Raw genomic sequence first — 57,671 nt, 5'->3', positions numbered from 1 at the left:
GCAACTGAATTTTTCAATTTAGTTACTGCAACAAAAAAACAAAATCCGTCTTGTTAAAAAACTTGACGGATTTTTTATCTATATAATAGCAATTAATTCTAATTTCAAATTCATAAAAAAGAATTCATCAAGTTTCTCTCAAACACTATTTTATTAGTTTTAGTTTTTTACTTTTGCACCCGAGACCGAAGGTCGAACTGTTATTTATAAAAAAATTTTATTCCAATGTATAGAAGTCATAATTGTGGCGAGTTAAACGCCTCACATATCAATCAAGAAGTTACACTTGCCGGTTGGGTTCAAAAATCAAGAGATAAAGGATTCATGAATTGGGTTGACTTACGCGACCGTTATGGAATTACGCAATTGTTATTTGACGAAAGTCGTTCAGAAAAATCGGTGTTTGAATTGGCTAAAACTCTTGGAAGAGAATTTGTAGTGCAAGTTAAAGGAACTGTAATTGAGCGTGAAGCAAAAAATAAAAATATTGCAACTGGCGAAATTGAGATTCTTGTAAAAGAAATGACAATCCTTAACGCAGCTTTAACGCCACCTTTTACAATAGAAGATGAAACAGATGGCGGTGAAGATATCAGAATGAAATACCGTTATTTAGATATTCGTAGAAATCCGGTAAAAAACAGTTTGTTGTTTCGTCATAAAGTAGCACAAGCCGTTAGAAATTACCTTTCTGATTTAGACTTTTGTGAAGTTGAAACACCCTATTTAATCAAATCTACTCCAGAAGGCGCAAGAGATTTCGTTGTACCTAGCAGAATGAACGAAGGGCAGTTTTATGCCTTGCCTCAATCGCCACAAACATTCAAACAACTTTTGATGGTGGGCGGTATGGATAAATATTTTCAAATTGTAAAATGTTTCCGCGACGAAGATTTACGTGCCGATAGACAACCAGAATTTACACAAATAGATTGCGAAATGGCATTTGTGGAACAAGAAGATGTTCTTAATGTTTTTGAAGGATTAACACGTCATTTACTAAAAGAAATAAAAGGCATCGAAGTAGAAAAATTCCCAAGAATTACCTACGATTATGCCATGAAAACTTATGGTAACGACAAGCCAGATATTCGTTTCGACATGAAATTTGGTGAGTTAAATGAAGTAGCACAACACAAAGATTTTCCAGTTTTCAACTCAGCTGAATTGGTGGTTGGAATTGCAGCTCCAAATTGCGCAACATATACTCGTAAAGAAATCGATGCTTTGATTGACTGGGTGAAACGTCCACAAGTTGGTGCTTCGGGAATGGTTTATGTAAAATGTGAAACCGACGGAACTTACAAATCATCAGTAGATAAATTTTACGATCAAGAAGATTTAGCAAAATGGGCCGAAATTACTGGCGCAAAAGCTGGTGATATGATTTTTGTACTTTCTGGTCCAGCCGATAAAACACGTGGTCAACTTTCTGCTTTACGTATGGAATTGGCAACAAAACTAGGTTTAAGAAATCCTGCCGAATTTGCTCCATTATGGGTTGTAGATTTCCCATTATTAGAATTAGACGAAGAATCTGGAAGATGGCACGCCATGCACCATCCATTCACTTCTCCAAAACCTGAAGATATGGAATTATTGGCAACCAATCCAGGAAAAGTTCGCGCTAATGCCTACGACATGGTTTTGAACGGAAATGAAATTGGCGGTGGTTCTATCAGAATTCATGATAAAGCTACACAACAATTAATGTTCAAATATCTAGGTTTTACCGAAGAAGAAGCTCGTAATCAGTTTGGTTTCTTAATGGATGCCTTCCAATTTGGCGCACCACCACACGGAGGTTTAGCATTTGGTTTAGATAGATTGGTAGCCATTTTAGGCGGACAAGAAACCATTCGTGACTTTATTGCTTTTCCAAAAAACAATTCGGGTCGAGACGTAATGATTGATGCACCATCTGTTATTGATGACAAGCAATTGGAAGAGTTGCATATAAAAGTGAAGTTGAATTAAAAAAAAAAACGTACTAATTCCGCATAAAAACTTGAAAATCAATAAATTTTTTAAAAGTTTTTAAAAAAATATTTTTTGTATTGGTATAAAGATTACATTTGTGCATTATAAATTTTTTACAATATTACAATGAGTACAGGTACAGTTAAATTTTTTAATGAATCAAAAGGTTACGGATTCATTACAGATGACGAAACAGGAAAAGACATTTTTGTTCACGCATCAGGTATCAAATCAGAAGAACTTCGTGAAGGCGATAAAGTTTCTTATGAGGAAGAAGAAGGAAGAAAAGGTAAAGTTGCTGCTCAAGTAGTAGTGCTTGAAGACTAATATATATTATTTTTTAAGTTACCTAGAATGTTTAAACGCTTCGATTTTTCGGAGCGTTTTTTTTATTTGCAAAAATATAGTTTAGAATCAGTTTAAATAAACAATTTTGAGCAATAAATAACAAACGTTTAAGCTTTGATTTTTGTCAATTAAATTATGCAATGTATATTTGTACCACTTTTAACAAAGTCTAAATTTTAGGTATATGCAATCAACACAACATGACTTTTTGCCAATCCTTATGCAAGCAGGATTAGCGGTAGGATTTGTGGTAATGACCATAATCGGCTCAAGTTTTTTAGGGCCAAAACGTCATTCAAAAAATAAAGATATCAACTTCGAGTGCGGAATTGAATCTGTAGGAAATGCTAGAATTCCTTTCTCTGTAAAATATTTTCTTGTAGCAATTCTTTTTGTGCTTTTCGATGTTGAGGTTATTTTCTTATATCCTTGGGCTGTGAATTTTAGAGAGTTAGGTGTCGAAGGAATGATCAAAATGGTTATTTTCATGCTATTACTTTTAGTTGGTTTCTTCTATATTATCAAGAAGAAAGCACTAGAATGGGAATAAATTAATTACAACTCGAGCGAAAGCGAACAGATGAAATAATTATAAATTACGAATTATAAATGAGTGATTCTAAAACAAAAATGGTTGCTCCACCAGAAGGAGTAACAGGTGAAGGTTTCTTCGCTACTAAACTAAATGATGTGGTTGGATTGGCACGAGCTAATTCACTTTGGCCACTTCCTTTTGCAACGTCTTGTTGCGGAATTGAGTTTATGGCAACAATGGCATCTCATTACGATTTAGCGCGTTTCGGTTCTGAGCGTGTAAGTTTTTCTCCTCGTCAAGCAGATATGCTAATGGTAATGGGAACTATTTCTAAAAAAATGGCTCCTATTTTACGTCAGGTATATGAGCAAATGGCTGAACCTCGTTGGGTAATTTCGGTTGGTGCATGCGCTTGTTCAGGTGGTGTTTTTGATACGTATTCTGTTTTACAAGGAATAGACAAAGTAATCCCGGTCGATGTTTACGTGCCAGGTTGCCCTCCAAGACCAGAACAAATTGTTGACGGAGTAATGCAATTGCAAGAATTAGTAAAGAATGAATCTGTTCGCAGAAGAAATTCTTCTGAATATAAAGAATTATTAGCTTCTTATAACCTATAATATGGCTTTAGAAACGGCATACATTCAAGAAAAATTGAATCAGAAATTTGGTAATAAAGTGCTGAATTTTGCAATGAGTAGAGATATTTTTTCTTTCGAAGCTACTCCAGTCGCAATTCACGAAGTAATTCGAACATTAAAAGTTGATGAAGATTTAAATTTCCATTTTCTTACCGATTTATGTGGTGTTCACTATCCTGATAATGATAGCGAGCATCAATTTGCTGTTGTGTATCATTTACACAATTGGGTAGAAAATATTAGAATTAGAGTTACAACTTATTTAACTGATGAAAATTTAGAAGTAAATACCATTACCGATTTATTTTTATGTTCAAATTGGATGGAAAGAGAAACATTTGACTTTTACGGAATCAACTTTATTGGTCATCCACAATTGAAACGTATTTTGAATATGGATGAAATGGTTTCGTTTCCAATGAGAAAGGAATTCCCAATGGAAGACAATGGAAGAACTGATAAAGACGACCGTTTCTTTGGAAGAACGGCACAAAATTTATAAAATCAATAATTCAACATTATAAAATGTCAGACTTATTATTATTACCAGAGCATCGATATGCCAAAGTTATTGAACAAACTCGCAACGAAGATGGAAGCGAACTTTCAATATTAAATCTTGGGCCAACGCATCCAGCTACACACGGTATTTTTCAAAATATCTTGTTGATGGATGGTGAAAAAATTTTGGATGCAGAACCAACTATCGGATATATTCACCGTGCTTTTGAAAAAATTGCAGAAAACCGTCCTTTTTATCAAGTAAATGTTTTGACCGACAGAATGAACTATTGTTCTTCTCCTATTAATAACATGGCTTGGTGGATGACCGTTGAAAAATTACTAGAAATTGAAGTTCCAAAACGTGCTCAATATTTAAGAGTTATCGTAATGGAATTAGCCCGTATAACCGATCACTTAATATGTAACTCAATTTTAGGAGTTGATACTGGAGCTTATACTGGTTTCCTTTACGTATTCCAATTTAGAGAAAAAGTTTACGAAATCTACGAAGAGATTTGTGGTGCTCGTCTTACAACAAATATGGGTAGAATCGGTGGTTTCGAAAGAGATTGGTCAGAAGCTGCTTTCAAAAAATTAGATACTTTTTTAACAGATTTTCCCGTTGCTTGGAAAGAATTTGAAAACCTATTCGAAAGAAATAGAATTTTCATCGACAGAACAGTAAATGTTGGACCAATTACTGCTGAAAGTGCAATGCAGTATGGTTTAACTGGACCAAATTTACGTGCTGCCGGAATTGATTACGACGTTAGAAAAGCACAACCTTATTCTTCTTACGAAGATTTTGAATTTGATGTACCAGTTGGAAAATCAGGTGATACTTACGATAGATTTTGTGTAAGAAATGCCGAAGTTTGGGAAAGTTTAAGTATCATCAAACAAGCATTAGCAAAATTACCAGAAGGACCAATTCACGCTGATGTTCCCGATTATTATTTGCCTCCAAAAGAAGATGTTTACCATAATATGGAAAGCTTAATTTATCACTTCAAAATTGTGATGGGCGAAGTTCCAGTTCCTGTGGCAGAAATCTATCATCCTGTTGAAGGCGGAAACGGAGAATTAGGGTTTTATTTAGTAACTGATGGAAGTAGAACGCCATATAGATTACACTTTAGGAGACCTTGTTTTATTTATTACCAAGCTTACACTGAAATGATTAAAGGCGGAATGTTATCAGATGCCATCGTAATATTGTCAAGTTTAAATGTAATTGCTGGAGAATTAGACGCATAATTAAAGTATAATGTATATTGAAAAAAATGTATAATGGTAAAAGTATAATGTAAAACATTATACAATTTACATTATACAATATACAGATAAAAAATGGAAAGAACACATATAACACAAGAGATAAACATAACTGAATCATTGATGAATCGTATCAATGAATTGATTAGTCATTATCCTGAAGGCAAACAAAAATCGGCTTTATTACCAGTTTTGCATGAAGTTCAAGATGCTCACGACAATTGGTTGAGTATTGAATTGCAAAACAAAGTTGCTGAAATTCTTCAAATTCAAAATATTGAAGTGTACGAAGTAGTAACTTTTTACACGATGTTCAACCAACGTCCAATTGGAAAATTCATGTTCGAATTCTGTCAAACTTCTCCTTGTTGCCAAAACGGAGTAGAAGATTTAATGGATTACACTTGTTCGAAATTGGGTGTAAAAATTGGCGAACCAACACCAGACATGCTATTTGAAGTTCGCGGTGTAGAATGCCTTGGTGCTTGCGGATACGCTCCAATGATGCAATTGGGTGATTTCTACCAAGAACATTTGACTAAAGAAAAAATCGATCAGTTAGTGTCTGATTGCAAAGAAGGAAAAATCACTTTACACGATAAATAGTATCATGGGAAGAAAAATATTATTAGACAAAATAAATGTTCCAGGAATAAAAACTTATGAAGTATATCGTCGTGAAGGCGGTTACGCATCGGTAGAAAAAGCCTTGAAGAAAATGACGCCTGATGAAGTAGTTGAAGAAGTAAAAACTTCGGGACTTCGTGGTCGTGGTGGTGCAGGATTTCCAGCTGGAATGAAATGGAGTTTTATTGATAAAAAATCTGGTAATCCAAGACATTTAGTTTGTAATGCCGACGAATCTGAACCAGGAACTTTCAAAGACCGTTATTTAATGGAGTACATTCCTCACCTATTAATAGAAGGAATGATTACATCAAGTTATGCTTTGGGCGCAAACCTATCCTACATCTACATTCGTGGAGAATATATGTGGGTTTACAAAATTTTAGAAAGAGCCATCGCCGAAGCAAAAGCTGCCGGATTTTTGGGTAAAAATATATTAGGTTCGGGTTACGATTTAGAACTTTTTGTTCAAATTGGTGGCGGAGCTTACATCTGCGGAGAAGAAACTGCATTGATTGAATCGCTAGAAGGAAAACGTGGAAATCCAAGATTAAAACCACCATTTCCTGCTGTAAAAGGTCTTTGGCAAAATCCAACCGTAGTAAATAACGTAGAAACAATTGCTGCTGTGCCTTGGATTATCAATAATTCTGGTGCCGATTATGCAGGAATCGGAATTGGTCGTTCAACAGGGACCAAATTAATTTCAGCATCTGGAAATATTAAAAATCAAGGTGTTTTCGAAATTGAATTGGGTGTTTCGGTTTACGAATTCATGAATTCTGATGAGTATTGTGGTGGAATGCAAACCGATAGACCATTGAAAGCTTTGGTTCCTGGAGGAAGTTCGGTGCCAATTTTACCAGCCAATTTAATTTACAAAACTGCTGCTGGTGAAGACAGATTAATGACTTACGAAAGTTTATCAGATGGTGGATTCGCAACTGGTTCTATGTTAGGTTCTGGCGGATTTATCGTTTATGATGACAGAGCTTGTATCGTTAGAAATACTTGGAATTTTTCACGTTTCTACCACCATGAATCGTGCGGTCAATGCACACCATGCCGTGAAGGAACTGGTTGGTTAGAGAAAGTTTTATGGAGAATAGAAAACGGTCAAGGTCGTGAAGAAGATATCGAATTATTGTGGAGTATTCAATCTAAAATAGAAGGAAATACGATTTGTCCATTAGGTGACGCGGCTTCATGGCCAGTTGCTGCAGCAATTCGCCATTTTAGAGATGAATTTGAATACCACATTCGTTTCCCTGAAAAAGTAAAAAATAGAGATCACTTTGTTGCTGAACCATTTGAAAAAGTGAAGCATTTAGTAGCAAAACAAGAAGTTTAAGTTAAGAGTACGAAGTTAGAAGTTGGAAGTACGAAGTGAAAACACTTAAACTTTTAAACTTTTAAACTTTTAAACAATTTGAAAATGAAAGTAACCATAGACGGTCAAGAAATAGAAGTAGAAGCTGGAACAACAATCCTTCAAGCTGCTCGTATGATTGGTGGAGAATCTGTTCCGCCAGCCATGTGTTATTATTCTAAACTAAAAGGAACTGGTGGAAAATGCCGTTGTTGTTTAGTTGACGTTACAAAAGGTAGTGAAGCTGACCCAAGACCAATGCCAAAATTAGTAGCATCATGTGTTACTGGTTGTCAAGACGGAATGGAAGTGGCCAGCAAATCTTCAGAAAGAGTAACAGAAGCTAGAAAAGCAGTAACCGAATTCCTTTTGATAAATCACCCATTAGATTGTCCGGTTTGTGATCAAGCAGGAGAATGTGATTTGCAAAATTTATCATTCGAACACGGAAAATCGGAAACTCGTTTTATCGAGGAAAAAAGAACTTTCGAACCAGAAGATATTGGTCCACACATTCAACTTCACATGAACCGTTGTATTGTTTGTCAGCGTTGTGTGGAAGTTGCAGATCAACTAACAGATGGTAGAGTTCACGGAGTTTTAAATCGTGGTGATCATTCACAAATTTCTACTTGCGTTTCGGCTGCTATTGATAATGAATTCTCTGGAAATATGATTGATGTTTGTCCAGTTGGTGCTTTAACAGATAAAACGTTTCGATTCAAATCGAGAGTTTGGTTCAACAAACCTTTCAACGCTCACAGAGAATGTACAACGCCTGGATGTTGCGGAAAAACAACACTTTGGATGTTTGGAAACGAAATACAAAGAGTTACAGCAAGAAAAGATATTTACCATGAAGTAGAAGATTTTATCTGTAATACATGTCGCTTTGACAAAAAAGAAGTGTCTGATTGGGTTATTGAAGGACCAAGAAAATTCGAAAAAGATTCTGTTATCAATCAAAATAACTATACTCGAAAAATGGATAAAGTTGTTATTGAAACCGAAAAAGGAATTCTTCAAGGTAGAGATATTGATCGTAAAAAAATCAGTATGTCTGATATTGATTACAACGAAAAAATTGACGGTACTAAAATAGGAACAAAATAATGGATAGTGCATTTATAATAGAAAAAAGTATTTTCATTGTTGTAATCTTTGCTTTTACAATGATAATGGCAATGTATTCTACTTGGGCAGAGCGTAAAGTAGCCGCTTTTCTTCAAGATAGAGTTGGACCAAACAGAGCAGGTTGGGGAGGATTATTGCAACCACTAGCCGATGGTATGAAACTTTTTGCCAAGGAAGAATTTGAACCAAATACTAAAAACAGATTTTTATTTTTTGTAGGACCTGCTATTGCAATGAGTACTGCTCTTATGACTAGTGCGGTTATTCCTTGGGGCGATAAATTAGAAATTTTTGGCAGAACCGTAATTCTTCAAGCAACTGATATTGATGTTTCTTTATTATACATTTTCGGAGTAGTTTCTGTTGGTGTTTATGGAATTATGATTGGAGGCTGGGCATCGAACAATAAGTTTTCATTAATGGGTGCTGTTCGTGCTGCTTCTCAAATGGTTTCTTATGAAGTTGCCATGGGATTGTCAATGATTGCATTGTTAATGATGACAGGAACATTGAGTTTAAAAGAAATTTCTGTTCAACAACACGGAATACATTGGAATGTATTCTATCAACCATTATCATTCTTAATCTTTTTAATTTGTGCTTTTGCAGAAACTAACAGAACGCCATTCGATTTAGCAGAATGTGAATCGGAATTAATAGGTGGATACCATACTGAATATTCTTCTATGAAAATGGGATTTTATTTGTTCGCTGAATATGCTAATATGTTTATTTCTTCAACTATAATTGCAGTATTGTTCTTTGGAGGTTATAACTATCCAGGAATGAGTTGGGCATTAGAAAATTGGGGTGTAAATATTGCAAATGTTATTGGAATTGGAGCATTGTTTATAAAATTATGTTTTTTCATCTTCTTCTTTATGTGGATTAGATGGACAATCCCAAGATTTAGATACGATCAATTGATGAATTTAGGATGGAAAATTTTAATTCCGCTTTCAATTGTCAATATTATTATAACAGGAATTTGCATTTTAGCTTTTAAATAGGAAAAGAAATTATGTCAACATCAATACAAAGTATTTCATTATCAGGTAAGAAAAAGCAGGTTTCCAACAAGGAAATGACTTTTCTTGAAAAAATGTACCTGATTGCCATTGTAAAAGGGTTATGGATTACCATAAAACACTTTTTTAGAAAAAAAGCAACCATTCATTATCCCGAACAAGTGCGAGAATTTAGTCCAGTTTATCGTGGTCAACACATGTTGAAACGCGATGAGCAAGGAAGAGAAAACTGTACGGCTTGCGGATTGTGCGCACTATCTTGCCCAGCAGAAGCTATCACAATGAAAGCGGAAGAGCGCAAAAAAGGTGAAGAACATTTGTATAGAGAAGAAAAATATGCTTCGATATACGAAATTAATATGTTGCGTTGTATTTTCTGCGGATTATGTGAAGAAGCATGCCCTAAAGATGCAATTTATTTAACTATTTCTAAAGAATTAGTGCCAGCGCAATACAACAGAGAAGATTTTATTTTCGGAAAAGATAAATTAGTGATGCCACTAGAAATGGCTTTGGCAAATACTAAAAAACTTAATTAATTATGTCACCGATACTTATAATATTTTACTTTTTAGCGGCAATAACATTGTCAACTGCATTTTTGACAATTTATAGCCGAAATCCAATTCATAGTGCTATATACTTAGTGATTTCCTTTTTCTCAATTGCGGGACATTATTTACTTTTTAATGCTCAATTTTTGGCATTAGTACATATAATTGTTTATTCTGGAGCCATAATGGTTTTATTCTTATTTACCATTATGTTGATGAATTTGAATAAAGAAGATGAAGTACACAAACCTAGAATTACCAGATTGGGTGCCGTAGTTGTAATGAGTATAACTTGTTTGGTTTTATTAGCAATTTTTGTAAATTCAAACCCAATTGTTGCAAATGAATATGATAGCAACGGAAACGATTTTCAATCAATAAAAGCCTTAGGAAAAATATTGTTGAATGAATATATGGTGCCGTTTGAATTTGCTTCAGTATTATTATTGACAGCCATGATAGGAACCGTTTTATTGTCTAAAAAAGAAAAAACAGGAAAAAAAAATGAGTAATATTTTAAATGAAATTGGTATTGAAAACTATCTTTTCCTATCGGCGATACTATTTAGTATTGGTGTATTTGGAGTTTTGTATAGAAGAAATGCCATTATAGTTTTCATGTCTATCGAAATTATGTTGAATGCTGTAAACTTATTGTTTGTTGCTTTTTCAACCTATCACCAAGATGCCGAAGGACAGGTTTTTGTTTTCTTTTCGATGGCAGTTGCTGCAGCCGAAGTAGCGGTAGGATTAGCAATATTGGTTTCTGTTTATAGAAATTTAGGCTCAATTGATATTGCCAAATTAAAAAATTTAAAAGGATAGTTCGCAATGGATACAAGTTTAGCTCTTATTTTAGTTTTAGCACCTTTTATTGGTTTCTTACTGAATGTATTCTTCGGAAAAACACTTGGCAAATCAGTTTCTGGTGTCATCGGAACTTTGTCTGTTGTAGTTTCGTTTGTGATTTCAATTGTGTTTTTTATGCAATTAAATCAAACAAATAAACCTATAGAAGTTTCTTTATTCGATTGGATTCAGATTAGTAATTTCAAATTAGATTTCGGATTTTTATTAGATCAACTATCATTACTTTGGTTACTATTTGTAACGGGAATTGGCTCGCTAATTCACCTATATTCTATAAGCTATATGCATGATGATGAGAATATGCACAAGTTTTTTGCGTATTTAAATCTGTTTATTTTCTTTATGATTACACTTGTAGTTGGAAGCAATCTTTTGGTAATGTTTATTGGTTGGGAAGGCGTAGGACTTTGTTCTTATTTACTAATCGGATTTTGGCATAAAAACCAAGATTATAACGATGCAGCCAAAAAAGCATTTATCATGAATAGGGTAGGAGATTTAGGTTTGCTAATCGGAATATTCATTGTTGGAGCCTTATTTTCAACTTTAAATTTTGTTGAATTAAAAGAAACCATTCTTGGTGGAACCAATTCTGGAAATACCGTTTGGATAGCAATAGCTGCTTTCGCTTTATTTATAGGAGCTACAGGAAAATCGGCTCAGATTCCATTATACACTTGGTTGCCAGACGCAATGGCTGGTCCAACGCCAGTTTCTGCCTTAATACACGCTGCGACAATGGTTACGGCTGGTATTTTTATGGTAACAAGATTAAATTTCTTATTTGATTTAGCACCACAAGTTCAAACTATAATTGCTGTCATTGGAGCTACCACAGCTTTGGTTGCTGCCACAATTGGTTTGGTTCAAAATGATATTAAAAAAGTATTGGCTTACTCAACCGTTTCTCAATTAGGATTGATGTTTCTTGCTTTAGGAATGGGTGCTTACCAAGTTGCCGTTTTTCATGTTATCACTCATGCTTTCTTCAAAGCTTGTTTGTTCTTAGGTTCTGGTTCGGTAATTCACGCACTTCATGGCGAACAAGATATGCGAAAAATGGGCGGATTAAAAAAAGCAATGCCGATTACTTTCTGGACAATGCTTATAGCTTCATTAGCCATTGCTGGAATTTTTCCTTTCGCTGGATTTTGGTCTAAAGATGAAATTTTAATCTCGGCTTTCCACGGAAATATTGTGCTTTGGGTTGTGGGTTCAATCGCTTCAATCTTAACAGCTTTTTATATGTTCCGATTGATGTACCTTACTTTTTATAATGAATTTAGAGGAACTGAACATCAAAAAAATCATTTACACGAAAGTCCTTCTTTGATAACTTTTCCATTAATTGTTTTAGCCATTTTATCATTTGTTGGGGGAGCAATTAGTTTGCCTACAAATAGCTGGTTGAATCATTATTTGGCGCCACTTTTCAGCGCTACTTCTCACGAAGAACACATTTTAGGAACAACGGAATATGCCTTAATGGGAATTGCTTTATTAGGTGCGGTTGTAGGTATTGGAGTTGCTTTTGCAAAATATATTAAAAACAGTGAAATTCCTTCTGAAGATGCTAATATCAAAGGATTTTCTAAAGTTCTTTATGATAAATATTATGTGGATGAATTCTACACAGTAATTATCGTAAATCCTATCAACTCGCTTTCTTCATTCTTTAGAAAATATGTTGAAAGCGGAATTTCAAATTTGGTTTTCGGATTTGGTCAAATGACAATTTCATTGGCAAATGCTGGAAAACGAGTTCAAAACGGAAGTATTGGTTTGTACCTTTTTGCTTTTGTAATTGGCGTAAGTGCTATATTGTTTTATTTATTTTTAGCCCAATAATCTTTACATAATGGATGTAACTACTATATTACTTTTACTTTTGGTTGGCGCAATAGCAACCTTTTTTTCGGGAGATAAATTAGCTTCTAAAGTAGCATTGCTTTTTGGAATAGCTTCTTTTGTAGCGACGATTTTTGTTCTAAATTCGTTCAACGTAGGTCAAGATGTAAGTTTCTTTTCAGCTTGGATTAATGAACCCAAAGTTTCTTTTGCACTAAATGCCGATGGGCTTGCACTTATAATGGTGTTATTGACAACATCGTTATTACCAATTATTATTTATTCTTCTTTTGAAAACGTCTATAAAAATGCAAAGAGTTTTTATGCGTTAGTATTATTTATGGGATTTGCAATGGTGGGAACTTTCCTTGCTGCAGATGCTTTGTTATATTATATTTTCTGGGAATTATCTTTAATACCAATTTATTTTATAGCATTGCTTTGGGGCAATGGCGATGAAGATTCTCGTAAAAAAGCGGTTGTAAAATTCTTCATTTACACATTGGCGGGTTCTTTATTTATGCTTGTTGCCTTTATCTTTTTATACCAAAGAGCTGGAAGTTTCTTGCTAGATGATTTGTATAATATGCAAATTACAACTAATGAACAGTTATGGATTTTCTTAGCATTTTTCTTAGCCTATGCAATCAAAATTCCTTTGATTCCTTTCCATACTTGGCAGGCAAAAGTATATCAAAAAGCACCAACTGTTGGAACTATGTTATTGTCTGGAATTATGCTAAAAATGGGATTGTACAGCGTTATCCGTTGGCAAATTTCATTAGCTAGATTTTCTGCCATTGAATACAAAAATATTTTCATTGCCATTGGAGTGGCAGGTGTAATTTATGGCTCTATTGTAGCTTTAAGACAAAAAGATTTAAAGAAATTACTAGCCTATTCTTCATTAGCTCACGTTGGATTAATCGCTGCTGGAACTTACACTTTATCACTTGATGGTTTGAGAGGTTCGGTTTTGCAAATGTTAGCGCATGGATTTGTTGTAGTTGGACTATTCTTTGCTGCCGAAATAATTTACAGAAGATACGAAACTAGAGAGATTTCTGAAATGGGCGGTATTCGTTCGCAAGCACCAAAATTCACTTCTATGTTTATGATTTTGGTTTTGGCATCGGTTGCTTTACCAGGAACTTTCAACTTTATTGGAGAATTCACGGTTTTATATAGCTTGTTTCAAGCCAATATTTGGTTCGCCATTTTAGGCGGAACAACCATCATTTTAGGAGCTTATTATATGTTAAAAATGTTCCAAAATGTAATGTTGGGAGAAACAAATACCAAAGTTTTTAAAGAGGTAACTTTCAATGAAGGATTAACATTAGTTATCATTATCGGCGTTTTATTCTTTTTTGGATTGTATCCAAAACCAATAACAGATTTGATTACTCCAAGTATTGAAAATATCATCAACCAGATTAACCGAACTAACTAGTTTTACAAAATGACGACATTAATAGCAATAATAGGATTAGGTGTTTTATGTCTAGTATTTGAAATTTTCAATGCTAGAAAAATCATTGTTCCTGCAACAATTATAGGTTTACTAGCCATTTTCGGATTAAATGCCACTCAATTTAACACACCAGCTAGTTTTTATAACAACATGATTGTAACCAACAATTTTTCGGTTGCTTTCACGGGTTTGTTTATACTTCTTACGATTTTCTTGGTAGCATTGAGTCACGATTTTTATAAAGAACATCAAACCAAAATTTCTGATTTTATAGCAATCAAAATCTTCTTACTTTCAGGCGCTGTCGCTATGGTTTCTTTTGGAAATTTAGCCATGTTCTTTTTAGGAATTGAAGTTTTATCTATAGCATTATACATTTTAGCGGCGAGTAGAAGATTGGATTTAAAAAGTAATGAAGCCGGAATGAAATATTTCTTAATGGGATCATTTGCTTCTGGAATAATTCTTTTCGGAATATGCTTAGTTTATGGTGCAACGGGTTATTTTGATGTAAGCGAAATATATGATTTGTCACAAGGCGCAGGATTACCAGCTTGGTTTTTCATAGGAATTTCGATGTTGGTAATTGGAATGTTGTTCAAAATTGCTGCAGTTCCATTTCACTTTTGGGCACCCGACGTTTACGAAGGCTCGCCGACAATGGTTACTGCAACTATGAGTACATTGGCTAAAGTGGTTGCAATGGCAACTTTATACAAATTAGTTACATCACTAAATGCCGGGGTCGAATATAAATTTGAAATCGTAATTATAGTGGTTTCAATACTTTCTATGACGGTTGGAAATATCATGGCGTTGCGTCAGAATAACGTAAAACGTATGTTGGCATTTTCAGGTATTTCACATGCTGGATTCATGTTGATGGCATTATTAAGCTTGTCATCGGCTGCAGGAAGTTTGTTATATTATACAGCGGCTTATGCCTTAGCTGGTATCGCTTCATTTGCTGTAATTATTTTGGTAACCAAAAACAAAGACAACGAAGATATTGTTAATTTCAATGGTTTAGGAAAAACCAATCCTCTTATGGCGGCTATCCTAACGGCATCATTATTATCAATGGCCGGAATACCAATTTTTGCTGGATTTTTTGCCAAGTTGATGTTGTTTAGCCAAACTATAAAAGCCGGCTATTTGGTCGTAGTCATTGTGGGTGTAGTCAACTCAATTATAAGTGTTGGTTATTATTTCAAATTAATTCTAGCAATGTACACTAAAGAAGCCAATGAAGAAAAACAAACTGTACCATTTGTATATTACGCAGTAGCAGTTGTAGCAATACTATTAAATATCCTTATCGGAATTTTTCCTTCAATGGTTACAGATTTATTAAAATAAGAGTTAATAATCATAAAATATAGAAGCCATCAAAAGTAATTTTGGTGGTTTTTTTTAGTAAAACTTATACTTACGGATGTAGTATTTTACTAGATCACTTCTTGTTAATTTTCAACAGAAACATGTATAGGTATTTAAAATTACAATTTAAGTTAAATTACGTTTTTGTATTTTTTTTTGATTATTAAATCCTTGAATTGTTTTTTATTTAAGGCACTTTGACATCTTTTTTATTGTGTCAGATTTCAATGTATTCAAAAATTTCTAGTTTATTTGCTCTATAGTTTTTAGTTAATAACCCTAAATTAATTCGTTATTTTAATAATTTAAAAAAGATTTTTGATTGCTCCCCCAACGATTTCTTTATACTTCTATTACTCCTTAAGATTTAATTGTATTTGCAAATCTATTGCTTGTATATTGAATTCTTCTTTTATAATGAAAAATCAATCCTTTATGAGCGCTTAGGTTTTTATTGCTATTTTCCAACCAATTAGAATTGTTACTGCAGTATTTATAACATTGTTTTATTTTTAGTTAATTATTTTAAGGTTGTATAAGGACACAGGTTTTAGTATTGATCCTGTTTGACTCCTGTGATATTTATAAAAAAAACCGCAACTATTAAGTTACGGTTTCATAAAGTACCCTTCACTATTAAGTTGTCGAACCATTTTATAGTAGATTTAAAACGATTACACTACGCTTATATACTGCTAACAAAAAAGCCACAGTTTCCTGTGGCTCAATTATAACTTAACTAAACTTATTGCAATATAATCTTTTTAATGTTCACGACCTCGTTTTGAGCATTGCTGATTTTAACGAAATACATACCTTGACCCGTCCATGAATTTAATGGCACTACATATTGCTGCGTGTTCATAGGTTGATTAAATACTTCTTGACCAAGCATGTTTGTGATTTTAATATTCCAACCCACTACGTTAGCAAGATTACCACAATCAATAGTGATTTGGTCATTAGCTGGGTTGGGATAAATATTTACAGTACTGGTGTAAGTTACGGGATTTGTACTTAAAGCACCTGTATTGATTACCAGAGTTAAACATTCATTTGAATTAGCTGAATTGTATAAATTGGTTATTTCTTGTTGTGTAAGTGCTCGGTTCCAAACACCTACGTCGTCAATATTTCTTGAACTTAGAGGATTGTTGTTTATATTTTGTCTGCTTCCTATCTGAAGCCAAGAGTTAGTAAAATCTGTTATTTGGGTTGCGGGACTAGTCGCAATTAATAGACTGTTAATAAAAAGTTGAATTATTCCATTATGCTTTACTAATACAAAATGATTCCAATTTGAAGCAAAGTTGTATGATAAAATGGCAGAATCCACTTGTGCATTGTTACTTGAGAATCCATAAACTTTATAGTTTCCATTGCCAAATATACCATCGTTTTGTGTCATGTGAAGCCCTATTCCTCCTGGGGTTATATAATCTAAGTTTGCTATTTCCAATATACTAAATGTTGTGTAAACAAAAGGAGAATTTAATTTGCACCATCCACTTATAGTGAAATCTTGAGGATTAATAGTTGTATTTGTAATACTTATCATATCAGTATTTTCAATAAACTGGTATGAATTATTTATACTACCGAATCTATCTGTCGTCAATGTTGCTCCGTTTACAGTTCCATTGTTTCCATTGCCGCTAGCATCATTGGCATTGCCACTAAACGGCCAATAACCAACAAGTCCATTTGTAGGAACATAAGAAGGGACTTGAGCAAAAAGTGTTTGGGTAGTTAAAGCGACACCCACCGCTAATAAAAGTATTATTTTTCTCATTTTGTTAAATTTTAAGTATTTAGTATCCAAAAAAAACATTAAATGTTTTTGCAAATATAATCTTTTTTTATTTAATCGGCATATATGCCGATGTTATGCAATTGTATTAATGGAATTTTGGCCCATGTCAGAAGAACAATTAATACAGCTAGGTAAGTTAATCAATGGTAGAGCAAAAGCCAGTTTTACTAGTAACTTGGAGTTTGCATCTGCTTGTGATATTGACGAGAAAAGCATCCGAAGAATTCTTAAAGGCAAACAAAACTTCTCTATTAATATCTTCTCAAAAATTTGTTCCGCATTGGGTGTTAAGATGTCAGAACTATTATCAGAAATCGATTTATAAAATCAACTGTTAAAAAAAACAAAAAAGCCCTTCCTTTCAGAAGAGCTTTCGTACCCGGAGCCGGAGTCGAACCGGCACGGTTTCCCACAGGTGTTTGAGACCAGCGCGTCTACCAATTCCGCCATCCGGGCTTAGCAGACTAGAAATAACAAATGCTATTTCAACGCGATAAAGAAATGAAAAAATCACTTTATCCTTTAACACGGTGCAAATGTAAAAAATAATATTTCATTTTCTAAAAAATTACTGAGAAATATCCTTTCAAACTTGAATTTTATTTCTAAATTTGCACCTCGGTAAAACGACACACAACTAACTAACTACATTCGAGATATTTATATAATTTAGATTTTCTTAAGTCTATGTTTATAAACTATCGAAATTAAACAAAAAATAAAATGTCGCATCTAGAACCAGAAGCAAAGATTTTTGCGTGTTCGCAAAGTGTACATTTAGCCGAACAAATAGCCAAAAACTATGGTGTTCAGCTAGGTAAAGTTACGTTCTCTAAATTTAGTGATGGTGAGTTTCAACCTTCTTTTGAGGAATCAATTAGAGGATTACGCGTTTTTATTGTTTGTTCCACTTTTCCAAGTGCAGACAATTTGATGGAGCTTTTATTAATGATTGATGCTGCAAAAAGAGCATCTGCAAGACATATAACTCCCGTAATTCCATATTTTGGTTACGCAAGACAAGATAGAAAAGACAAACCAAGGGTTCCAATTGGAGCAAAACTTATTGCAAAATTGCTAGAAACAGCAGGCGCAACAAGAATAATGACAATGGACTTACATGCAGATCAAATTCAAGGTTTTTTTGAACAACCTGTTGATCACTTGTTTGCCTCAACCATATTTTTGCCGTATGTAAAAAGTTTAAATCTTGAGAATTTAACTATTGCATCGCCAGATATGGGTGGTTCTAAAAGAGCTTATGCGTATTCTAAGTTTTTAGAATCTGATGTGGTAATTTGTTACAAACAAAGAAAAGCTGCTAATGTTATTGGTTCGATGGAGTTGATAGGCGAAGTAAAAGGAAGAAATGTTGTGCTGGTAGATGACATGATTGACACTGGAGGAACATTGGCGAAAGCGGCTGATCTAATGATAGAAAAAGGAGCGTTAAGTGTAAGAGCAATTTGTACACACGCCATTTTATCGGGTGATGCTTATGAAAAAATTGAAAATTCTAAATTAAGCGAGTTGATAGTAACCGATTCAATTCCTTTAAAGAAAGAATCTAAAAAAATAAAAGTGGTGAGTTGTGCGCCTCTTTTTGCAGAAGTTATGAACATGGTACAACACAACAATTCTATAAGCGGTAAGTTTTTGATGTAATTAACAAGTGATTAGTTTTTAGTAATTAGTAAATAGCCAAAATAAGGCAATAAGCTTTACCAAAAATAGAAATCAAAAACAAAGAAATTGATTGTACTAAAAGATTAGCTAAATTACTAATCACTAGTTACTAATCACTTAATAACAAGAGTTTAATAATTAACTATATAAAATTTTTACAATGAAATCGATTACAATTAAAGGATCAGAAAGAGAAAGCGTGGGCAAGGTAGCAACCAAAGCGGTACGTAATGCTGGAGCGGTTCCTTGCGTTATTTACGGAGGAAATCAACCAGTTCATTTTTCAGCAGAAGAAAAAGAATTTAAAAACTTGGTTTACACTCCAAACGCACACACAGTTGTGATAGATTTGGGTGGTAAAAAATTCAATGCAATTTTGCAAGATATCCAGGTTCATCCTGTATCTGACAAGATTTTACACATTGACTTCTTCGAATTGAAAGATGACAAAGAAATCATCATGGAAGTTCCTGTTAAAATTACTGGAACATCTCCAGGGGTACTTTTAGGAGGTGTTTTAAACTTAAATCAACGTAGATTAAAAGTAAAAGCTTTGCCTAAAAATCTTCCTGATTTTGTTGAAGCTAACATTTCTGAACTTCAAATGGGTAATAAGTTATATGTAACTAAATTGCCTGTAAACAATTTTAAATTAATGCACCCAGACAATACAGTAGTTTGTCAAGTGAAGATTTCACGTGCTGCGATGAAAGCTGCTCAAGAAGCTGCAAAAGCAGAAAAAGGTGGAGCAAAAAAGAAAAAATAATTCATTTTATTAATTCAACTAAACATCCCGTAATTTGCGGGATGTTTTTTTTATACCCTATTTTGATTTACTTTTATAACCCATTAAAAAATTTATAATGTCGGTAATTGACAACACGATTCTTTTTGTAAAAAACAAACTTCAAAATGCTGAAGCAGGGCACGATTGGTTTCATATTGAGCGTGTTTATAGAAATTCTCTGCTAATCGCAAATGAGGAAGAATGTGATTTGGAAGTTGTAAAACTAGCAGCTTTACTTCACGATATTGCGGATAGTAAATTTAATGATGGCGACGAAAGTATTGGTCCAAAAACCGCTAGAACCTTTCTAGAACAACAAAATATTTCGCAAAAAACCATTAATCATGTTGTGGCAATTATCGAAAATATTTCTTTCAAAGGCGGAAATTTTGAAAAAAAATTCACTTCAAAAGAATTAGAAATTGTACAAGACGCCGACAGATTAGATGCCATTGGCGCTATAGGAATTGCCCGAACTTTCAATTATGGTGGATTTAAAAACCGCCAACTTTACAATCCCGAAATTGCTCCTCAACTCAAAATGACGAAAGAAGAATACAAAAATAGTGAAGCTCCAACCATCAACCATTTTTACGAAAAATTACTTTTGCTAAAAGACAAAATGAATACTAAAACGGGCAAAAAAATAGCACAAGAACGCCATCGTTTCATGGAACTTTTCCTGTCTCAGTTTTATGCAGAATGGGATGGTGAGAAGTAAATTCTCTTTATTTTTTTAAAATTAAAAACATACTTTGATAATTCTCTATTTTATTTTCAAATTATCAAAAACTTGTGATGAAAAAGTAAAATTTGAAAAAATTGTCCCAAATTTAAAGTAGAAAAACCAATTCAAAAAATAAATTAAGGCATAACTAAATCAACTCCAATGCTATTTTTACCAATTTTATATATTCATAAGTCTATAATAACCCCGTAAGCCATTTGGTGTTTGTTTTTCTTTCGTTTTGCACAAAGTAGTCTGTTTTTGTACAAATGGTAAGACTTGTCTAAATGTATTAGAACTATAATAATCTGATTGCCTAAAAATAAATTACCATATTAATTGTGATGCTGAAGTGAAGAAAATTTAAAACGAATATATTTTATCATTACATCCCACTTCTAATAGCTTCCACAGGATCTAATTTTGAAGCTGTTATAGCGGGTAAAATTCCAGAAAGCAATCCGATAAATGCGGCTAGACTTGTGCCGAGAATAATGTTTCCAGCGCTTAAAACAAATTCAAAGTCAATTAATTTGGTCAGAATCATGGCAATTATCCACACAAAGAACAATCCTATCAATCCGCCAATTATACAGAGAATTATGGCTTCAAATAAAAATTGAAAAAGGATAAAACGATTTTTAGCACCCAATGATTTTTGTATTCCGATGAGATTTGTTCTTTCTTTTACCGAAACAAACATGATATTTGCAATTCCAAAACCGCCTACTAATAATGAAAATCCTGCTATCATCCAGCCGCCCATTTTCATTTGGGCCACAATCATATCAATCATATCGGTAAATCCTGAAAAAACATTGATAAAAAAATTGTCAATCTCACTGGTTTTTACACCTCTAAAAGTTCTTAATTTTTGAGAAATATCGGCTTTAAATGCCTCCATATCGATGCCGCTTTTTGGTTTTATAACAATTACAGATAACATAGTATCATTGTTTTCACCAAAAGCAATTCGGATAAAATTGACAGGGATAAAAATAGAACTATCATTGCTTTCAAACATACTTGAACCTTCTTTTTTCAAGATTCCAATAACCGTAAAACGTTTTCCATACAAACGAATTTGTTTTCCAATTGGATCGGTATTTTCAAAAAGAACATTGGCAATCTCATCTCCAATAACTGCTACCGTTGCACCCGAATTTGATTCGGATTCGTTATAAAACCGTCCTTTTGCAAAATCTAATTGTTGAATGGTTGTAAACTCGTGTGAAACAGGAACAACTTCTATATCGCTAACCGTTTTTGAGTCATATTTTGCCGATTCGCGACCTACAAAAAACTGAAAAGCCATTTCTTCGGCATCGGGCAAAGAATTTTTCAATGTTTGGTATTCTTCATAATTTACAGAAGGAAATTGTTCGCGTTTCCATCTTGGAACATCGGTTGGGCCGAAAGAACGACTTGTTAGATAAATAGTGTTTTTATCTAAACTACTCAAGTTTTTTTTAATTTTTCTATCCAATGAATCAACCGCCGCAAGCACAGCTATAATTGAAAATATTCCAATTGTAACGCCAAGTAGCGAAAGTAAGGTGCGCAATTTGTTAGTTCGCAACGCGTTCATTGCAAAACTGAAACTTTCTTTTAACAATCGGATATATAAAAGCATAAAGGGTGATTTATGTTACTGTAAAATTCTGTAAATTTTCTTCAAAAACCTAATAAAATATTTTATTCCTAATAGGTATTGATTTTGACTATTTTGTTACAAAAAGATATTGAATAGTAGCTTCAAAAAAACTACTTTTGTACATCAAAATTTTAACTACACAATGAACACAACAAAAACAATTACATCGGCCTTACTTTCGGTTTTTTCTAAAGACGGATTAGAACCAATCGTTCGAAAATTACACGAACAAAATGTAACACTTTATTCAACAGGCGGAACAGAAGAATTTATCAAAAATTTAGGAATTCCAGTTGTTCCAGTAGAAGATATTACTTCATTTCCAGAAATTTTTGGTGGTAGAGTAAAAACGTTGCACCCAAAGATTTTCGGGGGCATTTTAAACCGTCAAGATAATTCAACTGATGTTGAGCAAATGCAAGAATTCAATATTCCGCAAATAGATGTTGTAATTGTTGATTTATATCCATTTGAAAAAACAGTTGCTTCTGGAGCAAACGAAAGCGATAGTATCGAAAAAATTGATATTGGTGGAATTTCGTTAATTCGTGCCGCAGCCAAAAACTTTAAAGATACTATAATCGTTCCATCTGTAAATGAATATGAAATGTTTTTGCAGCTAATTACAGAAGGAAACGGAACTACAACTTTGGAACAACGAAGACAATTAGCAACCAAAGCTTTCAATGTTTCTTCGCATTATGATTCGGCAATTTTCAATTATTTCAATAAAAATCATCAGGAAACTGTTTTGAAAATAAGTGAACAAAAGGGTCAAGTATTGCGTTATGGAGAAAACCCACATCAACGAGGCTTTTTCTTTGGCGATTTTGAAGCTATGTTCACCAAGTTACACGGAAAAGAGCTGTCTTATAACAATTTGTTAGATGTTGATGCTGCCGTAAATTTGATTTTAGAATTTAAAACCAACCAACCAACATTTGCTATTTTAAAACACAATAATGCCTGCGGATTAGCCACTAGAAACTCAATGAAAGAAGCTTATTTAACAGCATTAGCAGGTGATCCAACTTCAGCATTTGGAGGAGTTCTTATAGCTAATGGCAAAATTGACGAAGCTACTGCAATCGAAATTAACGCCCTTTTTTGTGAAGTGGTAATTGCACCAAGCTATGACGAAAAAGCAATCTCTATTTTGTCTGAAAAGAAAAACAGAATTATTTTGGTTCAAAAAGAAGTGAGTTTGCCACAAACAAATGTTAGAACTTGCCTAAATGGAACATTGGTTCAAGATAGAAATAATGTTACCGATACTAAAGATGGGTTAAAAACCGTTACTATGCTGGAGCCTAGTTCTCAAGAAGTTGAAGATTTACTTTTTGCTTCAAAAATTTGTAAAAACACAAAGTCAAATACAATAATTTTAGCCAAAAATAATACCTTGATTTCCTCAGGAACCGGACAAACATCAAGAGTAGATGCTTTGAAACAAGCAATAGAAAAAGCCAATACATTTGGATTTGATTTGAATGGAGCGGTAATGGCAAGCGATGCTTTTTTTCCATTTCCTGATTGTGTAGAGATAGCTAAACACGCTGGAGTAACCGCTGTTATTCAGCCAGGTGGCTCAATAAAAGACGAATTAAGTATAAATTATTGCAATGAAAATAAAGTTGCAATGGTATTTACAGGAACACGTCATTTTAAACATTAATTTGTTTAACTTTGCATGTTAAAAACAAACTACTTTTAAAAATATAAATAACTATGGGATTTTTTGATTTCATGACCGAGGATATTGCAATTGACCTTGGTACCGCAAATACGTTGATTATACATAATGACAAGGTTGTTATTGACAGTCCATCTATTGTAGCTCGCGATAGAGTTACAGGTAAAATAATTGCTGTTGGTAAAGAAGCCAACATGATGCAAGGAAAAACCCATGAAAATATAAAAACAATTAGGCCATTGAAAGATGGAGTAATTGCCGACTTTGATGCTTCAGAAAAAATGATCAGTATGTTCATTAAGAGCATTCCAGCATTAAAGAAAAAAATGTTTACGCCAGCACTTAGGATGGTTGTTTGTATTCCATCTGGAATTACCGAAGTTGAAATGCGTGCGGTAAAAGAATCTTGTGAGCGTGTAAACGGAAAAGAAGTTTACTTAATTCACGAACCAATGGCAGCAGCAATAGGTATTGGTATCGATATTATGCAACCAAAAGGAAATATGATTGTGGATATTGGTGGTGGAACGACAGAAATCGCTGTAATTGCACTTGGTGGTATTGTATGTGATAAATCTGTTAAAATTGCTGGTGATGTTTTTACCAATGATATTATTTACTACATGCGCACACAACACAATTTATTTGTGGGAGAAAGTACTGCCGAGAAAATAAAAATTACAGTTGGAGCAGCTTTAGAAGAGCTAGATTCTCCACCAGAAGAAATGTCGGTTCAAGGACGTGACTTGTTAACTGGTAAGCCAAAACAAGTTGATGTTTCTTATAGAGAAATTGCAAAAGCATTGGACAAATCTATTCAACGTATTGAAGATGCTGTTATGGAAACTTTATCGCAAACACCTCCAGAATTAGCAGCTGATATTTACAATACAGGTATCTATCTTGCAGGTGGTGGTTCGATGCTAAGAGGATTAGATAAACGTATTTCTCAAAAAACAGATTTACCTGTTTATATTGCAGAAGATCCATTACGAGCTGTTGTTCGTGGAACAGGAATGACGTTGAAAAATATTCCTAAGTTTAGAAGCATATTAATTAAATAAAATTCCAATTATCCAATCTCAAATTCCATTAAATGATTTTTTTTTGAAATTTGGAATTTGAGATTTTATACATTTTAAAAAGATGCAGCAAATATTTATATTTATTTTTAAAAACAGCTATCGATTGCTGTTTTTGCTGCTTTTGGGTATTTCATTAACGCTTACTATTCAATCGCATTCTTATCATCGAAGTGAAGTTATTAGTTCAGCCAATTATGTTACGGGTAGTGTATATGAGCAAGTAAATTCTGTTGATGAATATTTTAATTTAAAAACTGAAAACGAAAAATTAGCCGAAGAGAATGCCCGACTTAGAATACTATTATTCAACAAAGTTGATTCGACTCAAACCCCTATTGTAGTAGATGCTCAAGGTATTCCTAGTTCAAATATTATTGTGTCTAAAGTTATCAATAACACATACAATACTCGCGAAAATTATCTTACCATTAACTCTGGTTCATTGGATGGCGTGAAACAAGATATGGGTGTTATCAATAGTGATGGAATTGTCGGAATTATTGATAGAACTTCCAAAAAGTATGCAACAGTTGCTAGTGTATTGAATGTCAAATCGCAAATAAATGCCAAAGTAAAAAAATCCAATCACTTTGGTTCACTCATTTGGAATGGAAAAAATGCAGGTTATGTTCAGTTAATAGATGTTCCTAGATTGGCTTCCGTTAGAAAAGGCGATACTATTGTAACAGGCGGTCATTCAGTTATTTTTCCTGAGAATATTAATATTGGGACTATTGACAAAGTTTTTATAAACAATGAAAACAATTATTACACTATAAATGTAAGGTTGTTTAACGATATGACAAATCTTGGTCATGTTTATATAATCAAAAATAGGGATACTCAAGAGATTCTTAACCTCGAAAAGAAACAAGATGAATAGTGCTTTACTAATAAATATTGTTCGTTTCATTTTGTTGATAGCACTTCAAATTTTGCTATTCAACAACATTAACTTTTTGGGTTATATTAATCCGTATCCGTATATTTTATTTATACTATTATATCCTGCAAACAGTAATAAAACGGGACTTTTGGTAGCTAGTTTTTTATTAGGATTAGCAGTTGATATGTTTTCTAATTCAGGGGGTGTTCATGCAGCAGCGAGTTTGATTCTTGCCTTTTTTAGACCTTCTATTTTTAAATTTTCTTTTGGTTTAAGTTATGAATATCAAACAGTTAAGATAAATGATGTTTTAACGCCTCAACGTTTTTCATTTATATTGATTGCTGTGCTATTACATCATTTTGTTTTATTTTTACTTGAATATTTTGCTTTAAGTTATATTTTTGAGATTTTAATAAAAACAGCTATCAGTTCTGTTTTTACGATTTTGTTAAGTATTTTAATCATTTATTTAGTGAAACCTAATAGACGATGAGAAAGTCAGTGCTTCCGACCATTATCATAATAACAACTGTTATTATAGTTTTGAGGCTTTTTTATCTTCAAGTTATTGATGATACGTTGCGTTTAAAGTCTGAAAACAATGCTATCAAAATCATTTACGATTATCCAGAACGTGGTTATATTTATGATAGAAATGGTAAACTTCTTGTGGCCAATCAGCCGTCTTATGATATAATGGTTATCCCAAGAGAAATAAAAAAAATAGATACTTTAGAGTTTTGTAAATTATTAAAAATTCCAAAAGAATTATTTGATAAACAATTAAAAAGAGCCATCAATTATAGTCCTAGATTACCATCTGTTTTTTTATCCCAATTAAACAAGATGGAGTATGCCGCTCTTCAAGAAAAAATGAGAAAATTTTCTGGATTTGAAATCGTTAAACGTAATTTACGAGATTACCAAGTGCATGTAGGAGCTAATATTTTTGGTTCGATAGCGCAAGTAAATCAAAAAATAATCGATGCCAATGAATACTACAAAAGTGGCGATTTGATAGGGAAGCAAGGTGTTGAAGAAAGTTATGAAGAAATTCTAAGAGGAATAAAAGGTGTAAAGTACCGCCAAAAAAATAAGTATAACAAAGATATTGGCGCTTATAAACAAGGAGAATTTGATACTATTTCTAAAAATGGAGAAGACATAACTTTAACCATAGATGCTACATTACAAAAATATGGTGAAGAGTTAATGATAAATAAACGCGGTGGAATTGTAGCTATAGAACCAAAATCAGGAGAAATTCTTGCATTGGTTACAGCGCCGTCTTATGACCCTGCCATCTTAGTAGGAAGACAACGATCAAGAAATTATACAAATTTGTACAATGATTCTTTATCAAAACCACTTTATGACAGAGGATTATTAGCTGAATATCCGCCAGGCTCACCTTTTAAAATTATTACAGGTTTAGTTGGTCTTCAAGAAAAAGTTATAGACGAACAAACAACATTTTTTTGTTTTCATGGATTTAGTTATGGTAGAGGACGCTTTATGAAATGTCATGGTGGTTCTGGACCTCACCAACTTAATAACGGATTGTATCGTTCTTGTAATGCCTATTTTGGGAATGTTTACCTTAAAACAATTAGTAAATATAAAGATCCTGGAGCTTCTGTTGATATTTGGGCTAAACATGTTAAAAGTTTTGGTTTAGGGAATTTTATGGGATATGACTTACCAACTGGCAGAAAAGGAAAAGCACCTACTTCTAAAACTTATAAAAAAATGTATCCTAACGGTGGTTGGACAGCAACAGCTATAGTTTCAAATTCTATTGGTCAAGGTGAAGTATTGACAACGCCTATCCAATTGGCTAACATGATGGCTGCGGTTGCCAATCAAGGTTATTATTATACACCTCATATCGTTAAAAAAATTAAAGGTAGAAAGATTGATAAAAAGTTTACGACAAAACATCAAACAACAATTGATAGAAGGCATTACAAACCTGTAATACAAGGATTGTTCGATGTGTATAATAAAGGAACTGCATACCATCTTAAGGTCGAAGGCATTGATATTTGTGGTAAAACAGGAACTGCCGAAAATTACACAAGAGTTTATGGGAAAAGGGTAAAACTTAAAGATCATTCTATTTTTGTGGCTTTTGCTCCTAAAGATAACCCTAAAATTGCTTTAGCCGTTTTTGTAGAAAATGGAGGATATGGCGCAACTATTGCTGGACCAATAGCAAGTTTGATGATTGAAAAATATCTAAAAGGAAAAATAACGCGTAAAGATTTAGAAACAAGAACTTTAGAAAGAACTTTAATGGCGGAATATAATCGATTTGTAAAAAAACCAAACGATTCTACACTTTTAAAAGAAATAAAAATTTTAGAAGTTGAAAAAGCCAAAGAAGAAAAAATTGAAAAAACTATAAAACAAAGCATTGATACTGTAAAAACAACAACAAATTAATTTATTTTTTTAAACAATGAAGAACCAAAGTGTAAGTAGCAATATTGATTGGATGATTGTAAGCATCTACATCGTTATGGTCATTTTGGGTTGGCTTAATATATATTCTTCTTCATTACCAGAAGTAGAAACTTCCATTTTTGATTTATCACAAGAATACGGAAAACAGTTATTAATCATTGCCTTAACAATTCCACTAATCATAATTGTATTATCTATAGATAGTAAGTTTTACGAGAAATTTTCTTTTGTAATATATATAATTGGTGTTTTGGCAATTGCGGGTCTTTTTGTTTTCGGAAAAGAGGTGAAAGGTCAAACCAACTGGTATTCATTCGGTTCATTCGGATTACAGCCATCAGAATTTGCTAAGGCAGCGACAAGTTTGGCTCTAGCTAAATATTTGAGTGATGTACAAGTTAATTTGAAAAACTTAAATCATCAGATTATTGCTTTAGGGTTAATATTTCTACCAATTTTATTTATTGTGCCACATGATCCAGGTAGCGCTTTGATATATACAATTTTAATTTTTGTATTACATAGAGAAGGTTTACCATCAAGTTATTTATGGATAGGACTTTTTACTATAATAATCTTCGTTTTGAGTTTGGTAATGAACTCAATTTATATTGTAATACTAACATTTCTAATTTTGGTATTTATCTATTATCGTAGCCGAATAGCCGATAGAAATTTGGTCATAAGTATTGTAACTTTAGCAATGGTTACAACTTTTAGTTATTCTACAAGTTATGTTTTTGACAATGTTTTAAAGCAACACCATCGAGATCGTTTTAATATTCTTTTAGGTAAAAAGGTAGATGATAAAGGTGTTGGGTATAACGTAAATCAATCAAAAATCGCAATTGGTTCTGGCGGATTATTTGGCAAAGGTTATCTCGAAGGAACGCAAACAAAAGGTGGTTTTGTTCCAGAACAACATACCGATTATATATTTACAACAGTTGGTGAAGAATGGGGGTTTTTTGGGTCGTTGCTTGTAATCGGACTTTATTTAGCATTGTTTTTTAGGATAATTTACCTTTCTGAAAGACAGAAAACCAAGTTTAGTAGAATATATGGTTATAGCGTCGCCTCTATTTTATTCGTTCATTTCTTTGTGAATATAGCAATGGTTCTTGGAATTTTTCCAACTATTGGCGTGCCATTACCATTCTTTTCTTATGGCGGTTCTGGTCTTTGGGGCTTTACAATCTTACTTTTTATATTCCTTAAAATGGATGCCAACAAAGTAAACGAATGGTAGTTTTCTTTTTTGTGATTTTGTTATTTGTATAATAGAATCAACGTTTTTTTTCAATTCCATTTTTGTATCTTCCTGTGGTTTTGTATGAAATATTATTTACTGTATCGCTGTAAATCCAACGACCAACTTTGACTTTGTCTCTGGTTTGATTGACTTTGCAACTATTGATAGTAAATAAAAACAGTAGCAAAATGATTCTAAAAAGTATAGATTTCATTTTGAAAAAGTTAGCTGTTACTAAACTAGTGATTTTTCGCGTTAGAGATTGAAGAGAAAATCCTTTTTCTTTTTTCTTTAAAAAGAAAAAGATTGTAACGGAAAGCTCGACCTTGTTGCTGGCAATATTCTCTATTTAAAATAGTGTTGTGCAACAAGGTAACGCCCAAATAAAAAATCCGCTCAATCAATTAAGAGTAAGCGGATTATATTTCCTTGTGGACTTTTTGTTTTCTTCGTGTCTTCGTGGTTAAAATCTATTTACTCATTTCCACAAAATACTTATAAAACAAAGGAATGGTTTCAATACCTTTTAAGTAATTAAAAATCCCAAAATGTTCATTTGGCGAGTGAATAGCATCACTATCTAAACCAAATCCCATTAAGATTGTTTTTGATTTTAGTTCTTTTTCAAACAAGGCTACAATAGGGATACTTCCGCCAGAACGAACTGGAATTGCAGGAACTCCAAATGTTTCGGTGTAGGCTTTGTTAGCCGCTTGATAACCGATGCTGTCAATTGGTGTTACATAACCTTGACCACCATGATGAGGTTTTACTTTTACCGTAACGCCAGAAGGAGCAATGCTTTCAAAGTGTTTGGTGAATAATTCTGTAATTTCTTCCCAATCTTGATTTGGAACCAAACGCATCGATATTTTAGCAAATGCTTGACTTGCAATTACTGTTTTTGCACCTTCGCCAGTATAACCACCCCAAATTCCGTTTACGTCTAATGTTGGGCGAATCGAGTTTCTTTCATTCGTTACATATCCTTTTTCGCCATAAATATCGTTGAGGTTTAAAGCCTTTTTATAGTTGTCTATATTAAATGGAGCTTTTGCCATTTCAGCTCTTTCCTCAAGTGATAACTCTTCTACATTGTCATAAAACCCTGGAATTGTAATATGATTATTCTCGTCATGAAGCGACGCAATCATTTTTGCCAAAACATTGATTGGATTAGCAACGGCACCACCATAAAGACCAGAATGTAAATCTCTGTTTGGACCTGTAACTTCTACTTCTACATAACTTAAACCTCGTAAACCTGTTGTGATTGAAGGTTGTTGGTTAGAAATCATTCCAGTGTCAGAAATCAAAATCACATCGTTAGCCAATTTTTCTTGGTTTTGAGTTACAAACCAGCTCAAACTTTTTGAACCCACTTCTTCTTCGCCTTCAATCATAAATTTTACATTACAAGGCAAATTGTTATTGGCAATCATATATTCAAAAGCTTTAACGTGCATATACATTTGACCTTTATCATCGCATGAACCACGAGCAAAAATAGCGCCTTCAGGATGAATTTCGGTAGTTTTGATTACAGGTTCAAATGGAGGGGAAGTCCACAATTCCATCGGGTCTGGCGGTTGCACATCATAATGTCCGTAAACCAAAACCGTTGGCAAATTTTTGTCGATAATATGTTCGCCAAAAACAATTGGATAACCAGGTGTTTCGCAAATTTCTACGTGTTTACAACCCGCTTTTTCTAAACTAGCTTTTACGGCATTTGCAGTATCAATTACATCTTGGGAATAAGCACTATCGGCACTTACTGAAGGAATTTTTAATAATTCAATTAATTCTGTAATAAAACGTTCTTTGTTTTGCTGAACGTATTGTTTTATGTTGTCCATTGTAGTTTGTTAAATGATAATGTCAAATATACGAATACAAATTCCAATATTTAAATTCCAAATTCCAATTTTTTAAAGAAGTTTTATTTTTTTTTGGAATTTGTTATTTGATAATTGGAAATTACAAAGTATTATGTATATTTGCACCCACAATTCGCGGATATGGTGAAATTGGTAGACATGCCAGACTTAGGATCTGGTGCCGCAAGGCGTGTAGGTTCGAGTCCTATTATCCGCACTTTTAAAATCCTTTAATGCTTGTAAATCAAGAGTTAAAGGATTTTTTATTTAAGATTTCCCCCGTATTTCCCCCATAATGTTGTATGAACAAAATTGTAAACAAATATAAAAAAGCCAATCTTGAACGGATTGACTTAGTTTATTTTTAGTTTTCAGAATTTTCGTAGTAATCGAACATTTCGGTTTGGCAGCCCCTTTAATCTTTATCATGAGGGCTATAAAATTGCTTTATGTTTATCATACATTATCTGGCAAACTTTATCCATTGCTTTAAAAATTGCCATATCAAAATTGGGTGACTTTGTAATACTTGTTAAAGTAATAACAGCGTTAAACAAAAATTCATTGTCTTGACGTCTAATTCGTTCTATAAAAATTATTTCATTACTTCCTTTTGGAGAGTTTGAAACGATTATTTCCTCTGTTTTCGTGTCTATTGCAAATAATATACTCATATCCGATTGTTTAATTTGAATTTATTAATTATTAGTGTAAATGACATCTTCCATTGGAATTTTTTGTCGTTTTTTTACATCTTGTACCTTTTTTTGTTGTACCTCCACATTGGGTTGATGTAGTTGCTGACTTCTTGAATGCTTTTCCATCACAGCAATTTGTACCTACTTTTTTATCATGTACTTTACAATAACAACTGTTTGATTTGCTACGGTTGCATTTTCGACAAAGCAACTGAATATTTGAGGGATTACTATCACCGCCACAAGAAAATGGAATGATATGGTCATATTCTAAGCTGTAAGAACTACCACAACATTGGCATATACCACCATCTCTTGTGTAAACAATCTTTTTTGTTGTTTGTGAAACATATCGACTTTGTGAAAAACAACAAACACTAAATAAGAGTAGTGTTAAGATTAAGTATATTTTTTTCATCGGAACATTTAAGTCTGTGTAAATAAAATTGATGGTTGTACATTTTGAGTTGCACTATCATCCAAATGAAAACATACTCAAAACAGCGCAAATCTAATGAAATTAAACTAAAAGTCAACAAGGTAAATGTAAGTTGAAAGCCGTCTATTTTTTTTGAATTTATCTAAAATGCGCTTGTTTTTATTTTGTAGTACCCATCTTTTTTTGCGCTCCTTTATGTTTTTATACTAACTAGTAGTAAGCAATTGTGTTTACATATAAAGGTTATAAAACATTGTTTAATCTCCAAAAAGTGTTGCCAAAGGTTTCAAATTAATTGAGAACCTAAATTTAAAACCAAATCCCAATTATGTTTAATTTGTGCAAGAAACTAAAAAAGAAATGGTTGAAAGTATAAGAAGTAGTTTTTTATATAATTGAAATTTGGATTTTACTTTTTGGAATTTGACACCACATTCATTAATTTCAATTGCTCCAAATAATCCCTTTGGTTAGATAATCTCGGAATTTTATGTTGTCCGCCTAATTTATCATTTTCTTTTAACCAATCATAAAACAAGTTTTCACGTGCTACATTTATAGATAACTCATTTAAAGTCATATTGTTGTATCGTTTGGCTTCGTAATCAGAGTTTAATGTTTGCAATGTTTCATCTAAGACTTTTTGAAATTGAACAATATCTTTTGGTTGTTTTTTAAACTCAACCATCCATTCGTGTGCGCCTTTTTCTTTTCCTTTCATAAAAATAGGAGCAACGGTATAATCAATGACTTCGCAGTTTAAAATCGAACTAGTTTTAGCAATTGCCATATCGGTATTTTCTACCATCAATTCTTCCCCAAAAACATTAATATGGTGTTTTGTTCTTCCTGAAACTCTTATTCTGTATGGACTTAGTGATGTAAAACGAACAGTGTCACCAATCATATAGCGCCATAAACCTGAATTGGTTGTTATTACAATTGCGTAATTTTTGAACAATTCTACTTCGCTTAGCGGAATAACTTTTTGATTAGAAGTTCCAAAAGTATCCATTGGAATAAATTCGTAGAAAATACCATAATCCAACATCAACAATAAATCGTTGGAATAATTCAAATCTTGAATCGCAAAAAAGCCTTCAGAAGCATTGTAAATTTCATAGTATTTGAAATCATTGCTAGGCAAAATCTTTTGATATTGTTCGCGATACGGTTCAAAATTTACGCCGCCGTGAAAATAAACTTCCAAATTGGGCCAAAGTTCTAATAGTGAAGTATTTTTGGTTTCGGTCAAAATTCGATTTAGTAAAACCAACATCCATGACGGAACACCTGCAAAACTGGTTACATTTTCGGTTTTAGTTTCGTTGATAATGGCGGTTAGTTTGGTTTCCCATTCGCTCATTAACGAAATTTTGCTGCTTGGCGTGCTGCTAAATTCTGCCCAAAGCGGCATGTTTTCTATCAAAATAGCGGATAAATCTCCAAAAGAGGTATTGTTGTTTTCATATATTTGAGAACTGCCACCTAATCGAAGACTTTTCCCCATAAACATTTCAGATTCTTCATTATTGTTTAGATACATGCATAGTAAATCCTTGCTGCCTTTGTAATGACAATCTTCGAGCGCTTCGCTGCTTACCGGAATAAATTTGCTTTTGGCATTGGTAGTGCCACTTGATTTGGCAAACCATTTTATAGGGGTATTCCAAAAAACATTTTGAGCGCCTTTTCGTGTAAGTTCAATCATCGGTTCCAATTCTTCATAAGTAGAAACTGGAACTCTTTCGGTAAATGTTTTGTAATTTTTTATCGATTCAAAATCGTATTTTTTTCCTATAACGGTTTCTTCGCAATCGCGAATTAGGTTTGTAAGTAATTCATCTTGAACTTCATGAGGGTATTTTAAAAACAACTCAATCTGATGAATGCGCTGTTTTAAGAACCAAGAAGCAATAGAATTTATTATTGGAAAAGGCATAAAAATGTACGATTTACGAGGTTTGAAATACGAAATTAGTAACTTTACCAAAAATAACAAATTTTCTTGAACTTGAAACCTGAAACTTTAAATTAAATGACTTACGAAGGCGTGCTTACCAAAATGCAAACAGAATATGCTAATCCAATTCAATACTATTTGGTTTTTGAAAATAGCTTTCTCAATTTGAATCAATTGTTGGATAAATCGTTAGAAATAAATTTTGTTGGTTACCAATGTTTAAATTGTGGTAAAAAGAAAAAAATCTTTCGTCAAGGATTTTGTTACGATTGTTTTATGTCATCGGCTTCTGCTGGAGATTGGATTATGAAACCCGAACTTTCAACAGCGCATTTAGACATAGAAGATAGAGATTTAGAGTACGAGCGCAAAGTACAATTGCAACCTCATATTGTGTATTTGGCATTGTCTAGCGAAATAAAAGTAGGAGTAACGCGTAAAACCCAAGTACCAACTCGATGGATTGATCAAGGTGCTGTGCAAGCTATTCCGATTGTGGAAGTTCCTAATCGTTATTTGGCTGGAATTACCGAAGTTGCACTGAAAAATTTGTATGCCGACAAAACCAATTGGCAAAAAATGCTAAAAAATGAAGTTCCAGTAGCCGATTTGATTAAAGAACGTGCCAGTTTGAATTATTTAATTCCCAAAGAAGTTCAAGAATATTTTCATCAAGAAAAAGATGATTTATACGATTTGCATTTTCCCGTTTTAGAATATCCCAAAAAAGTGACAAGTTTGAGTTTAGACAAATCACCCAACTTTACAGGAAAACTAAAAGGAATAAAAGGACAATACCTGATTTTTGAAGACGGAACGGTTTTTAATATCCGAACGTTTGAAGGTTATGTGGTGAAGATTTCGTTATAGAGTTTTTATTCTGAAATTATTTAAAATTATTTAACTATCTCATAATCAATCTAAATCAATTACAATTGAAATATTCTCTTTGACTTTTTCTATTAAATTTTCTGGCAATAGACCAACTTTTTTCACCAACCTTTTATTATCAATTGCCCTGATTTGGTCTATCATAATGTCGCAATTTTCAATTACATTGGCGATTCCTTTTTTTAGATGAACTCGTAATATTTCAGAATTCTTTTTAACATTAGTTGTTATTGGACAAATTATGGTTGAAGGATGCGGAATTTTATTTAATAAATTAGTTTGAACAACTAAAACAGGTCTTGTTTTACCTGGCTCAGTTCCTGTTTGTGGATTCAAATCGGCTATCCAAATTTCATATTGACTAATCTGCATAATCAATCTTTTCAAATTCGTTTACTACTGAAATAGATTCGTTTTTAACCAATTCAGATTCGGCTAAAAGTTTTTTCTCTAAAATTATTCTTTTTTGAATTTTGTTATAATTTTCAATAGCTTCATTTATATATCTATTTCTTGAAACACTAATTCTAGAAAGAATTTTTTCAGTTTCACCAAATATGGAATCATCTATTTTTAAAGATACTGTCTTCATATACTCTATTTTATATCACAAAAGTATATCTTTTTTTGATATGTAAATTTGTTTTATTAAAAATTTATGTTTTAAATTATAAATAAAAGTATTGATGGCTTATTTGTTGGAGATATTTATGAGATTCTTCGTTCCCCAGAATGACAAGAAATAGAATAGTTTCTCAAAATCCCATAAAAACACTTAACCCATTCTTTATAAGTGTCTTGTGTAGAAAGATAAGTATCTATAAGAAATTCCTCAGTGCTGGTGCGAGCTTCTATCTCATATACAAATTTTGTTTTGTCACAAGCTAGAAGTTCGCACTAGCGGTGAACCTACTTCTTCTTATTAAACAACCCATTCAATAAGTCACCAGCTTTTTTGGCGGCTTCTTCTTTTACTTTTTCCTTTACTTCTTGTTTGGTTGTTGGAATAACTGTTTTGCTGGTATCGCCATCTAGTGTAAGCTTCTGGCTTGTATCCAAAATATTTTGTTGTTGACTAGAACTAAAAGTTCACGCTGACTGCGATGTTATTTTAATGTATCTAAAGTTGGTAGTTCAACTTTTGACAACATTTTATTTGCAAGTGCAAGTTTTTTCGGAAATAACACCTTGCCATTAAATTCTTCTAAATTCTTGTTGATTTTAACAACTGGAATTTTCGCTTTGTTTAATTCATCTACTTTCATAATTCTACTTTTTTCTAGTTACTAAAAAACCTAAATAATCTTCCCCAACTATAAAACTTTCAAATACATTGTCATTTCTTAATCCAAAAACAAAAAAATCTTTTTTCAATTCTTCAAGATTATTTGTAATTCCCATTCTGTATAATCTCGTTCTAGATTCGCTACTTCCAGTTGCATAAACATAGGCGTCTGGATTTTTTCCTGTAAACGAGTACAATGTTGAAACTACGGTTGCTAAAACTTTTTGTCCGTCTCCATTATTTGTTATAATTTCATCGTTTATTTCTCTAGTTTTGAGGTCTAAATCTCCAAAACCTAAGTTGAAATAACCTTTTATAGACATTTCTGTATATTGAACTATTTTTTTTATTTTCCCTTTGTTTCCAATACTTTCAAACTCAAAAATGTTTAATTCATTTCCTGCCGAGTAATCATATCTGGGATAATTCATTATTTAATATTTGTTTTCATTAACAAAAATAATGTTTTTTTAAATAGGTTCATTTCGAACCATTACTTATTTTAAACAGTTTTCTTAAACCTACTTCTTCTTATTAAACAACCCATTCAATAAGTCACCAGCTTTTTTAGTAGCTTCTTCTTTTACTTTTTCCTTAACTTCTTGTTTGGTTGTTGGAATAACCGTTTTGCTAGTATCGCCTGGTTTTTTGATGTTTTTATCTATTAACGAACCCAATTTTGTCGTACCTTCTTTTACCAATTTGTCTTTTTGTTGTTTTGCCAAATTGGTTACAAATGTTGTCGTTGCGGCTTTAACATCAGTCGTAACTTTTGGGTTTGAGAAAGTTCCGTTCAAAATAGCATTTACTGGAATATTATCTAGTTTTTTTGCATCGGCAGGCGTTAATTTTGCTATTAATGCATTTACTTCGTTTCCTAAATATTTAGCTGGCACATCAAATTTTAAATCGTATTTCATGTTTTGATCAAAACCGTGACTTCCGCCAACGTTAACTTTTATATCTTGGTATTTTATGTCAAAAGGTTTGATATTTACTTTACTATCTTTAAAAGTCAACGCTGCTTTTAAATCTTTCAAATTCAATTTGCTCAAATCAACAAAGTTCAAGTTAGAATCTAAGGTAGAAAGTAGTTTTGAATTGCTTGAATTTACCGAACCATCTAATAATTGACCTAATAAATCACCAGAAAGCGTTTTCAAATCGGGTGTCATTTTTTTAGCATCTAAATTTCCTGAAAGACTAATGGTTGAGTTCAATTTCCCATTAATAACACCAGCAATTGGGGCAATTTTTTTCAACATTTCAAGTTGCGTAAAGGTTGATGGAATATCTACTTTGTTCAAGTTCAATTTCATGTTGAAAGTTGGCGTTTTTTGTTTGGTCGAAACCGTTCCGTTCATGCCAATTTTTCCACCAAAAACATCAGAATTTACATTTTGTAATGTTACGGCTTGGTCTTTTATAATCAGTTTTCCAGCTACATTTTTCAAAATTAAATTGTCATACAAAACGGTGTTCGCTTTTGCAGTCAACGAACAATCTAAAAACGCTGGAATTTTTACTGGTTCAGAAGCCGCTTTGGTTTCAGTTTTAGTTGGTTCGGTAGTGGTCATAAAATCGGTAATCGAAATCTGATTAGAAACCATATTGAAATTTCCTAGCAAATTCTGATTTCTGAACATAAATCCGTAGAAATTTTCTAAAACACCTGTCAAGTTGATATCGCTTTTTCCAGTCTTAGCTTTAAATTCTTGCAAATTAACTCTACTCGGATTGAATTGAACAATAGCATTGTTGATTGTCAAATTTTTTCCTTTTTCTAAAGAATATTTAAAGCCAGAAAGTTGCATAGTTCCAGCATTATTAATGTTTTGATACTGACTAGTTTCAACCGATTTTATATCGAATTTGGTTGTAACATCTGCTTTTAATATTCCCGAAAGTGGTGTGTCTAATTTTATAGGATACGCTTTTGTGAAGTTTCCAAGATTGATAGTTCCATTCAAAACAGCGTCAACCAAAGCATTTGTAGCTACATTTTTGATGCTAGCTTTTGCATTGAAAACATCTTGATCGATTGAAAATGAAAGTTTGTCCAAATTCACGTAAGTGTCATTCATTAAACCAGTTTCGTTAATAATTTTGGTGTCAATTATAATATTCTGAACCGATTTTGGTAAATCAGGATATTGAAATGAAGCATTGTTAGAAGCAATCGCGATGTTGAATTTCGGAACTGTTGTATCAGTCAAAGTTCCTTTGGCAAAACCAGAAACGGTAAAATTCCCCGTAGTTTTTACATTATCCAAACTGCTAGCATAAGCCGCAGGAATCAACCCTAAGAAGTTTTTAAATGAAGAAGTTGGCGTTTTAAATTTCAAATCATACACTTGACCGGCTTCGACCATTTGGATAAAACCGTCAAATTCTAACGGTAATTCGTTAATTTTTGCTTTATTTTCTTTGAAAGTATATTTGCTTTGCGCTAAGTCAATTCCTAAAACAGCATCGAGCGATAAAGCTACATTTCTCATGTAGTTTACTTTGTCCATATCAAGTGAAACTTTTGCAGTAGTTTGTGTGTCTAAATCAAGTTTTTCTGCTGCAAAATCTCCAGTTCCAGTATGATTAATGCTGTCAAGAACCATTTTGATTTTTGACGCATCATCTTTAAATGTGAAACGCATATTTTCAACCTCATATTGACTAATTTTCAAGTTTAACGGATCACTTTTTCCTGCATCTTTTTCGTCTTTTCTATCTTTTAATGCAATTTCAAAATTACCAATTCCATCTTTGTTGAAAATGATATTTACAACTGAGTTTTTGGTTGACAAAGCTTCAATGTTTAAAGGTTCGTCTTTGCCTTTGAATAATTCTTTAATCGACATTTTCAAATTTAATTCCCCAAATGAAACCAACGTATCACCTTCAAATGGTGCTTTGTTAATGATAACTAATTTTTCAATAGCCACGTTAGCTTGCGGAAAACTTTTGAACAAACTCAAATCGGCATCGGCAAACGAAACTTTTGCATCTAAATTTTCATTGATGGTTGCTGCAATTTTTGCTTTTATTTCATCTTGAAAAAAGTACGGAATTGCAACTAATGAACCAATTAATAAAACTAATAATACACCTAACGATAATAAGATTTTCTTTAACATACGATTTCTTTTTAAACTTAATTATTACAAGCAAAAACCTTGCCTTATTAACAACGCAAAGTTACATTTTTTGCAATAAGTTGAATTGTAATGTTTTCACAAAAAAACCGCTTGAATTACAAAACGGATTTTTATTTAGTTGTCTAAAAATATTTGACTAATATTAAAGTCAAAATAGGGGAAAAGTGGACTTTTTATTTTGTCGAGATGCGTTTGAGGTTTCAATCCGATGTATTTTCCGTTTTGTAAAGTGTAAATAAAAATTACTTTGTCAGTAGGTTCAATTATCCAATATTCTTTGATTTCATTTTCCTCGTACAAATCAAACTTAATTCCCATTTCTTTATCTGTATTTCCTGGCGAAAGAATTTCAATAACTAAATCTGGCGAACCAATACAACCTTTATCGTCTAATTTTTCTTTATCACAAATAACACAAATGTCGGGTTGAACTACAGAAAAAACTTGATTGTCATCGGTGCTTTTTTTGAAATTTACCAATCTCACATCAAAAGGAGCAGAATACAAACCACAAGAATTACTTTTAAAAGTTGTCCATAACGCACCATATAAATTTCCTGAAATTCTTTGATGATATCGATTTGGAGCAGGACTCATTTGGAAAATTTTACCTTTGATTAGTTCTAATCTTTCCTGAAATTTCCACGTAAGATAATCTGCAAAAGTATAGCTTTTGGACAAATCTAAATCTTTAAAATTTTCAATTACGTTAGGCATTTCAAACTGTTTTATATTCAAAGATAAAAAATCCGTTTGAGTTATCAAACGGATTTTTAAAATTTACTTTATCTCGATTTCATAAAGCATAGAAGCTTGAACGCCTTTTCGCAACGAAAAACGTTTGATTTCTTGCATTACTTTGTAGTTTTCAGCCCCAATTTCTTCTTTGATTAAAGCTTCTTTGGTTTGGGCAAACGGAAAGCCTAATCCGCTAAGTAAATCTCTTGGATCTTTTTTGTATTCAGGATAGTTGATGGTTCTGTATTCTTTAACTTTTGCCAATGAAGCTGCGTATTTTAGTGCTGCGTCCATTCCGCCAATTTCGTCAACCAAACCGATTTTTTTTGCTTCGCTTCCCGACCAAACTCTTCCTTGTGCAATAGAATCAACTTGTGCGGTTGTCATTTTTCTACCAACAGCAACACGTGAAACAAAAGTGGTATAGATGTTTTCTACGGATTGTTGCGCGAAGTTTTTAAAATTTTCATCCATTGGAACAAACGGACTATAATCACTAGCGTTTGAATGTGTTTTTACTAATTCAGAATGCAAACCAAATTTTGTAGCCGCCACATTAAAGTTAGGCAAAATTCCAAAAACACCTATCGAACCTGTAATTGTATTTTCTTCGGCAAAAATTTTATTGGCGTTACAAGCAATATAATAACCGCCAGATGCTGCATAATTCCCCATAGAAACTATAACAGGTTTTACTTTTTTGGTCAATTCAATTTCTCTCCAAATTAAATCAGAAGTTAATGCATTTCCACCTGGAGAATCTACTCGAAGTACAATTGCTTTTATACTTTTATCTTTTCTAGCTTCAATAAGTGAACGACGCATTGAGCCTTCTCCGATAACATCTACATCGCCTTCACCATCCATAATTTCGCCTTGTGCATAAATTACCGCAATGCTATTTTCAGAAGATGGTTTGGTAACAGTAGTTGCTACATTTTGAGCATAATCTAAAATTTTTATGGAGTTGTAGTCTTCGTCTTTTTCAACTTTTAGCATTTTTCTAATGTCGTCATGATAAATATCTTCGTATGCTACTTTATCAACTAATTTTTCAGTTTTTGCCATTTCAGGAGTTCTTGCTAAAAGTCCATCGGCGATAGCATTTAGTTTTTCAACAGGAATTTTTCTGCTTGTAGAAATATCTTTTACAACTGAACTCCAAACCGAATTTAGTAACGAGGTGATTTGTTCCCTATTAGCATCGCTCATTTTATTTTCAAGGAAAGGTTCAACGGCACTTTTGTATTTTCCGTGACGAATTACTTCCATTTTTATACCCGATTTATCTTGAAAATCTTTAAAAAACATAACTTCAGATGAAAGCCCTTTAAAATCCATATCACCAACTGGATTCAGATAAACAGTATTAGCAACAGAGTTCAAATAATATTCTTTTTGGGTAAAAGCATTTGCGTAAGCATACACAAATTTTCCTGATTTTTTAAAATCTTCTAATGCATCACGCAAGGCTTTACTTTGAGCCATTCCGAGCATTGAAGTGTTGTTAAGAATCGAAATTCCTTTGATGTTTTCATCTGTTTTTGCGTTTTCAATGGCGTAAATAACATCTGTTAAACCGTCGTGTGAATCGGTATCATTCAAAAAAGGCATTTTTTCAAAAGTGAATTTTCCCGAGTAATCATTGGTTACTTCTGACAAATCAAGTTCGATAACCGAATTTTCTTTTACTTCTACAACTTCAGAACTATTCCCTGCAAGGGCAGAAATTAGTATAATTCCGAAAAACAGTAACATGATGAAAACAAAAATTCCAATTACCGTTGTTAATACATTTCCTAAAAATCTCATTTTATATTTTTTTTACTTGTTAGTTTACTAATTTTGTAATTTGTTACAAAATTAGTCAAATAAATTTAGTAACATTTGGCGCAAATATACTTCAATTCTGAAATTGTTTTACTTAATTTGTCTTTACGTATGAACGAGCAAAATCAAATCATTTTAGGCTTAGGAAGTAATCAAGGCGACCGATTGAAAAATATCGAATCGGCAATTGAAAGCATTCATAATGAAGTCGGTACAGTTGTAAAAATTTCAAATTTATATGAATCGCCTTCTTGGGGATTTGAAAGTGAGCCTTTTTATAATTGTGCGATTTTGATTCATAGTTATTCAAATGCAGATGAAATTTTACATCAAATTTTAGAAATTGAAAAAAAACTAGGTCGAGTTCGTTCCGAAAAGCAAGGTTATCAACAACGAATTATCGATATTGATATAATTTCTTTCAACGAATCGGTAATTGAAACTGAAAACTTAGTTGTGCCGCATCCTTTTTTGCAAGAAAGGCTATTTGTTTTAGTACCCATTCGCGATTTAGATTCTAATTGGATTCATCCTATCAATAAAAAACATATTGCAGAACTTATTTCAAATTTTGAAGGCAAAATAAATTGTGTTTTGGTTCAAAAAATGAAATCTCCATTGGAATCGATTCATTTAGAAAAGTATAATTACATAATTATTGAAGGAAATATTGGTGCTGGGAAAACGACTTTGGTCAACAAAATTGCAGAAGATTTTAACGCTAAAACAGTTTTAGAACGATTTGCTGATAATCCATTTTTACCAAAGTTTTATGAAGATCAAAACCGATATGCTTTTCCGCTAGAAATGTCATTTTTGGCTGATAGATACCAACAAATTTCCGATGATTTGGCACAATTTGATTTGTTTAAAGATTTTATCGTAGCCGATTATCATATTTTCAAATCATTGCTTTTTGCCAAAGTAACGCTTACCGAAGATGAATATCGTTTGTACAGAAAGCTTTTTGAGATAATTTACAAAGAAATGCCCAAGCCAGATTTGTATATTTATTTGTATCAAAACACTGAAAGATTGCTCGAGAATATCAAAGTTCGTGGCAGAAGTTACGAGCAAGACATAGAAGCCGATTATTTAGAAAAAATCAATTTTGGTTATTTAGATTATATCAAAACGCAGAAAGATTTGAATGTTCTAGTAATTGATATTTCCGATAAAGATTTTGTAAAAAACCAACAAGATTACCTTTATATCTTGAAAGAAATTCAGAATAAATTTAAAAATTAATTTTTTTAAACAAATCCCAAATTACAATTCCAGCACTTACAGAAATATTTAGTGAATGTTTGGTTCCAAGTTGAGGTATTTCAATAGTACCATCACAGAGTTGAATAGCCTCTTGATTAACACCAAATACTTCATTTCCAAACACTAAAGCGTATATTGTTTCTTTTTCGATTGTTAAATCTTGTAAAAAAATCGAGTTTTCTACTTGTTCTATTGCATAAACTTTGATTTTTTCATTTTTCAAGTTTTGAATTACTTCTAGAACATTTTCTGCATATTCCCAAGCCACAGTTTCGGTTGCGCCAAGAGCAGTTTTGTGAATTTCTTTGTTTGGAGGAGTTGCAGTTATGCCACACAAATAGATTTTTTCTATTAAAAAAGCATCGGAAGTTCTAAAAACGGAACCAATATTATTCAAACTTCTAATATCATCAAGAATAATAATAAGTGGAGTTTTATCTGAACTTTTAAAATCTTGAATTGATTTTCGGTCTAATTCGCTGTTGTCTAATTTTCTCATAATGATGATTTAATAAAAACAAAAAACCCGAATATTGCTATTCGGGTTTTGTGGTACCTCCAGGGATCGAACCAGGGACACATGGATTTTCAGTCCATTGCTCTACCATCTGAGCTAAGGTACCTTGCTAATATCTCACTTTGCTCTTACTTTAGTAGGAGTTCGATGAACTTGTTTGCGGGTGCAAATATAGAATCATTTTTTATTTAAACAAAACAATTATTTAAAAAAATCAATCACTAACTTTGCAAAATCAAATCATCTTCAATGTTGTTAGCTATCGATATCGGAAATACAAGAATTAAATATGCTGTATTTGAGAACAATACAATTATTAGTAGTCATTTTTTTTTAAAAGAAGATTTTCTAAAAGAAATTAAAATAATTTTAAATAAGTATAAAAATGTTTCTAATTTGATTGTGGCGTCTGTTGGAAATATAGAAAAAGAAGCTTTTTTAGTGTTTAAAAATCGAATAAAAACTCATTTTATCACTCACAAAGATAAGTTTCCATTTGTAAATTTATATGAAACACCACATACTTTAGGAATTGATAGAATTGTTCTTGCTTCGGGGGCAACAATTCTGTATCCAAACCAAAACAGACTTATTATTGACGCAGGAACATGTGTGACCTATGATTTTATTGATTCTAATGACAATTATTTTGGAGGAGCAATTTCTCCAGGTATACGTTTAAGGTATGAGGCTTTACATAATTATACTGTAAAATTACCTTTGCTTACCAAAAAAGAACCGGAATCATTCATAGGAAATTCTACTTCTGAATCCATTCATTCAGGCGTGATAGAAGGATTAACCAATGAAATAAATGGTTTTATCAATCAATATTCAATTAAATACGAAAACTTTATAATAATTTTAACGGGTGGAGATGCAGATTTTTTGGCTAAACGATTAAAAAATACCATATTTGCCAACTCAAACTTTTTACTCGAAAGTTTGAATACAATTTATCAATACAAAATCAAAAATGATTAAAAAATTTATACTGAGTATTAGTTTACTTTTTACTGTAGCCTCAATAGCACAAGAAGGAACAGCTTCACCTTATTCTTTTTACGGAATCGGAGATGTAAGATTTAAAGGAACCGTTGAAAACAGATTGATGGGAGGAATCTCTATGTTGTCCGATAGTATTCATATCAATTTGCAAAATCCAGCTTCTTTTGCGGGATTAAAATTGACAACTTTTACAGTTGCAGGAACTTTTAAAACGTATGATTTCGTTACCTATAATGATAAAGAAAAAGCACAAAGAACTACGCTTGATTATCTTGCAGTTGCAGTACCAATAGGAAAGAAATTTGGCGCAAGTTTTGGGTTAATTCCATATTCTTCGGTTGGTTATAAAGTTAGTAATACTAGTACAAACAATTTAGGAATACAACAAGTAAAAACAAATGTTGCGTCAGGTGGATTAAACAAAGTGTATGTTGCTTTAGGTTATAAAGTTACCAAAGATTTAAGCGTAGGAGCCGATTTTAATTTTAATTTTGGAACAATAGAATCTGAAAGTTACTTGTTGCCCAATGTTGAGTTAGGTATTCTACAGTTAAATAATTCTGAGTTAAATGGATTAAACCTTAACTTAGGAGCAATGTATCAAAAAAAGATTACTGCCAAACTTGATGTTTATTCAAGTTTTGTTTATTCTCCTGAATCTAATTTGAGGGTTAGTAATAGTGTAACAACATCCTCAATATCATCGTCGGGTGCAAGTTTTCAAACTGAAGATGAAAGAATTTCGGAAAGAGATATAAAATTACCTAGCAAAATTTCTTTTGGGTTAGGTATTGGTCAAGCGCGTAAATGGCTTATTGGTGCAGAAATAACCTCGGTTGAAAGTAGTAAGTCTTCAAATTTATTTCCTACCTATACACTAGGAACTTTTGAAAACAGCATGAAGTATAGCCTTGGTGGTTATTTTTTGCCAAACTATAATTCGTTTACAAATTATTTTAATAAAGTAACCTATCGAGGTGGTTTTAGATATGAAAATACGGGTTTAGTTATAAGTAATGAGTCTATCAAGGAGCAAGCATTTTCATTAGGATTCGGATTTCCTCTTGGTGGAACATTTTCAAACCTTAATATTGGTGCTGAACTTGGCAAGCGTGGCACTGCTAAAGCTAATCTTGTTCAAGAAAACTTTTTTAATGTTATGATAAGTTTATCCGTTAATGATTTATGGTTTGTAAAAAGAAAGTATGATTAATCTTGGTTAATGAAAAATAATTTCAAAATATTTTTTTCAACTGCAATGCTTTTTATGTTGCTAATTTCCTGTGAAGGAAACAGTATTAAAGACGTTCAAAAAATCAACCTTTCTGAGTTTCATCCATCAGGAGAAGCAGACGATTTTAATCTGAAATACACGGATTCTGGCAGAATAAAATCAATTTTGATCAGTCCAAAAATGTTAGATTATGGGAATGTTGAATTTCCATTTATAGAATTCCCAAAAGGCATCGATGTAACAATGTATGATGAAAATGGCAAGAAGACTTTTGTGAAAGCAAAATATGCAATTTCATTCAAAGGAACAGATGTTATTGATTTGCAAGGAAAAGTTAAAATTTATAACGAAACAGGTCAAATACTCGAAACAGAACAATTGTATTTTGATCAAAAAAATGAATGGTTTCATACACAAAGAGTTTATAAACTTTCGGACCCAAACGGAAATTCTTTTGGCGAAGGAATCGATTTTAGTAAAGATTTTAAAATTGTAAACTCGCAAAGAATAAAAGGAGAAATACAAACAGAAGATAAATAATATATTATGAATTACCTAAAATACACTCAATACGCTTACTTACTTTTTGGAATTTATTTCATTTATGATGGAATAATGAAGTATACTACAAACGAAAGTTATGCACTAAGTTTACTAATAGCTGGATTAGCAATTTTCATGTTTTTCTTCAGAAGAAAATTTGCAAAAAAGTTTGAAGATCGTAACAAAAATCAATAAAAAAACATTTTTCATACAAATTTCAGCTTTAGTACTATAATTATTAAATAGATAATTGTATTTTCGCAAACTGAAATAAAAAAATTAACAATAATACAATGGCAGTTTTACAAAAAATTAGACAACGTTCACTTTTACTAATAGTAGTTATTGGTTTGAGTTTATTAGCATTTATCATTGGCGACATCGTTCAAAATAATAGTTTTTCTACAAGTTCAAATGATGTTGGAAGCGTTAACGGAAAAGATATTACTTTCGAAGATTTTCGTTTAAAAGTTAGTAATCTTGAAAAAAGTGGTCAAGGAATGACTTCGACTCAAGCAGCAAATAGAGTTTGGGATCAAGAAATTTCTGTTGCATTACTTTCTGAAGAATTTGAAAAATTAGGTTTGAGAGTTGGTGAAAAACACATTTTGGAAATTTTTAAAAACGACCAAAATATTGGTGGAAATCCAACTTTTCAAGGTAAAGATGGAAAATTTGATATTGCTAAATTCAAAGAATTTTTCAAATCAAATCCTGAGCAAGCTGCCATGTTGAAAGATCAAGAAAAATCTGCAACACTTAATGCAAAATACCAAATCTACAATACTTTACTTAAAGCGGGCATGTTTACAACCGAAGCTGAAGGTAAATTGAGATACAAAATGGAATCTGATAAAGTTGCTTTTGATTTTGTTGCCGTACCTTATACCTCAATAAAAGATGAAACTGTAAAAGTTACTGATGCAGAAATTTTAGAATTTATTAAAAAGAATGAGAAAAAATACAAAGGTGAAGCTGGTCGCGAATTAGACTATGTTCTTATAGAAGATAAAGCATCTCCAGAAGACGAAGCAGAAGTTAAAAACGAAATCAATAAATTGCTTGTTGGTGGTGTTGTTTACAATAAAGAAACTGGTGCAAACGATACAATTGTTGGATTTGCTCAAGCATCAAACACGGTTGAATTTGTAAATGCTAATTCTGAAAAACCTTATGATTCTACTTTTGTAGCTAAAAAAGATTTACCAGCTCAATATGCTGAACAATTATATACTCTTTCTATTGGACAAGTTTTTGGACCGTATATGAATGGTAAAGATTATTGCATCACTAAAGCAATGGGAAGAAAATCTGGAACTTCTGCTAAAGCAAGCCATATTTTAATTAGTTATGAAGGAACACAAGTGCCAAACAAAAAAGAAAAAAGAACTAAAGAGCAAGCTAAAGCTAAAGCAGAAATTTTGTTAGCACAAGTTCAAGCTAATCCTTCTAGTTTCTTGATGTTAGCTTTGACTAATTCTGATGATTCATCTGCTCAGCAAGGTGGTGATTTGGGTTACTTTTCTCCAGGTCAAATGGTGAAGCCTTTCAACGATTTTGTTTTCAATAATTCTGTTGGAAAAATTGGTTTGGTTGAAACAGATTTTGGTTTCCATATTATTAATGTTACCGATAAACAAGACGGTGTTCGTTTGGCTACAATTTCTCAAAAAATTGAACCTTCTGAAGCTACTGCTGATAAAATTTATACACAAGCGGTTAAGTTTGAAATGGATGCTAACGAAAAAGATTTTGCGGCTGTTGCTAAAGCTGAAAAATTGACAATCAATCCATCTGTAAAAGTTAAAACAATGGACGAAAACTTTGGACCAATGCAAAACCAAAGACAAATTGTTCGTTGGGCATTTGAAAAAGAAACTAAAATTGGTGATGTAAAAAGATTCGAAATTGCTAACGTTGGTAACGTAATTGCTAAAGTTAAGAAAGCTTCAGAAGAAGGCTTAATGTCGGCTGAAGATGCAAGACCTATGGTAGAAAATACTATAAGAAACAAAAAGAAAGCTGAAAAAATAAAAGCTAAAATGGCTGGAAGTTCTTTAGCTACTATTGCTTCTAAAAATGCTGTAACAGTTCAAAATGCAGTAGATTTAGTTTTACAAAACCCATCAATTCCTAATGCTGGTTATGAGCCTAAAGTGGTTGGTACAGCATTTGGTACTTCGGCTAACAAAGTTTCGGCACCAATTGAAGGAAATACAGGAGTTTATGTAATCCAAACAAAAGCGGTTACTAAAGCCCCCGTTTTAAAATCATACGCTGATTATACTAAGAAAGTGGCACAACAAGCTGCTGGAAATGCTGGAAGAGTTATTCAAGCGCTTAAGTCGGATGCTGAAATTGAAGATAACAGAGCTGACTTTAACTATTAGAAGTTAAAAAATATATTAAATCCCTAGCATATGTTAGGGATTTTTTTTGATTTTATAAAATCATTTCTTGATACGGAATGACCACTTTATACCCTTTTTCTTTGAAATAATCGGTTGGGTTCTCTTTTGAAATGGCTAAAACAAAATCGCCGCCCCAAGCACCAAGACTTTTAATTACACCATGAAAATCGTCAAATAAAGCTTCTTGAACGGTTTGTAATTCTAAAACATTGCTCATTTCTATTTCGTGTTGTTGCAATGCTATCGCAAATTCTTTTGGTTCGGTTGCTTGCAAAACTTTTTTTGTTATTGAATCGATTGTTTTTATTGTTTTGCTAATATCACCTTGCTTATCGAGATAAGAAGCAATGGCAGATTTGCTACTTTGTTTTTTGTTTAGATAAATAAAATAAATTTTGTCTGAAAAAGTTGGTTCAAAACTAATTTTTTCAATAACTGGTTTTTCGTTTTGTAGTTGGTAAAGAATAGCCGAATTATTTTGAGCGCAAGCCAAGTCGTAACCGCTTCCACCAAAACTTTTTTTCAATAATTCGTAGGCGTCAATTTCTAACCATTGGGCAATATTGTTGATTAGAGTAGAAGAAGTGCCTAATCCCCAAAATTTTGGAAATGTCAATTCGGTTGTGATTATGTAACCTTTTGATTGAGAAATAAAATTGGAATTTAGTAGATAGGCTTGGTGTAAAATTTCTATTAAAGTATTTTTTACCGATTGTTCTGCGTTGTATTTTTTCTTTTGAATAATAGCCGAAAACGGAATAGTGCTTTCAAACCAGATGCTTTTATCATAATCGTGGCTTTTCCAATATATTTCGTTATTGTCTGACGGTTCAATGATCAAATTTTGTCCGAACTTGGTGGGTAAGGCTAATGCTTTTGCACCATCAAGAACTACGTATTCTCCTGTTATTAATAATTTTCCGTTGCTATAAAATTCTTTCTTCATAAACGTGATTTTGTGCTATGGTTAGCTCAATAGCCCCGATTGCAGTGGAAATCCTGTTGTCTCGTTTTTACGAGATGACAGATTGGAACGGAAAGCGGGAATCCTCCTTCGGCGGACAAGAAAGGATTATCGAAATGCCCGAACCATTCGCTCCAACTTTTATTTTCTTAAATTTTCAATCAACTCGACTACTGATGCGTGCGAAACCGTGTTTTTTTCAAAATGTTTGGCGATTGCAACTCGTTCGTCTTTGGTGGCTTGAAATTGGTTTAGTATATTATTTAGATGCATTTTCATGTGGCCTTCCTGAATTCCTGTAGTTGTAAGCGAACGTAAAGCGGCAAAGTTTTGGGCTAAACCAGTAACCGCCACAATTTGCATTAATTCGTGAGCCGAAGGGTTTTTTAGAATTTGCAATGCCATTTTCACTAACGGATGCAACGACGTTAAGCCGCCAACGGTTCCTAATGCTAATGGAATTTCCATCCAAAAAGTAAAGATGCCGTTTTCTATTTTGGCATGCGATAAACTTGAATACTTTCCATTTCGTGAGGCGTAAGCGTGAACTCCAGCTTCAACGGCACGAAAATCGTTTCCGGTAGCAAGAACAACTGCATCAACACCGTTCATAATACCTTTGTTGTGAGTAACGGCTCTGAAAGGTTCGATTTCGGCAATGTTAACCGCTTGAACAAATTTTTCTGCAAACTCTTGAGGAGTTTCGATTTTATTTTCGGCAAGTTCTTCGATTTTACATGAAACTTCTGCACGTACAATGCAGTTAGGAACATAATTAGAAAGAATACTCATTACAACCCGAATATTTTTTTCTTCTTCGGAAAAGTCAGGATAATTTTGGGCTTCTTCTTTTAAGGTTTTGGCAAATTGTTCTAAACACGAATTGATGAAATTGGCACCCATTGAATCTTTGGTTTCAAAAGTTGCGTGAAGTTGAAAATAATTTTCTAGTTCGTTAGTTTTGTTTCTTAATTCGATATCTAGAATTCCGCCTCCACGTTTTTGCATATTTTTAGTAATGCTTTCGGTAGCCGATAAAAAGGTTGCTTTGGTTTTGTTAAAAAAGCTTTCAAGTTTGGCGGTTTCACCTATATATATAAAGTGAACTTGTCCTATTTTTTCAGAATTGATAACTTTTGCTTTAAAGCCACCACGAGTTGACCAGTATTTTGCAGATTTTGCTGCTGCGGCTACTACCGAACTTTCTTCAATTACCATTGGAACTGAATAATAGTTACCATTGATAAGAAAGTTGGGAGCGATTCCCATTGGTAAATAAAAATTGGTGATAGTGTTTTCTATAAACTCATCGTGAAGTTGTTGCAGTTGGGTATTGTTATTCCAATATTGTTTAATGGTTTCTTCAGCTTCTGACGGATTGGCAAAATATTGATTGGCTATCCAATTAATTTTATCTTCTTTGGATAATTTAGAAAATCCTGATATGGCGTTATTCATTTTTGTAATACTTAAAAGACAAAGATATATCATTGGATTTATATAATTAGTTTTCTTTTTTAAAACTTTGTAAGGCAGTTTATTTTTTTTAGATGAGTTAAGTTTATTATTTTTTTGGGGTTAAAGTTTTTTATATAGTAATAATGCTTCTAGTTATAAATGCTAATTAATTGTAAATTAATAATTTAGTAAGGCTTTTCGGGTTTTTAAAATTTAACAAATAAAAATATTTTTAAATAGCGACTTACAATTTTTGTCACGGCATTGATTTCTCAATTATAAAAAATATTCTAGTTATCAACATTTTAATCTAAGTTATCAACAAATTTGCCAATTAAATTGTTAATAAGAACTTTTATTTAAAATCTTATTTGTTAAATGTTTGTTTAATTTTGCAGGTTCTAAGGTTTTTATAGTTTATAATGTGTTGAAAATAATGAAGTTTGTTTAATTGAAAAGTAACTGAAATAAAAATTAATGAATAGATGTTAATTGTTAATAAGTCGCTTAGATTATTAAAAACATAGTGAATACTGTTTTTATTAATAATAATGTAGTATTTAAACTTGAATAAAATATTTTAGAAACTATTTTCAATGTAGAGTATTCAATTGATTTATAGTTTTTGAATTCCTTGAATTTAGGATATACAAAATATAACAATATAGATTAATAAATAAATAAATAAAAGTTCAATGCTTATATAAAATTATTTTGTAATTGATGCATCGAATTTGAAATACAAGAAAAAACTAACTAATGAAAAACATCTATTTTCTGCTAATTTTAGTTATGAGTAGTTCGCTCAACTTTTTGAATGGCCAATCATTAAATGATAGAAATCAACTTATCATTCAATGGTTTTCATTTGATATTTTGAATAAAAATTTACCGAAAGAAGTTCAATCAACCTTAAATAATGATTATTTAATTCTTAATACTGGTTTTGATTCTAGTGATTAAACAGGGATACTTGCAGATTAAATGAAAATTTTATTTATTTAAAATAATCAAGTAAATACTGCAAGACCTTAATTTTTTTACTCAATGTCTATAGATGGGAAGAATACATTTGTTAGTTACTACCATTTACATACGACCAAAAGAGAAAAAAATTATCCCGTTAACTATAGATTTTGAAAAAAAAACACTTCTTCTTCTTCTTGGAAGATTGCTAAATATACCTTTTAAAAATAGTGAATATGTTACTTAAAAATTCTACAATAAGTTTTGTCTTAAAAACGATTTTTCTTTTTTTCTTTTTTACATTGCAATTAAACGCTCGTTCTATTGTATTTGATAATGATAGTAGAAAGATAGTTGATGGAGCTGAAAATTCAATTAATCCTTCTGGAAATATCCAACAGTCATTTTACAATAAAAGCACTTTGGCTTTATGGACTAAGTTAACATATAGCACCTATCCACTTGATGTAAGATGGGGAATTAAAGGTAATGGTGCTAATCAAGTAATTAGCGAGACAATTGAAGAGATAGCTATTATAACAGGCTCTATAAATACGGTTACTTGTAATTCAGCAATTTATACTTATTCTTCTACAATAGAAGGGACTACAAGTTATGTTGTGATTCCTAATGCAGATACAGCACCTACGGCTGATCAAATAGAGGCTGGAGTGAGCTATCCTGGTGCTACTGTAATTTTAAGCGGAAACGCTGTTACAGCTGCCAATGTTAATCATAACTTTAGCCTAAACTCACTTTTAAGTAATACAGCTTATAAGGTTTATGGTGTGACTAAGTATTTTAATGGAGTAAGCACTGTTTTTTCTACAGTCCAGAACTCTAATTTCACTACTTCTGCCAATCCTTCTACACCAACTACTTCAAGTGTAGTTCAGCCAACGTGTGCCGTTCAATCAGGAACAATAGTATTTACAACACAAACAGGCGTTGAATATAGTATTAATAATGGTTCAACTTACCAAGAAAATCCAACTTTTACCGGATTAGCCTCTGGTACTTATACATTAAGAGTTAGAAGTTTAACCGATACTACATGTTCAGCACAAGCGGCCTCTACAGTCGAATTAGTTGGTTTATCAACAACAGATTCAGATTCTGATGGTGTTTTCGATGTTTGCGATTTAGACGATGACAACGATGGTATTCTAGATATTAATGAAGGTTGCAATTCACCAGCTATTGTCAAAAACGGAGATTTTAGTAATGGTTCTTCAGATTGGACAGTAACTAATTTTTCAAGTTTTATTGATAATGCTCATTATACATATAATTCAGACGATTTATTGAGCCCTGATGGTCTTTTATCACAAAGTGTAAGTGGGTTATTGGGTACAAATGGAAACATTACTTTAAAATTTGATATAACACCAATTAATAATGCAATAGGCGTTTTACAGTTGCGTGTTAGATTAAATAATACTGTTTATGCTACGGTTTCTATTCCTACAACTATAAATTCGGCGAGTACAATTACTGCGGATAGTGGGGCTATATTGTCACCAGCACTAACTACTTTACCTAACAATACCGCAACAACGGTAACATTATTGATACCTAAAGGAAGTATTCCTATTACATCAACATTACAATTTTCTATCACTAACTGTTCTGGATGCCAGCTGAATATTCCCGATTTAAGATTAGACAATATTTCTATATTATGTACTGATTCTGATGATGATGGAATACCCAATTCTTTAGAATTAGACTCAGACAATGATAGTTGTACAGATGCCAATGAAAATTATAATTCGGCAACCGCCAGTGGATCAGACGGAGGGATGTTTGGAACAGGAGCGCCAGTAGTAAATGCAAATGGAACAGTTACAGCAGCTTCTTACGCAGGAAATTATGCAAACGCTATACTAGCAACAGTAGGTAGTGCTGCAACTATAACTACACAACCAGCTAATCAGTTAACAAGTGTTGGAGGTAATGCAGCATTTAGTGTTGTGTCAACAGGAGGTTCAGGAACTAGACAATTTCAATGGCAAGTAAGCATCAATAATGGAACTTCTTGGACTAATGTTACTAATGGAGGTGTTTATTCAGGAGCAACTACGGCCATTTTAAACATTACAGGAGCTACACTTGCAATGATTGGCTATGATTATAGAGTCATTATTACACAATCAAATTTTATTTGTGTAGAAACCGTTTCGTCTTCTGCTAATTTATGTATTGTTACTACACCTAGAATTACAAGTGTGATACAACAAACGTGTGCCGTACCAACAGGAACTATTGTGTTTACAACACAAGCAGGTGTTGAATATAGTGTCAATAATGGTGTATCCTATCAACTAAGTCCAACTTTTGAAGGATTAGCTGAGGGCACTTATACATTAAGAGTTAGAAGTTTAACCGATACTACTTGTTCAGCACAAGCAGATTCCACAGTCGTTATTACTGCTTTTTCAACTCTTGATACTGATGGAGATGGTATTGCTGATATTTGTGATGTTGATGATGATAATGACGGTGTTTTGGATACTATTGAATTACAATGTAACGCTGATGCTTGTGGAACATCTAATAATTTATTAATAAATTCTTATTTTGATAATAATTTTACTGGATTTACTTTTAGTCCAACGTATAATGGACTTGTTGGATTTACTACGCATGCTACTTCACCAACAGTAAATGTTTGTACTGTTAATAATGTAAGAGCTTATCAAGTTGATATGAGAAGTACGTATGATTATTTTTATCAGCAAAACGTTGTTTTACAACCTAATACAACTTATACGTTTTCTTATAAAATGGCATTGAACTATAATGGAATTATTCAACCAGAAGTTTTTGACGGTTCTAATATTATTTATACAAGAACTTATTTGAATCCTTTTAATACATCAAATCCAAGCAATTTTGTTGCTTATTCTGGAACGTTTACAACTGGAGCAAATACTAATATTAGATTAAGATTATATGGAAACGCAACATCAACTGCTGGTAACGATCCTCTTTTTGATGACATAGTATTGTTTCCAACTTCAAATAATGGTTGTGATGTTATAGATACAGACGGAGATGGTTTACCAAATTCTTTAGATTTAGACTCAGACAATGATAGTTGTACAGATGCCAACGAATATTATAATGCAGCAACCGCCAGTGGATCAGACGGAGGGATGTTTGGAACAGGAACGCCAGTAGTAAATGCAAACGGAACAGTTACAGCAGCTTCTTACACAGGAAATTATGCAAACGCTATACTAGCAACAGTAGGTAGTGCTTCTACTATAACGACACAACCAGCTAGTCAGATAGCAAGTGTTGGAGGTACTGCAACATTTAGTGTTGTAGCCACAGGTGGTTCAGGAACTAGACAATTTCAATGGCAAGAAAGCATCAATAATGGAACTTCTTGGACTAACGTTGCCAATGGAGGTGTTTATTCTGGAGCAACTACGGACTCTTTAACCATTACAGGCGCTACACTTGCAATGGTTGGCTATGATTATAGAGTCATTATTGCACCATCAGATTTTATTTGTGCAAATGTCGTTTCGACTTCAGCTAATTTATGCGTTGTTACTACACCTATAGTTGCAAGCACGACACAACCAACATGTGCAGTACTAACAGGAACAATAGTATTTGCAACACAAGTAGGCGTAGAATATAGTGTCAATAATGGAACGACTTACCAAGCAGGACCTACCTTTGAATTACTACCCCCAGGAACTTACACTTTGAGAGTAAGAAATACAGCAGATACTTCTTGTTTAACACCTGCAGTAACAACAGTGGTCCTAGTTGGTTTATTAACAACGGATACAGACTCTGATGGTATTTATGATGCTTGTGATTTAGACGATGACAATGATGGTATTTTAGATACTACAGAGTGTAGTATTACTTGCTCAGATCAATTTGTAAATGGTAGTTTTGAACTGCCAAACATTACACAACCACCTCATAATGTTTCTACATATATTCTTCTGAATCAAAATTCTTCTGGAGGATGGCAAACAACAGCAACTGATGGTTTAATTGAGTATTGGCGCACAGGCTTTTTCGGAGTGCCAGCTGCTAGCGGAAATCAATTTATTGAGTTAAATGCCAATCAAGTTTCTACCTTATACCAAACATTTTGCCTAAATGGTTCCTCGGGTTCTGTTGCTTGGTCTGTAAAACACAGAGGAAGAGGTGGCATAGATGTTGCGAGAGTTAAAATGGGTCCGAGCTTAGCAACAGCAACTTCGGTACAGACGATGTCTACTAGTAATACTGCTTGGGTGACTTATTCAGGTACATATACTATTCCAGCGGGACAATCACAATTGATTATTGCTTTCGAGTCAGTTTCAGCTGCTGGTGGATCTCTAGGTTCAGGTAATTTTTTGGACGATATTCAGATTACTATAACACAAGGTTGCGCAGACTCTGATGGTGATGGAATACCAGATAGTTTAGAAACAGATTCAGATAATGACGGTTGTTCTGATGCTAATGAATATTATAATACTACTACCGCCAGTGGAACAGACGGAGGTATGTTTGGAACAGGTACTCCTTCAGTTAATCCCAATGGAACTGTTACGGCAGCTTCTTATACAGGATTAACGTCCAATGCTATGACGGCAGGTAGTGCTTCTTCTATAACGACACAACCAGCTAATCAGTTAACAAGTGTTGGAGGTAATGCGACATTTAGTGTTGTTGCCACAGGAGGTTCAGGAACTAGACAATTTCAATGGCAAGAAAGCATCAACAATGGAACTTCTTGGACTAATGTTACTAATGGAGGTGTTTATTCAGGAGCAACAACGGCCT

At 32.7% G+C, this 57,671-nt stretch carries 53 protein-coding genes, 3 tRNA genes and 1 pseudogene; 36 read left to right on the top strand and 21 right to left on the bottom strand.

The window, feature by feature from the left end:
- Positions 1-225: 225 nt before the first annotated feature.
- The 16 genes from aspS (at position 226) to ACIQ66_RS06965 (ending at position 15,546) form a co-directional block, all read left to right on the top strand.
- Positions 226-1,977 carry an aspartate--tRNA ligase gene (gene aspS, locus ACIQ66_RS07040; RefSeq protein ID WP_396212084.1) on the top strand — a complete coding sequence of 584 codons (1,752 nt, stop codon included), beginning with the start codon at positions 226-228 and terminating at the stop codon, positions 1,975-1,977.
- Between the two features lie 129 nt (positions 1,978-2,106).
- On the top strand, positions 2,107-2,307 hold the full coding sequence (locus ACIQ66_RS07035; RefSeq protein WP_298175233.1) for a cold-shock protein: 201 nt from the start codon (positions 2,107-2,109) through the stop codon (positions 2,305-2,307).
- A gap of 205 nt (positions 2,308-2,512) precedes the next feature.
- Positions 2,513-2,878: an NADH-quinone oxidoreductase subunit A gene (locus ACIQ66_RS07030; RefSeq protein WP_396212083.1), complete on the top strand. Its 366-nt coding sequence runs from the start codon at positions 2,513-2,515 to the stop codon at positions 2,876-2,878.
- A 59-nt stretch (positions 2,879-2,937) separates the two neighbouring features.
- On the top strand, positions 2,938-3,483 hold the full coding sequence (locus ACIQ66_RS07025) for an NADH-quinone oxidoreductase subunit B (protein ID WP_396212082.1): 546 nt from the start codon (positions 2,938-2,940) through the stop codon (positions 3,481-3,483).
- A gap of 1 nt (position 3,484) precedes the next feature.
- Complete coding sequence (locus tag ACIQ66_RS07020; RefSeq protein ID WP_396212081.1) at positions 3,485-4,006, top strand: NADH-quinone oxidoreductase subunit C; 522 nt, start codon at positions 3,485-3,487, stop codon at positions 4,004-4,006.
- 23 nt (positions 4,007-4,029) lie between these two features.
- Complete coding sequence (gene nuoD, locus ACIQ66_RS07015; protein ID WP_396212080.1) at positions 4,030-5,265, top strand: NADH dehydrogenase (quinone) subunit D; 1,236 nt, start codon at positions 4,030-4,032, stop codon at positions 5,263-5,265.
- A gap of 93 nt (positions 5,266-5,358) precedes the next feature.
- Entirely contained in the window at positions 5,359-5,889 is a 531-nt protein-coding gene (locus ACIQ66_RS07010) for a complex I 24 kDa subunit family protein (RefSeq protein ID WP_396212079.1), read from the top strand.
- Positions 5,890-5,893: 4 nt separating this feature from the next.
- On the top strand, positions 5,894-7,261 hold the full coding sequence (gene nuoF / locus ACIQ66_RS07005) for an NADH-quinone oxidoreductase subunit NuoF (RefSeq protein WP_396212078.1): 1,368 nt from the start codon (positions 5,894-5,896) through the stop codon (positions 7,259-7,261).
- Positions 7,262-7,345: 84 nt separating this feature from the next.
- Positions 7,346-8,392 (top strand): 2Fe-2S iron-sulfur cluster-binding protein, encoded by a 1,047-nt coding sequence (locus ACIQ66_RS07000; RefSeq protein WP_396212077.1) that lies wholly within the window; start codon positions 7,346-7,348, stop codon positions 8,390-8,392.
- On the top strand, positions 8,392-9,423 hold the full coding sequence (nuoH, locus tag ACIQ66_RS06995; protein WP_396212076.1) for an NADH-quinone oxidoreductase subunit NuoH: 1,032 nt from the start codon (positions 8,392-8,394) through the stop codon (positions 9,421-9,423). Before ACIQ66_RS07000 ends, nuoH begins: the two co-directional genes overlap by 1 nt.
- A gap of 11 nt (positions 9,424-9,434) precedes the next feature.
- Positions 9,435-9,980 (top strand): NuoI/complex I 23 kDa subunit family protein, encoded by a 546-nt coding sequence (locus ACIQ66_RS06990; RefSeq protein WP_396212075.1) that lies wholly within the window; start codon positions 9,435-9,437, stop codon positions 9,978-9,980.
- A gap of 2 nt (positions 9,981-9,982) precedes the next feature.
- Positions 9,983-10,507 (top strand): NADH-quinone oxidoreductase subunit J, encoded by a 525-nt coding sequence (locus ACIQ66_RS06985; protein ID WP_396212074.1) that lies wholly within the window; start codon positions 9,983-9,985, stop codon positions 10,505-10,507.
- Positions 10,500-10,820, top strand: coding sequence for an NADH-quinone oxidoreductase subunit NuoK (gene nuoK / locus ACIQ66_RS06980; RefSeq protein ID WP_298175222.1), 321 nt, complete (start codon positions 10,500-10,502; stop codon positions 10,818-10,820). The genes ACIQ66_RS06985 and nuoK overlap by 8 nt, the downstream gene beginning before the upstream one ends.
- 6 nt (positions 10,821-10,826) lie before the next feature.
- Positions 10,827-12,713 carry an NADH-quinone oxidoreductase subunit L gene (nuoL, locus tag ACIQ66_RS06975; protein WP_396212073.1) on the top strand — a complete coding sequence of 629 codons (1,887 nt, stop codon included), beginning with the start codon at positions 10,827-10,829 and terminating at the stop codon, positions 12,711-12,713.
- Positions 12,714-12,723: 10 nt separating this feature from the next.
- Positions 12,724-14,166 (top strand): NuoM family protein, encoded by a 1,443-nt coding sequence (locus tag ACIQ66_RS06970; RefSeq protein ID WP_396212072.1) that lies wholly within the window; start codon positions 12,724-12,726, stop codon positions 14,164-14,166.
- A gap of 9 nt (positions 14,167-14,175) precedes the next feature.
- Entirely contained in the window at positions 14,176-15,546 is a 1,371-nt protein-coding gene (locus ACIQ66_RS06965; RefSeq protein ID WP_396212071.1) for an NADH-quinone oxidoreductase subunit N, read from the top strand.
- A gap of 766 nt (positions 15,547-16,312) precedes the next feature.
- On the opposite strand, the gene ACIQ66_RS06960 is transcribed toward ACIQ66_RS06965, so the two are convergent.
- Positions 16,313-17,359 carry a LamG-like jellyroll fold domain-containing protein gene (locus tag ACIQ66_RS06960; protein ID WP_396212070.1) on the bottom strand — a complete coding sequence of 349 codons (1,047 nt, stop codon included), beginning with the start codon at positions 17,357-17,359 and terminating at the stop codon, positions 16,313-16,315.
- 109 nt (positions 17,360-17,468) lie between these two features.
- Between ACIQ66_RS06960 and ACIQ66_RS06955 the strand changes: the two genes are divergently transcribed.
- Positions 17,469-17,705: a helix-turn-helix domain-containing protein gene (locus ACIQ66_RS06955; protein ID WP_396212069.1), complete on the top strand. Its 237-nt coding sequence runs from the start codon at positions 17,469-17,471 to the stop codon at positions 17,703-17,705.
- Between the two features lie 51 nt (positions 17,706-17,756).
- On the opposite strand, the gene ACIQ66_RS06950 is transcribed toward ACIQ66_RS06955, so the two are convergent.
- Positions 17,757-17,836: transfer RNA gene (locus tag ACIQ66_RS06950), tRNA-Leu, on the bottom strand.
- A gap of 267 nt (positions 17,837-18,103) precedes the next feature.
- On the opposite strand from ACIQ66_RS06950, the gene ACIQ66_RS06945 reads away from it, so the two are divergent.
- The 3 genes from ACIQ66_RS06945 (at position 18,104) to ACIQ66_RS06935 (ending at position 20,574) form a co-directional block, all read left to right on the top strand.
- Positions 18,104-19,045 (top strand): ribose-phosphate pyrophosphokinase, encoded by a 942-nt coding sequence (locus ACIQ66_RS06945; RefSeq protein WP_396212068.1) that lies wholly within the window; start codon positions 18,104-18,106, stop codon positions 19,043-19,045.
- Between the two features lie 181 nt (positions 19,046-19,226).
- Positions 19,227-19,832: a 50S ribosomal protein L25/general stress protein Ctc gene (locus tag ACIQ66_RS06940; RefSeq protein ID WP_396212067.1), complete on the top strand. Its 606-nt coding sequence runs from the start codon at positions 19,227-19,229 to the stop codon at positions 19,830-19,832.
- Between the two features lie 97 nt (positions 19,833-19,929).
- A complete protein-coding gene (locus tag ACIQ66_RS06935; RefSeq protein ID WP_396212066.1) occupies positions 19,930-20,574 on the top strand; it encodes an HD domain-containing protein in 645 nt (214 codons plus the stop codon).
- Between the two features lie 391 nt (positions 20,575-20,965).
- Here ACIQ66_RS06935 and ACIQ66_RS06930 read toward each other — a convergent pair whose 3' ends face one another.
- A complete protein-coding gene (locus ACIQ66_RS06930; RefSeq protein ID WP_396212065.1) occupies positions 20,966-22,213 on the bottom strand; it encodes an ABC transporter permease in 1,248 nt (415 codons plus the stop codon).
- A gap of 163 nt (positions 22,214-22,376) precedes the next feature.
- Between ACIQ66_RS06930 and purH the strand changes: the two genes are divergently transcribed.
- From purH to rodA, 6 genes are all read left to right on the top strand, one after another.
- Entirely contained in the window at positions 22,377-23,909 is a 1,533-nt protein-coding gene (gene purH, locus ACIQ66_RS06925; RefSeq protein ID WP_396212064.1) for a bifunctional phosphoribosylaminoimidazolecarboxamide formyltransferase/IMP cyclohydrolase, read from the top strand.
- A gap of 53 nt (positions 23,910-23,962) precedes the next feature.
- Positions 23,963-24,991 carry a rod shape-determining protein gene (locus ACIQ66_RS06920; RefSeq protein ID WP_396212063.1) on the top strand — a complete coding sequence of 343 codons (1,029 nt, stop codon included), beginning with the start codon at positions 23,963-23,965 and terminating at the stop codon, positions 24,989-24,991.
- A gap of 82 nt (positions 24,992-25,073) precedes the next feature.
- Entirely contained in the window at positions 25,074-25,895 is an 822-nt protein-coding gene (mreC, locus tag ACIQ66_RS06915; protein WP_396212062.1) for a rod shape-determining protein MreC, read from the top strand.
- The gene (locus ACIQ66_RS06910; protein ID WP_396212061.1) at positions 25,888-26,394 is read left to right on the top strand and encodes a rod shape-determining protein MreD; all 507 of its coding nucleotides are present in this window, start codon (positions 25,888-25,890) and stop codon (positions 26,392-26,394) included. Before mreC ends, ACIQ66_RS06910 begins: the two co-directional genes overlap by 8 nt.
- Positions 26,391-28,346, top strand: coding sequence for a penicillin-binding protein 2 (gene mrdA, locus ACIQ66_RS06905; RefSeq protein ID WP_396212059.1), 1,956 nt, complete (start codon positions 26,391-26,393; stop codon positions 28,344-28,346). Before ACIQ66_RS06910 ends, mrdA begins: the two co-directional genes overlap by 4 nt.
- A 16-nt stretch (positions 28,347-28,362) precedes the next feature.
- Positions 28,363-29,616 (top strand): rod shape-determining protein RodA, encoded by a 1,254-nt coding sequence (gene rodA, locus ACIQ66_RS06900; protein ID WP_396212058.1) that lies wholly within the window; start codon positions 28,363-28,365, stop codon positions 29,614-29,616.
- Between the two features lie 37 nt (positions 29,617-29,653).
- On the opposite strand, the gene ACIQ66_RS06895 is transcribed toward rodA, so the two are convergent.
- Together ACIQ66_RS06895 and ACIQ66_RS06890 are read right to left on the bottom strand one after the other, a co-directional pair.
- Positions 29,654-29,833, bottom strand: a complete 180-nt coding sequence (locus ACIQ66_RS06895) for a hypothetical protein (RefSeq protein WP_396212057.1) — start codon at positions 29,831-29,833, stop codon at positions 29,654-29,656.
- A 256-nt stretch (positions 29,834-30,089) separates the two neighbouring features.
- Complete coding sequence (locus tag ACIQ66_RS06890; RefSeq protein WP_396212056.1) at positions 30,090-31,478, bottom strand: dipeptidase; 1,389 nt, start codon at positions 31,476-31,478, stop codon at positions 30,090-30,092.
- 156 nt (positions 31,479-31,634) lie between these two features.
- Here ACIQ66_RS06890 and ACIQ66_RS06885 point away from each other — a divergent pair.
- Positions 31,635-31,716: transfer RNA gene (locus tag ACIQ66_RS06885), tRNA-Leu, on the top strand.
- Between the two features lie 217 nt (positions 31,717-31,933).
- On the opposite strand, the gene ACIQ66_RS06880 is transcribed toward ACIQ66_RS06885, so the two are convergent.
- The 4 genes and pseudogenes from ACIQ66_RS06880 to ACIQ66_RS06865 form a co-directional block, all read right to left on the bottom strand.
- A complete protein-coding gene (locus ACIQ66_RS06880) occupies positions 31,934-32,173 on the bottom strand; it encodes a hypothetical protein (RefSeq protein WP_396212055.1) in 240 nt (79 codons plus the stop codon).
- A gap of 24 nt (positions 32,174-32,197) precedes the next feature.
- Entirely contained in the window at positions 32,198-32,323 is a 126-nt protein-coding gene (locus ACIQ66_RS06875; RefSeq protein ID WP_396212088.1) for a hypothetical protein, read from the bottom strand.
- A gap of 58 nt (positions 32,324-32,381) precedes the next feature.
- Positions 32,382-32,615: pseudogene (locus tag ACIQ66_RS06870) on the bottom strand (HNH endonuclease); the annotation flags it as partial.
- Positions 32,616-33,045: 430 nt separating this feature from the next.
- Positions 33,046-34,578 (bottom strand): GH3 auxin-responsive promoter family protein, encoded by a 1,533-nt coding sequence (locus ACIQ66_RS06865; RefSeq protein ID WP_396212054.1) that lies wholly within the window; start codon positions 34,576-34,578, stop codon positions 33,046-33,048.
- Between the two features lie 96 nt (positions 34,579-34,674).
- Here ACIQ66_RS06865 and ACIQ66_RS06860 point away from each other — a divergent pair, with 96 nt between their 5' ends.
- Positions 34,675-35,469 carry a DUF2797 domain-containing protein gene (locus ACIQ66_RS06860; protein WP_396212053.1) on the top strand — a complete coding sequence of 265 codons (795 nt, stop codon included), beginning with the start codon at positions 34,675-34,677 and terminating at the stop codon, positions 35,467-35,469.
- Between the two features lie 45 nt (positions 35,470-35,514).
- Here ACIQ66_RS06860 and ACIQ66_RS06855 read toward each other — a convergent pair whose 3' ends face one another.
- From ACIQ66_RS06855 to sppA, 8 genes are all read right to left on the bottom strand, one after another.
- Positions 35,515-35,862: a type II toxin-antitoxin system PemK/MazF family toxin gene (locus ACIQ66_RS06855; RefSeq protein ID WP_396212052.1), complete on the bottom strand. Its 348-nt coding sequence runs from the start codon at positions 35,860-35,862 to the stop codon at positions 35,515-35,517.
- Positions 35,852-36,082, bottom strand: coding sequence for a hypothetical protein (locus ACIQ66_RS06850; protein ID WP_396212051.1), 231 nt, complete (start codon positions 36,080-36,082; stop codon positions 35,852-35,854). Before ACIQ66_RS06850 ends, ACIQ66_RS06855 begins: the two co-directional genes overlap by 11 nt.
- A 317-nt stretch (positions 36,083-36,399) precedes the next feature.
- Positions 36,400-36,549 (bottom strand): hypothetical protein, encoded by a 150-nt coding sequence (locus ACIQ66_RS06845; protein WP_396212050.1) that lies wholly within the window; start codon positions 36,547-36,549, stop codon positions 36,400-36,402.
- A gap of 47 nt (positions 36,550-36,596) precedes the next feature.
- The gene (locus tag ACIQ66_RS06840) at positions 36,597-36,755 is read right to left on the bottom strand and encodes a hypothetical protein (RefSeq protein WP_396212049.1); all 159 of its coding nucleotides are present in this window, start codon (positions 36,753-36,755) and stop codon (positions 36,597-36,599) included.
- 4 nt (positions 36,756-36,759) lie between these two features.
- Positions 36,760-37,206, bottom strand: a complete 447-nt coding sequence (locus ACIQ66_RS06835; protein WP_396212048.1) for a DUF6934 family protein — start codon at positions 37,204-37,206, stop codon at positions 36,760-36,762.
- Between the two features lie 90 nt (positions 37,207-37,296).
- The gene (locus ACIQ66_RS06830) at positions 37,297-39,906 is read right to left on the bottom strand and encodes an AsmA-like C-terminal region-containing protein (protein ID WP_396212047.1); all 2,610 of its coding nucleotides are present in this window, start codon (positions 39,904-39,906) and stop codon (positions 37,297-37,299) included.
- 135 nt (positions 39,907-40,041) lie between these two features.
- Entirely contained in the window at positions 40,042-40,644 is a 603-nt protein-coding gene (locus ACIQ66_RS06825) for a Uma2 family endonuclease (RefSeq protein WP_396212046.1), read from the bottom strand.
- Positions 40,645-40,707: 63 nt separating this feature from the next.
- Complete coding sequence (gene sppA, locus ACIQ66_RS06820; RefSeq protein ID WP_396212045.1) at positions 40,708-42,477, bottom strand: signal peptide peptidase SppA; 1,770 nt, start codon at positions 42,475-42,477, stop codon at positions 40,708-40,710.
- 129 nt (positions 42,478-42,606) lie between these two features.
- Here sppA and folK point away from each other — a divergent pair, with 129 nt between their 5' ends.
- On the top strand, positions 42,607-43,743 hold the full coding sequence (gene folK / locus ACIQ66_RS06815; protein ID WP_396212087.1) for a 2-amino-4-hydroxy-6-hydroxymethyldihydropteridine diphosphokinase: 1,137 nt from the start codon (positions 42,607-42,609) through the stop codon (positions 43,741-43,743).
- Here folK and ACIQ66_RS06810 read toward each other — a convergent pair.
- Both ACIQ66_RS06810 and ACIQ66_RS06805 read right to left on the bottom strand, forming a co-directional pair.
- Positions 43,733-44,263 carry an RNA methyltransferase gene (locus tag ACIQ66_RS06810; protein WP_396212044.1) on the bottom strand — a complete coding sequence of 177 codons (531 nt, stop codon included), beginning with the start codon at positions 44,261-44,263 and terminating at the stop codon, positions 43,733-43,735. The two genes, folK and ACIQ66_RS06810, sit on opposite strands and share 11 nt — an antisense overlap.
- Before the next feature lie 51 nt (positions 44,264-44,314).
- Positions 44,315-44,387: transfer RNA gene (locus tag ACIQ66_RS06805), tRNA-Phe, on the bottom strand.
- Between the two features lie 143 nt (positions 44,388-44,530).
- Here ACIQ66_RS06805 and ACIQ66_RS06800 point away from each other — a divergent pair.
- From ACIQ66_RS06800 to ACIQ66_RS06780, 5 genes are all read left to right on the top strand, one after another.
- A complete protein-coding gene (locus tag ACIQ66_RS06800; protein WP_396212043.1) occupies positions 44,531-45,265 on the top strand; it encodes a type III pantothenate kinase in 735 nt (244 codons plus the stop codon).
- Positions 45,258-46,502, top strand: coding sequence for a hypothetical protein (locus ACIQ66_RS06795; protein ID WP_396212042.1), 1,245 nt, complete (start codon positions 45,258-45,260; stop codon positions 46,500-46,502). Before ACIQ66_RS06800 ends, ACIQ66_RS06795 begins: the two co-directional genes overlap by 8 nt.
- Positions 46,503-46,511: 9 nt before the next feature.
- Positions 46,512-47,063: an LPS export ABC transporter periplasmic protein LptC gene (gene lptC / locus ACIQ66_RS06790; protein ID WP_396212041.1), complete on the top strand. Its 552-nt coding sequence runs from the start codon at positions 46,512-46,514 to the stop codon at positions 47,061-47,063.
- Between the two features lie 6 nt (positions 47,064-47,069).
- Positions 47,070-47,261, top strand: coding sequence for a hypothetical protein (locus ACIQ66_RS06785; protein WP_396212040.1), 192 nt, complete (start codon positions 47,070-47,072; stop codon positions 47,259-47,261).
- 98 nt (positions 47,262-47,359) lie between these two features.
- Positions 47,360-49,456 (top strand): peptidylprolyl isomerase, encoded by a 2,097-nt coding sequence (locus ACIQ66_RS06780; RefSeq protein WP_396212039.1) that lies wholly within the window; start codon positions 47,360-47,362, stop codon positions 49,454-49,456.
- A gap of 52 nt (positions 49,457-49,508) precedes the next feature.
- Here ACIQ66_RS06780 and ACIQ66_RS06775 read toward each other — a convergent pair whose 3' ends face one another.
- Positions 49,509-50,423, bottom strand: a complete 915-nt coding sequence (locus tag ACIQ66_RS06775) for a GYDIA family GHMP kinase (RefSeq protein ID WP_396212038.1) — start codon at positions 50,421-50,423, stop codon at positions 49,509-49,511.
- Positions 50,424-50,582: 159 nt separating this feature from the next.
- Positions 50,583-51,899 (bottom strand): hydroxymethylglutaryl-CoA reductase, degradative, encoded by a 1,317-nt coding sequence (locus ACIQ66_RS06770; protein WP_396212037.1) that lies wholly within the window; start codon positions 51,897-51,899, stop codon positions 50,583-50,585.
- 759 nt (positions 51,900-52,658) lie between these two features.
- On the opposite strand from ACIQ66_RS06770, the gene ACIQ66_RS06765 reads away from it, so the two are divergent.
- Complete coding sequence (locus ACIQ66_RS06765) at positions 52,659-52,862, top strand: hypothetical protein (RefSeq protein ID WP_396212036.1); 204 nt, start codon at positions 52,659-52,661, stop codon at positions 52,860-52,862.
- Positions 52,863-53,101: 239 nt separating this feature from the next.
- Positions 53,102-57,671, top strand: a 4,570-nt coding sequence (locus ACIQ66_RS06760; protein ID WP_396212035.1) for a beta strand repeat-containing protein, incomplete at its 3' end; no start/stop codon positions are given.

Origin of the sequence: Flavobacterium sp. (assembly GCF_044377315.1) — a bacterium.
Lineage (GTDB): Bacteria > Bacteroidota > Bacteroidia > Flavobacteriales > Flavobacteriaceae > Flavobacterium.
The sequence above is the reverse complement of the archived record's forward strand: the minus strand, read 5'-3'. Positions and strand labels throughout refer to the sequence as shown.

Coding starts and splice junctions, on each gene's coding strand:
- aspS (WP_396212084.1), top strand. CDS start 226: ATGTATAGAAGTCATAATTGTGGCGAGTTAAACGCCTCACATATCAAT.
- ACIQ66_RS07035 (WP_298175233.1), top strand. CDS start 2,107: ATGAGTACAGGTACAGTTAAATTTTTTAATGAATCAAAAGGTTACGGA.
- ACIQ66_RS07030 (WP_396212083.1), top strand. CDS start 2,513: ATGCAATCAACACAACATGACTTTTTGCCAATCCTTATGCAAGCAGGA.
- ACIQ66_RS07025 (WP_396212082.1), top strand. CDS start 2,938: ATGAGTGATTCTAAAACAAAAATGGTTGCTCCACCAGAAGGAGTAACA.
- ACIQ66_RS07020 (WP_396212081.1), top strand. CDS start 3,485: ATGGCTTTAGAAACGGCATACATTCAAGAAAAATTGAATCAGAAATTT.
- nuoD (WP_396212080.1), top strand. CDS start 4,030: ATGTCAGACTTATTATTATTACCAGAGCATCGATATGCCAAAGTTATT.
- ACIQ66_RS07010 (WP_396212079.1), top strand. CDS start 5,359: ATGGAAAGAACACATATAACACAAGAGATAAACATAACTGAATCATTG.
- nuoF (WP_396212078.1), top strand. CDS start 5,894: ATGGGAAGAAAAATATTATTAGACAAAATAAATGTTCCAGGAATAAAA.
- ACIQ66_RS07000 (WP_396212077.1), top strand. CDS start 7,346: ATGAAAGTAACCATAGACGGTCAAGAAATAGAAGTAGAAGCTGGAACA.
- nuoH (WP_396212076.1), top strand. CDS start 8,392: ATGGATAGTGCATTTATAATAGAAAAAAGTATTTTCATTGTTGTAATC.
- ACIQ66_RS06990 (WP_396212075.1), top strand. CDS start 9,435: ATGTCAACATCAATACAAAGTATTTCATTATCAGGTAAGAAAAAGCAG.
- ACIQ66_RS06985 (WP_396212074.1), top strand. CDS start 9,983: ATGTCACCGATACTTATAATATTTTACTTTTTAGCGGCAATAACATTG.
- nuoK (WP_298175222.1), top strand. CDS start 10,500: ATGAGTAATATTTTAAATGAAATTGGTATTGAAAACTATCTTTTCCTA.
- nuoL (WP_396212073.1), top strand. CDS start 10,827: ATGGATACAAGTTTAGCTCTTATTTTAGTTTTAGCACCTTTTATTGGT.
- ACIQ66_RS06970 (WP_396212072.1), top strand. CDS start 12,724: ATGGATGTAACTACTATATTACTTTTACTTTTGGTTGGCGCAATAGCA.
- ACIQ66_RS06965 (WP_396212071.1), top strand. CDS start 14,176: ATGACGACATTAATAGCAATAATAGGATTAGGTGTTTTATGTCTAGTA.
- ACIQ66_RS06960 (WP_396212070.1), bottom strand. CDS start 17,359: ATGAGAAAAATAATACTTTTATTAGCGGTGGGTGTCGCTTTAACTACC.
- ACIQ66_RS06955 (WP_396212069.1), top strand. CDS start 17,469: ATGGAATTTTGGCCCATGTCAGAAGAACAATTAATACAGCTAGGTAAG.
- ACIQ66_RS06945 (WP_396212068.1), top strand. CDS start 18,104: ATGTCGCATCTAGAACCAGAAGCAAAGATTTTTGCGTGTTCGCAAAGT.
- ACIQ66_RS06940 (WP_396212067.1), top strand. CDS start 19,227: ATGAAATCGATTACAATTAAAGGATCAGAAAGAGAAAGCGTGGGCAAG.
- ACIQ66_RS06935 (WP_396212066.1), top strand. CDS start 19,930: ATGTCGGTAATTGACAACACGATTCTTTTTGTAAAAAACAAACTTCAA.
- ACIQ66_RS06930 (WP_396212065.1), bottom strand. CDS start 22,213: ATGCTTTTATATATCCGATTGTTAAAAGAAAGTTTCAGTTTTGCAATG.
- purH (WP_396212064.1), top strand. CDS start 22,377: ATGAACACAACAAAAACAATTACATCGGCCTTACTTTCGGTTTTTTCT.
- ACIQ66_RS06920 (WP_396212063.1), top strand. CDS start 23,963: ATGGGATTTTTTGATTTCATGACCGAGGATATTGCAATTGACCTTGGT.
- mreC (WP_396212062.1), top strand. CDS start 25,074: ATGCAGCAAATATTTATATTTATTTTTAAAAACAGCTATCGATTGCTG.
- ACIQ66_RS06910 (WP_396212061.1), top strand. CDS start 25,888: ATGAATAGTGCTTTACTAATAAATATTGTTCGTTTCATTTTGTTGATA.
- mrdA (WP_396212059.1), top strand. CDS start 26,391: ATGAGAAAGTCAGTGCTTCCGACCATTATCATAATAACAACTGTTATT.
- rodA (WP_396212058.1), top strand. CDS start 28,363: ATGAAGAACCAAAGTGTAAGTAGCAATATTGATTGGATGATTGTAAGC.
- ACIQ66_RS06895 (WP_396212057.1), bottom strand. CDS start 29,833: ATGAAATCTATACTTTTTAGAATCATTTTGCTACTGTTTTTATTTACT.
- ACIQ66_RS06890 (WP_396212056.1), bottom strand. CDS start 31,478: ATGGACAACATAAAACAATACGTTCAGCAAAACAAAGAACGTTTTATT.
- ACIQ66_RS06880 (WP_396212055.1), bottom strand. CDS start 32,173: ATGAGTATATTATTTGCAATAGACACGAAAACAGAGGAAATAATCGTT.
- ACIQ66_RS06875 (WP_396212088.1), bottom strand. CDS start 32,323: ATGGAAAAGCATTCAAGAAGTCAGCAACTACATCAACCCAATGTGGAG.
- ACIQ66_RS06865 (WP_396212054.1), bottom strand. CDS start 34,578: ATGCCTTTTCCAATAATAAATTCTATTGCTTCTTGGTTCTTAAAACAG.
- ACIQ66_RS06860 (WP_396212053.1), top strand. CDS start 34,675: ATGACTTACGAAGGCGTGCTTACCAAAATGCAAACAGAATATGCTAAT.
- ACIQ66_RS06855 (WP_396212052.1), bottom strand. CDS start 35,862: ATGCAGATTAGTCAATATGAAATTTGGATAGCCGATTTGAATCCACAA.
- ACIQ66_RS06850 (WP_396212051.1), bottom strand. CDS start 36,082: ATGAAGACAGTATCTTTAAAAATAGATGATTCCATATTTGGTGAAACT.
- ACIQ66_RS06840 (WP_396212049.1), bottom strand. CDS start 36,755: ATGAAAGTAGATGAATTAAACAAAGCGAAAATTCCAGTTGTTAAAATC.
- ACIQ66_RS06835 (WP_396212048.1), bottom strand. CDS start 37,206: ATGAATTATCCCAGATATGATTACTCGGCAGGAAATGAATTAAACATT.
- ACIQ66_RS06830 (WP_396212047.1), bottom strand. CDS start 39,906: ATGTTAAAGAAAATCTTATTATCGTTAGGTGTATTATTAGTTTTATTA.
- ACIQ66_RS06825 (WP_396212046.1), bottom strand. CDS start 40,644: ATGCCTAACGTAATTGAAAATTTTAAAGATTTAGATTTGTCCAAAAGC.
- sppA (WP_396212045.1), bottom strand. CDS start 42,477: ATGAGATTTTTAGGAAATGTATTAACAACGGTAATTGGAATTTTTGTT.
- folK (WP_396212087.1), top strand. CDS start 42,607: ATGAACGAGCAAAATCAAATCATTTTAGGCTTAGGAAGTAATCAAGGC.
- ACIQ66_RS06810 (WP_396212044.1), bottom strand. CDS start 44,263: ATGAGAAAATTAGACAACAGCGAATTAGACCGAAAATCAATTCAAGAT.
- ACIQ66_RS06800 (WP_396212043.1), top strand. CDS start 44,531: ATGTTGTTAGCTATCGATATCGGAAATACAAGAATTAAATATGCTGTA.
- ACIQ66_RS06795 (WP_396212042.1), top strand. CDS start 45,258: ATGATTAAAAAATTTATACTGAGTATTAGTTTACTTTTTACTGTAGCC.
- lptC (WP_396212041.1), top strand. CDS start 46,512: ATGAAAAATAATTTCAAAATATTTTTTTCAACTGCAATGCTTTTTATG.
- ACIQ66_RS06785 (WP_396212040.1), top strand. CDS start 47,070: ATGAATTACCTAAAATACACTCAATACGCTTACTTACTTTTTGGAATT.
- ACIQ66_RS06780 (WP_396212039.1), top strand. CDS start 47,360: ATGGCAGTTTTACAAAAAATTAGACAACGTTCACTTTTACTAATAGTA.
- ACIQ66_RS06775 (WP_396212038.1), bottom strand. CDS start 50,423: ATGAAGAAAGAATTTTATAGCAACGGAAAATTATTAATAACAGGAGAA.
- ACIQ66_RS06770 (WP_396212037.1), bottom strand. CDS start 51,899: ATGAATAACGCCATATCAGGATTTTCTAAATTATCCAAAGAAGATAAA.
- ACIQ66_RS06765 (WP_396212036.1), top strand. CDS start 52,659: ATGAAAAACATCTATTTTCTGCTAATTTTAGTTATGAGTAGTTCGCTC.